The sequence below is a fragment of the Achromobacter sp. 1011811831 genome (assembly GCF_059760905.1).
On sequence record NZ_JCBANG010000008.1, the window covers coordinates 1 to 57,671 of the forward strand.

35 protein-coding genes and 1 pseudogene are annotated in these 57,671 nt (G+C 70.2%); 18 read left to right on the forward strand and 18 right to left on the reverse strand.

Annotated features, from left to right (window positions below; genetic code table 11):
- The 3 genes from AC6LJ9_RS05045 to AC6LJ9_RS05055 form a co-directional block, all read left to right on the forward strand.
- Positions 1–654 (forward strand): FecR family protein (locus AC6LJ9_RS05045; protein ID WP_498146673.1); only part of this gene is annotated, 654 nt, incomplete at its 5' end.
- Between the two features lie 126 nt (positions 655–780).
- Positions 781–13,506: a filamentous hemagglutinin family protein gene (locus tag AC6LJ9_RS05050; protein WP_498146674.1), complete on the forward strand. Its 12,726-nt coding sequence runs from the start codon at positions 781–783 to the stop codon at positions 13,504–13,506.
- A gap of 2 nt (positions 13,507–13,508) precedes the next feature.
- The gene (locus tag AC6LJ9_RS05055) at positions 13,509–14,096 is read left to right on the forward strand and encodes an RNA polymerase sigma factor (protein ID WP_498146675.1); all 588 of its coding nucleotides are present in this window, start codon (positions 13,509–13,511) and stop codon (positions 14,094–14,096) included.
- Positions 14,097–14,108: 12 nt separating this feature from the next.
- Here the strand turns inward: AC6LJ9_RS05055 and AC6LJ9_RS05060 are convergent, their stop codons facing one another.
- Both AC6LJ9_RS05060 and AC6LJ9_RS05065 read right to left on the reverse strand, forming a co-directional pair.
- Positions 14,109–15,059, reverse strand: a complete 951-nt coding sequence (locus AC6LJ9_RS05060) for a VOC family protein (protein WP_498146676.1) — start codon at positions 15,057–15,059, stop codon at positions 14,109–14,111.
- A gap of 90 nt (positions 15,060–15,149) precedes the next feature.
- A complete protein-coding gene (locus tag AC6LJ9_RS05065) occupies positions 15,150–16,004 on the reverse strand; it encodes a fumarylacetoacetate hydrolase family protein (RefSeq protein ID WP_498146677.1) in 855 nt (284 codons plus the stop codon).
- Between the two features lie 114 nt (positions 16,005–16,118).
- On the opposite strand from AC6LJ9_RS05065, the gene AC6LJ9_RS05070 reads away from it, so the two are divergent.
- On the forward strand, positions 16,119–16,820 hold the full coding sequence (locus AC6LJ9_RS05070) for a GntR family transcriptional regulator (RefSeq protein WP_498146678.1): 702 nt from the start codon (positions 16,119–16,121) through the stop codon (positions 16,818–16,820).
- A 27-nt stretch (positions 16,821–16,847) separates the two neighbouring features.
- Here the strand turns inward: AC6LJ9_RS05070 and AC6LJ9_RS05075 are convergent, their stop codons facing one another.
- Entirely contained in the window at positions 16,848–17,549 is a 702-nt protein-coding gene (locus AC6LJ9_RS05075; protein WP_498146679.1) for a hypothetical protein, read from the reverse strand.
- A gap of 475 nt (positions 17,550–18,024) precedes the next feature.
- On the opposite strand from AC6LJ9_RS05075, the gene AC6LJ9_RS05080 reads away from it, so the two are divergent.
- From AC6LJ9_RS05080 to AC6LJ9_RS05095, 4 genes and pseudogenes are all read left to right on the forward strand, one after another.
- Entirely contained in the window at positions 18,025–18,915 is an 891-nt protein-coding gene (locus AC6LJ9_RS05080) for an RNA ligase family protein (protein WP_498146680.1), read from the forward strand.
- A 41-nt stretch (positions 18,916–18,956) separates the two neighbouring features.
- Positions 18,957–20,108: an AAA family ATPase gene (locus tag AC6LJ9_RS05085; protein WP_498146681.1), complete on the forward strand. Its 1,152-nt coding sequence runs from the start codon at positions 18,957–18,959 to the stop codon at positions 20,106–20,108.
- A gap of 196 nt (positions 20,109–20,304) precedes the next feature.
- Positions 20,305–20,433 (forward strand): annotated as a pseudogene (locus AC6LJ9_RS05090) (ESPR-type extended signal peptide-containing protein); the annotation flags it as partial.
- 45 nt (positions 20,434–20,478) lie between these two features.
- On the forward strand, positions 20,479–26,364 hold the full coding sequence (locus tag AC6LJ9_RS05095; RefSeq protein WP_498146752.1) for an autotransporter domain-containing protein: 5,886 nt from the start codon (positions 20,479–20,481) through the stop codon (positions 26,362–26,364).
- Positions 26,365–26,460: 96 nt separating this feature from the next.
- Here the strand turns inward: AC6LJ9_RS05095 and AC6LJ9_RS05100 are convergent, their stop codons facing one another.
- From AC6LJ9_RS05100 to AC6LJ9_RS05110, 3 genes are read right to left on the reverse strand one after another with little or no spacing between them, the layout of a single operon-like run.
- On the reverse strand, positions 26,461–27,237 hold the full coding sequence (locus AC6LJ9_RS05100) for an SDR family oxidoreductase (protein WP_212317243.1): 777 nt from the start codon (positions 27,235–27,237) through the stop codon (positions 26,461–26,463).
- Between the two features lie 33 nt (positions 27,238–27,270).
- The gene (locus AC6LJ9_RS05105) at positions 27,271–28,185 is read right to left on the reverse strand and encodes a beta-keto acid cleavage family enzyme (RefSeq protein WP_212317241.1); all 915 of its coding nucleotides are present in this window, start codon (positions 28,183–28,185) and stop codon (positions 27,271–27,273) included.
- A 28-nt stretch (positions 28,186–28,213) separates the two neighbouring features.
- On the reverse strand, positions 28,214–29,419 hold the full coding sequence (locus AC6LJ9_RS05110) for an ABC transporter substrate-binding protein (protein WP_249205132.1): 1,206 nt from the start codon (positions 29,417–29,419) through the stop codon (positions 28,214–28,216).
- Positions 29,420–29,566: 147 nt separating this feature from the next.
- On the opposite strand from AC6LJ9_RS05110, the gene AC6LJ9_RS05115 reads away from it, so the two are divergent.
- Positions 29,567–30,340, forward strand: a complete 774-nt coding sequence (locus tag AC6LJ9_RS05115; protein ID WP_498146682.1) for a Crp/Fnr family transcriptional regulator — start codon at positions 29,567–29,569, stop codon at positions 30,338–30,340.
- A gap of 28 nt (positions 30,341–30,368) precedes the next feature.
- Here the strand turns inward: AC6LJ9_RS05115 and AC6LJ9_RS05120 are convergent, their stop codons facing one another.
- Positions 30,369–31,472 (reverse strand): hypothetical protein, encoded by a 1,104-nt coding sequence (locus tag AC6LJ9_RS05120; protein WP_498146683.1) that lies wholly within the window; start codon positions 31,470–31,472, stop codon positions 30,369–30,371.
- 4 nt (positions 31,473–31,476) lie between these two features.
- The gene (locus tag AC6LJ9_RS05125; RefSeq protein WP_498146684.1) at positions 31,477–32,691 is read right to left on the reverse strand and encodes an MFS transporter; all 1,215 of its coding nucleotides are present in this window, start codon (positions 32,689–32,691) and stop codon (positions 31,477–31,479) included.
- A 392-nt stretch (positions 32,692–33,083) separates the two neighbouring features.
- On the opposite strand from AC6LJ9_RS05125, the gene AC6LJ9_RS05130 reads away from it, so the two are divergent.
- A complete protein-coding gene (locus AC6LJ9_RS05130; RefSeq protein ID WP_498146685.1) occupies positions 33,084–34,913 on the forward strand; it encodes an ATP-binding response regulator in 1,830 nt (609 codons plus the stop codon).
- Entirely contained in the window at positions 34,910–35,563 is a 654-nt protein-coding gene (locus AC6LJ9_RS05135) for a response regulator transcription factor (protein WP_212317231.1), read from the forward strand. Before AC6LJ9_RS05130 ends, AC6LJ9_RS05135 begins: the two co-directional genes overlap by 4 nt.
- A gap of 31 nt (positions 35,564–35,594) precedes the next feature.
- On the opposite strand, the gene AC6LJ9_RS05140 is transcribed toward AC6LJ9_RS05135, so the two are convergent.
- The 4 genes from AC6LJ9_RS05140 to AC6LJ9_RS05155 all read right to left on the reverse strand — a co-directional run bounded on the left by AC6LJ9_RS05140 (position 35,595) and on the right by AC6LJ9_RS05155 (position 38,494).
- Positions 35,595–36,218 (reverse strand): FMN-dependent NADH-azoreductase, encoded by a 624-nt coding sequence (locus AC6LJ9_RS05140; protein WP_498146686.1) that lies wholly within the window; start codon positions 36,216–36,218, stop codon positions 35,595–35,597.
- A gap of 144 nt (positions 36,219–36,362) precedes the next feature.
- On the reverse strand, positions 36,363–37,037 hold the full coding sequence (locus AC6LJ9_RS05145) for an NUDIX hydrolase (protein ID WP_498146687.1): 675 nt from the start codon (positions 37,035–37,037) through the stop codon (positions 36,363–36,365).
- A gap of 213 nt (positions 37,038–37,250) precedes the next feature.
- Positions 37,251–37,667, reverse strand: coding sequence for a tautomerase family protein (locus AC6LJ9_RS05150; RefSeq protein ID WP_498146688.1), 417 nt, complete (start codon positions 37,665–37,667; stop codon positions 37,251–37,253).
- 32 nt (positions 37,668–37,699) lie between these two features.
- Positions 37,700–38,494: an SDR family NAD(P)-dependent oxidoreductase gene (locus tag AC6LJ9_RS05155; protein WP_498146689.1), complete on the reverse strand. Its 795-nt coding sequence runs from the start codon at positions 38,492–38,494 to the stop codon at positions 37,700–37,702.
- A gap of 155 nt (positions 38,495–38,649) precedes the next feature.
- Between AC6LJ9_RS05155 and AC6LJ9_RS05160 the strand changes: the two genes are divergently transcribed.
- Positions 38,650–39,141: a winged helix-turn-helix transcriptional regulator gene (locus tag AC6LJ9_RS05160; RefSeq protein ID WP_498146690.1), complete on the forward strand. Its 492-nt coding sequence runs from the start codon at positions 38,650–38,652 to the stop codon at positions 39,139–39,141.
- Between the two features lie 15 nt (positions 39,142–39,156).
- Here the strand turns inward: AC6LJ9_RS05160 and AC6LJ9_RS05165 are convergent, their stop codons facing one another.
- From AC6LJ9_RS05165 to AC6LJ9_RS05190, 6 genes are all read right to left on the reverse strand, one after another.
- Entirely contained in the window at positions 39,157–40,362 is a 1,206-nt protein-coding gene (locus AC6LJ9_RS05165; RefSeq protein ID WP_498146691.1) for an MFS transporter, read from the reverse strand.
- 148 nt (positions 40,363–40,510) lie between these two features.
- Positions 40,511–41,398: a LysR family transcriptional regulator gene (locus AC6LJ9_RS05170; RefSeq protein ID WP_498146692.1), complete on the reverse strand. Its 888-nt coding sequence runs from the start codon at positions 41,396–41,398 to the stop codon at positions 40,511–40,513.
- 30 nt (positions 41,399–41,428) lie between these two features.
- Complete coding sequence (locus AC6LJ9_RS05175; protein ID WP_498146693.1) at positions 41,429–41,935, reverse strand: hypothetical protein; 507 nt, start codon at positions 41,933–41,935, stop codon at positions 41,429–41,431.
- 80 nt (positions 41,936–42,015) lie between these two features.
- Complete coding sequence (locus AC6LJ9_RS05180) at positions 42,016–42,927, reverse strand: DUF4261 domain-containing protein (protein WP_498146694.1); 912 nt, start codon at positions 42,925–42,927, stop codon at positions 42,016–42,018.
- Positions 42,928–43,086: 159 nt separating this feature from the next.
- Positions 43,087–48,441, reverse strand: coding sequence for an autotransporter domain-containing protein (locus tag AC6LJ9_RS05185; protein WP_498146695.1), 5,355 nt, complete (start codon positions 48,439–48,441; stop codon positions 43,087–43,089).
- Between the two features lie 331 nt (positions 48,442–48,772).
- Entirely contained in the window at positions 48,773–49,702 is a 930-nt protein-coding gene (locus AC6LJ9_RS05190; RefSeq protein WP_498146696.1) for a LysR family transcriptional regulator, read from the reverse strand.
- Between the two features lie 207 nt (positions 49,703–49,909).
- On the opposite strand from AC6LJ9_RS05190, the gene AC6LJ9_RS05195 reads away from it, so the two are divergent.
- From AC6LJ9_RS05195 to AC6LJ9_RS05220, 6 genes are read left to right on the forward strand one after another with little or no spacing between them, the layout of a single operon-like run.
- A complete protein-coding gene (locus tag AC6LJ9_RS05195; RefSeq protein WP_498146697.1) occupies positions 49,910–51,115 on the forward strand; it encodes an aminotransferase class V-fold PLP-dependent enzyme in 1,206 nt (401 codons plus the stop codon).
- A 46-nt stretch (positions 51,116–51,161) separates the two neighbouring features.
- The gene (locus AC6LJ9_RS05200; RefSeq protein WP_498146698.1) at positions 51,162–52,715 is read left to right on the forward strand and encodes an ABC transporter substrate-binding protein; all 1,554 of its coding nucleotides are present in this window, start codon (positions 51,162–51,164) and stop codon (positions 52,713–52,715) included.
- A 10-nt stretch (positions 52,716–52,725) separates the two neighbouring features.
- Positions 52,726–53,682, forward strand: coding sequence for an ABC transporter permease (locus AC6LJ9_RS05205; RefSeq protein WP_498141122.1), 957 nt, complete (start codon positions 52,726–52,728; stop codon positions 53,680–53,682).
- Positions 53,679–54,542: an ABC transporter permease gene (locus tag AC6LJ9_RS05210; RefSeq protein ID WP_498146699.1), complete on the forward strand. Its 864-nt coding sequence runs from the start codon at positions 53,679–53,681 to the stop codon at positions 54,540–54,542. The genes AC6LJ9_RS05205 and AC6LJ9_RS05210 overlap by 4 nt, the downstream gene beginning before the upstream one ends.
- Positions 54,539–55,396, forward strand: coding sequence for an ABC transporter ATP-binding protein (locus tag AC6LJ9_RS05215; RefSeq protein WP_498146700.1), 858 nt, complete (start codon positions 54,539–54,541; stop codon positions 55,394–55,396). The genes AC6LJ9_RS05210 and AC6LJ9_RS05215 overlap by 4 nt, the downstream gene beginning before the upstream one ends.
- Positions 55,393–56,211, forward strand: coding sequence for an ABC transporter ATP-binding protein (locus tag AC6LJ9_RS05220; RefSeq protein WP_498146701.1), 819 nt, complete (start codon positions 55,393–55,395; stop codon positions 56,209–56,211). The genes AC6LJ9_RS05215 and AC6LJ9_RS05220 overlap by 4 nt, the downstream gene beginning before the upstream one ends.
- Positions 56,212–57,671 lie beyond the last annotated feature (1,460 nt).

Below are 57,671 nucleotides of genomic sequence, written 5' to 3' on the forward strand. Positions count from 1 at the left end.
CTGCCGCCGCTGGGCTGGTGGGCCAGCCTGGAAGGACTGGGCGCGGACTACAGCACGGCGGTGGGCGAGCAGCGCACCGTCGACTGGGACGGCGGGCAGGCCGTGGTCGAACTGGACGCCCGCACCCGCATGAACGTGGCCGACGGCCCGCGCCGCCTTGAGTTGCTGGAAGGGCAGGCCGCGATCACCTGCGCCGAGCAGGGCCAGGGCCTGACCGTCGCGGCCGGCGCCGGCGAGATCCTGCTGGGCGCCGCCAGCGTGGGGCTGCGCCGCAGCGGCGACGAGGTCACGGTCACCTGCCTGCGGGGGCGCGTGGATATCCGCCATCCTTCGCGCGAACTGGCGCTGGAAGCCGGCCAGCAGGCGCGCTACGGCGCCGTCGCGGTGACGGCGCCGGCGCGCGCCGACATGGAGCAGGCCATGGGCTGGCGCGAGGGCGTGCTGGTGTTCCGAGACATGCCGCTGTCCGAGGCGGTGGCCGAGATCAACCGCTACCGGCCCGGCCGCATCATGGTGCTGGACGACGCGCTGGCGGCGCGGCGGGTCAGCGGGCGTTTCCAGATCGCCCGGCTGGACCTGGCGATCGACCGGATCCGCGAGGCATTCGGCGCGCATGTGCGCCAGCTGCCCAAGGGCATCGTGTTATTGAGCTGACACAAAAGATTCACGAAAAAACCAGTTCGGGTTCCGGGCGGGCAAACACGACAGGAGATATCGCAGGCGAGCGGCCCGAGTCATACCGGGCGCGCGCCATCCGGTCCCCAACCTGAGTCCGTTTCCATGCCCGGCCACACCCGCACTCCCTCCCGCATCCGCAACTGCCCCGCCGCCAGCCTCAAGGGCCGGCTGGCGCCGCGCCGTACGCCGCTGGCGACCGCGCTGGCCTCGCTCGCGCTCGTCGGCGCGGGCGCCGCCCATGCCCAGCCCGCCGCGTTCAGCAGCGGCTGGTTCGCGGCCAAGGGCGCGGCGCAGGCCAACACGGCGGTCACGGGCCGCCTGCCCAACGGGCAACCGGCGCTGGGGCTGCCGGACGGCGCGCGCCAGTCGCAGGCCGCGCGCGAGCAGCTGCAGCGCTCGGTGGGCAACCTGGGGCGCACCGCCGCGTCGATCGCCGCGCAGCAGGCGGCGCAGCGCGCGGCCCGCGATGCCGCGCTGGCCACGGGCGGCGCGGCGCCGGACGGCCTGGCGGAGGGCGGTCTCAAGGTGGACGCCAATCCCCTGACCGCCGGCTGGCGCAACGCCAGGGCGCCGGTGCAGACCGCCGCCAACGGCCGCGTCAACGTCGCCATCGAGCAGACCGGCGAGAAGGCCATCCTGAACTGGGAGACCTTCAACGTCGGCCGCAATACCACGGTGCAATTCCGCCAGGATCCGAATTGGGCGGTGCTGAACCGCGTCAACGATCCGAAGGCGCGTCCGTCGCAGATCCAAGGCCAGATCAAGGCCGACGGCACGGTGATGATCGTCAACCGCAACGGCGTGGTGTTCGACGGCGGCGCGCAGGTGAACGTGCGCAACCTGGTGGCCGCGGCCACGCGCCTCAGCGACGAGCAGTTCCAGAACAACGGCCTGTACAGCGCGGACGGCAAGACGCCCAATTTCACTGATGCGCTGGGCAAGATCGAGCTGCGCCCGGGCGCGGTCATCGAGACCAGCCGTCCTTCGACCGTGACCCAGTCCGGCGGCTACGTCCTGCTGCTGGGCCGCGAGGTCGACAATGCCGGCACCATCACCACGCCCAAGGGCCAGGCGGCGCTGGCGGCCGGCGACAATTTCGTGATCAAGCGCGGCCAGGGCACCGAGGGCAACGTCGCCTCGACCACACGCGGCAATGACGTGACGGCCTCGGGCGAAGGCGCGGTGCGCAATCGCGGCCTGATCCTGTCGCCGCTGGGCGACATCACGCTGGCCGCGCGCCAGGTCGAGCAGGCCGGCGTGCTGGCCTCGACCACCTCGGTGGACGCGCGCGGCACTATCCACCTGAACGGCGTCGGCGCCGATGGCGCGGTGACGCTGCGTTCCGGCTCGACCTCCGCCATCCTGGTGGACCTGGACGGCGCCACCGCCCTGGACGGCCAGCGCGACGCCCTGATGCCCGCCAGCCAGGCCACGGGCCAGACGCTGGGGCAGACCGACCCGTATCGCCGCGACCTGTCGCTGGTGCAGGTGGAGAGCGGCGGCACGGTCGACTTCCAGGGCGATTCGCTGACGCTGGCGACCGGCGGGCAGGTCGGGGTCAAGGCCGGCAAGCGCACGCTGGTGCGCGACGGCGCGCAGATCGACGTGAGCGGCGCCATCGGCGTAGCCGTGTCGATGGAATCGAACAATCTCAAGATCAACGTCCAGGGCAACGAGCAGCGCGACGCGCCGATGAACCGCGACAGCGGCAAGCTCAACAACGGCGATATCTGGCTGGATCGGCGCGAGCTGATCCGCGTCGCCAGCGGCAGCGGCGGTTATGACGGCGACCGCTGGTACAGCGGCGGCGGCCTGCTGGAAGTCGGCGGCTACCTGGGCACCATGGGCGTGCCGGTCAGCCACTGGCTGGCGCAGGGCGGCCAAGTGCGCTTCGAGGGCGCCGAGGTGGTGACGCAGAAGGGCTCCAGCATCAACCTGTCGGGCGGCACGCTGGACGTGCGCGCCGGCACCTTGCAGCAGACCTGGCTGCGCGGCGCGGATGGCCGCCTGTACGTGGCCGACAAGGCCCCGGGCGACGTGCTCTACACCGGCGTCTACCAAGGCTACGAGCAGCGTTCCGCGCGCTGGGGCGAGAAGGCCACGCGCCGCTTCTACAACCCGCTGCTGGCGCCGCGCACCCGCTACGAGGACGGCTACACGGTCGGCCGCGACGCCGGCACGCTGCTCATCTCGACCCGCAGCGCCGTGCTGGAAGGCGATCTGGTCGGCGACACCTACCAGGGCACGCGCCAGGACCGCGCGCCGCAGTCCGGGCTGGACGGCTACAGCCAGTCGCAGCGCGCCGCCGCGCGCCGCGCCGGCCTGGTGGTCGGCAACGATGTGCGCTATTACGACACCGCCTCGCGCCAGATCTATTCCCAGCTGGGCGCCACCGGCGACACGGTGGCCGAAGTGGTGCTGGGCGCGGGACGCGAGCGGGTGGCCGACGGCCTGGACCTGGGCGCCGCCTTGCCGCAGGAAAACAAGGGCAAGCTGTTCCTGGACGCGAACCAGCTCAACGGCTTCTCGCTGGGCCGGCTGCGCGTCGCGGCCGGACGTTCCATCACCGTCGATGCGGCCTTGCGCGGCGCCGATGGCGGCGAAATCACGCTGTATGCGCCGGACGTGGACGTCAAGGCCAATCTGACCAGCCGCGGCGGCCTGATCCAGGCCGGCAACGTGCTGTACCAACCGTCGTTCCTGGCCGTGCGGCTCGAGGACTCGGCGCTGGCCCCGGCCGCCAACCAGCAGGCGCGGCTGCACGTCGCGGGCGGCGTGATGCTGGACGCGCGCGGCGTCTGGGCCAATCTGCTGCGGGACGCCGACGGCCTGGCCGGCCTGCCGGTGCGCGACGGCGGCCGCATCGCGCTGCGCGGCACCGGTGACGTGGCCGTGGACGCGGGCAGCGTGCTGGACGTGACCGCTGGCGCCTCGCTGGTGTCCGATGGCAAGCTGCAAGGCGGCAAGGGCGGCAATGTGACGCTGGCCTCGCATGTGCTGGGCCAGATTCCTTCCAACGGCGGCCTGCTGTCCTTCGCGGGCGAGGTGCGCGGCTACGGCGTCACGGGCGGCGGCACGCTGTCCGTGGCCAGCGGCGGCAAGATCGTGCTGGGCGGCCCCGTGGATGCGCAGGACGCCACTACGCTGCGGCTGGACCCGTCGTTGTTCAGCACCGGCTTCGGCAAGTACGAGATCAACGGCTACAAGGGCCTGACCGTCGCGGACGGCGCGCAGATCGACGTGCTCATGCCGGTGCTGCGGCTGGAGGGCGGCGCCGCGCAGGCGCCCGGTTCGGGCGCCCCGCCCGCCGACGTCCTGACGCGCTGGACGCCGGCGCTGTATACCGAGGACGCGCTGCGCGGCACGCTGACGCAGCGCGCCGGCGCCGACCTGGCGCTGTACTCGGACCGGGCCGCGCAAGGCGGCCCCATCGTGGTGGGCGAGGGCGCGCGCGTCAGCGTCGATCCCGGCCGCTCGATCCAGATCCGGGGCGCCGACCAGATCACCGTGCTGGGCCGGCTCGATGCCTGGGGCGGCCGCATTTCCATCCAGGAGCCGCGCCAGGGCGAGCAGCCCTATGTGCCGAAGGCCAATCCCCGTTCGGTCTGGATCGGCGAGCAGGCGGTGCTGGACACCGCCGGCCGCAGCCATGTGGCGACCGACGCCAGGGGCCGGCGCTATGGCACGGTGCAGGCCGGCGGCGCCATCGAGATCGGCGGCACGCTGAACTGGGAGGCCGATGTCGATACGCGCACCCGTCCCATCGACCGCCACGTCATCCTGCGTCCCGGCTCGCTGCTGGACGCGTCCGGCACGCAGGCCGTGCTGGACCTGCCGGGACGCGGCGCGACGCTGGTCGGCTCGGACGGCGGCAGCATCGTGCTGGCCTCGGCCAACAGCCTGCACCTGGACGGCGCGCTGCGCGCGGCGGCCGGTTCGGCGCAGGCGGCCGGCGGCACGCTGGGCATTGCGTTCGGCGGTGCCTTCTACCAGCGCAACCTGTCGCCGGAACAGGCGGTGCTGCAGGAGCGCCGGTTGGTGCTGACGCAGCGCCAGGGCGAGAGCCGGCTGGCCGCCGGCCTGCGGCCGGGCCAGGCCAGCGCCGAGCTGGTCTACGGCACGGGCCGCCTGGGCGTGGACCGCGTCGAGGCGGGCGGCTTCGACAACTTGGCGCTCGATGCCAGCGTATTCGCCGACGGCAACGTGACGCTGGCCATGCGCCAGAGCCTGCGCCTGTCGGGGGTGCTGACGCTGCGCGCGGACGCGCCGGCGGCCAGCGTGGTGGACCTGCGCGCGCCCTACGTGCTGTTCAATCAGTCGCGCTATGTGGGGCTGCAGGGTGCCGATTTCTTCGTGCAACTCGGACCCGAGCCGCTGAAGTACTTCCACAACGGCAACCGGCTGAACGTGTCGGCGAATCTGGTGGATGTGCGCGGCCTGCGCGACCTGATCGGCTTTGACGACGTGCGCTTCGACGTCCAGGGCGACCTGCGCATGGGTAGCCCGGGCTTTGTCGACCGCAGCATCCGCACCAAGCTGGCGGCGCCCGACCGCATGACGCTGAGCGCCGCGCAGATCTACACGACCACCCGGGGCGGCGGCATCATCGCCGCGGGCGAGTACATGGCAAAGGGGCCGCAGGGAGACATCTACAGCTACAACCCCAAGGCGGTCCTGACGATCCGGCGCGCCTCCGGCGATCTGCCCGCGGTGCCGTATGCCGCGTTCGGCGGGCTGACGCTCATGGCGCCGCTGATCGAACAGGGCGGCGTGCTGCGCGCGCCGCTGGGCAGCATCGTCTTCGAAAGCAACCCGCAGGCGCCGAGCACGGTACGGTTCCTGCCGGGCAGCCTGACCTCCGTCAGCGGCGCGGGGCTGCTCATGCCCTATGGCGGCACGGTGGATGGGGTGAAGTACCTCTACGCCGGCAATGAGGTGAAGCCGGACGCCACCGGCTCCGCCGGCTACGATGGTCGCAAGATCGAGATCCAGGGCAAGGCGGTCGAGGTGGCCGAGGGCGCCGTGCTGGATTTGTCCGGCGGCGGTGAACTGAGCGGCGGCGCCTTCGTGCGCGGACGCGGCGGCTCGGTGGACGTGCTGCGCTACGCCATGGCCGACGCCAATCCGGGATTCGGCTTCAGCCGTTCGGGCAACGCCGTCTATGCCATCGTGCCGGGCTTTGCCGGCAACCAGGCGCCGATCGCGGCCGACGCGGGCGCGGGCAGTCCGGCGGTGGGCCGGCAGGTGACCATCGGCGCCGGCGTGCCGGGCCTGCCGGCCGGCACCTATACGCTGTTGCCCTCGACCTATGCGCTGTTGCCGGGCGCGTTCCGCGTCGAGCTGGGCGCGCAGGGCGCCTATGACGCGTCCGCCGTGGCGCGCACGCGCGGCGGCTCCTGGGTCGGCAGCGGCTGGCTGGGCACGGCCGGCACCGCGCAGCGGGCGGCGCTGCCGACCAGCCTGTTGTTCACGCCGGGCGACGTGCTGCGGCGCCATGCGCAATACAACGAGACCTCCTACAACGCCTTCCTCCTGGCGGACGCGGCGCGCAAGGGCACCCAGCGCGGCCTGATGACCGTCGACGCCCGCGCGCTGCAGCTGACCCTGGACGAGGGCGCGGGCATGGGCCGGCAGCCGGCGCTGTCGTTCAAGGGCCTGGCGCGCTTCGGCGTGCCGAAGGACAGCGGCGGATACGCGGGCAACCTGGTCGTCAACGGGCCGGCCCAGGGGCTTGAGATCCTGGCGGCGGGACAGACGCCCATCCTCGGGCCCAAGGCCGCGGCGATCCAGGCCTCTGATCTGAACGCGCTGTCCGCCGGCGCGATGTTCCTGGGCGGCACGCCGGGCCGGGGCGTGTACGACTCGGGCCAGATGGACGTGTACGCCAAGAACACGCAACTGCTGGTGCGCAGCGGCGCCGTGCTGTCGGCGCCCGAGATCTTCCTGTACGCGGCCTCCGGCGGGCGCGGCATCATGGTCGAGCAGGGCGCGACGCTGTCCACGCTCGGGCGCGGCGCGGCGGCGCTGGACGCGCGCACGGGCACGTACTACGCGCTGACCTCGGGCGCCTTGCTGGCCGTATCGAACGGGCTGGTGAACCTGATGGCGCCCAAGGGCGGCGCCGGCACCGCCATCGACGTCGGCGGCTGCGTCGCGGCCTGCGGCGGCGCGTCCCTGCTGCTGTCCGAAGGGTCCATCGGCGCGGCCACCAGCGGCGGCTTCACCTGGCGCGACACGGTGCAGTACGGCACGCGCAACCTGGCGCTGAGCGTATCGGCCGTCAACCTGGGCAGCGCCCAGGCCTTGCAGCAGGCCGGCGCGGCGGGCCACCTGCCGCCGGGCCTGGAGATGAACCAGGACGTGCTGGCCACGCTGCTGCGCGGCAATACGGCGCTGGGCGCGCCGGCGCTCGAGAGCCTGATCCTGAACGCGAACGAGTCAATCAACGTGTACGGCGCGGTGGCGCTGGACGCGCGCGGCGCGGGCGGCCGCTCGCTGCAGCGGCTGGTGCTGGGCGCGCCGGCCATCTACGGCTACGGCGCGGCGGGCGACACGGCCACCATCGCCGCCGGCGAGTTCATCTGGGCGGGCGCGATCGCCGCGGACCGCAACGGCATCAATGTCGGCGCCACCAAGCCGCAGGCGCCCGGCGGCGCCATGCTGGACCAGCTCGGGCACGGCAAGCTGAACGTCGTGGCCGACACGATCCGGCTGGAGTCCTCGCCGTATCAGCTGCCGAACGATCTGGTGACGGCCGAACGCCTGCTGCTGGGCTTTTCCTCCGTGACCCTGGACGCCGCCAAGATGATCGCGGGTCGGGCCCGGGGCGGGCTGTCGGTCTATCACGAACAGGACGGCTACAACGCGCAGGACGGCTGGCGCTATCGCGGCGGCGACCTGCTGATCCGCACGCCGCTCCTGACCGGCGAGGCCGGTTCGGTGATGACGGTCAAGGCAGGCGGCGCGCTGTCCGTCGCCGGCACCGGCGCGGCCGCGGCCGCGCGCGACGCGCTGGGCGCCACCATCAACCTGGCCGGCCGCAGCGTGTCGCTGGACACGACGGTGGCGCTGCCTTCGGGCAAGCTGTCGATCAAGGCCGACGACAACATCGCGCTGGGCGCGGGTTCGCGCATCGACCTGGCCGGCCGCGAGGTGCGCCTGTTCGACCAGCTGCGCTACAGCTGGGGCGGCGACCTGGAGCTGCAGAGCATGGCTGGCGATATCACGCAGGCCAAGGGCGCGCTCATCGACGTGTCGGCGCGCAACAACCGCGCCGGCCGCGTGCAGGCCATCGCGCTGGGCAACTCGGCGGGTCGCATCGACCTGGGTGGCACCTTGCGCGCCACGGCCTCCGGCCGCTACGACGCGGGCGGCACGCTGGTGCCGTACGAAGGCGGCGAAGCCGTGCTGCGCGCGCAGGCGCTGGCCGACTTTGGCGAGCTGAACGCCCGCCTGACCGAAGGCGGATTCTTTGGCGCGCGCCGCTTCCAGATCAAGCGCGGCGACCTGACGGTCGGCGACGAGCTGCGGGCCCGCAACGTCGAACTGGTGGTCGACGGCGGCAGCCTCACCGTCAACGGCCGCATCGATGCCAGCGGTCCGCAGGTCGGCAGCATTCGCCTGGCGGCCATGGGCGACCTGGTCATCAACGGCGTGCTCGACGCGCATTCGACCACGCTGCGCGTGGACAGCTACGGCAAGATCATCGACAGCGCCAACCGCGCCATCGTCGACCTGACCTCGCGCACCGGCACGCTGTCGCTGGGCGCCGGCGCCCAGGTGGACCTGCGCGCCGGCGTCGGCGCGCAGAACAACGACGGCGTGGCTCGCGGCACGCTGGACCTGAACGCGCGTCGCCTGGGCGGCGGCGCCGAGCGCGGCGCGATCGCCGGCTCCGGCAACGGCGCCAACGACGTGGCCGTGTCGGTCGCGGGCACTCCGCTGATCCAGGGCGCCAAGACGGTGGCGGTCAACGCCTTCCGCCGCTACGACGACGCGCCGCTGGCCGCCGCGCCGGACGTCACCGGCAAGCGCCCGCAGGAAATCACGCAAGGCTATCTGGACGGCATCGACGGCCAGAACCAGACCTACATGAACGCCGCGTTGGCCAACCCGGCGGTGGCCGCGCGCCTGGCCGGCCTGGGCGCGTACAAGCTGCGTCCGGGCGTGGAAGTCGTCAGCGCCACGCCGGACGGCGACCTGACCGTGTCCGGCGACATCGACCTGTCCAACTACCGTTACGGGCCGGGCGCCGACCGCCTCACGCCCGCGCGGCGCGGCTATGGCGAACCCGGCGTGCTGGTGCTGCGCGCCGGCGGCAACCTGAACATCTACGGCAGCATCAACGACGGCTTCGGGCCGCCGCCGGATTCGCCGGATGACGCCGGCTGGCAGCTGGTCCAGGGCCGTCTCGGCTCGCAGGGCATCACGGCTTTCGGCGGCGACCTGGTGGTGCCGATCGGCGGCGTCAAGCTGGAGGCCGGCACGATGTTCCCCACCGGCAGCAAGCTGAACTACGACCTGCCGGTCGCGCCCGTCACGCTGCCCGCCGGCACCGTGCTGCCCGTGGCGATGACGCTGGACGCGGCCCTGTCGCTGCCGGCCGGGCTGGTGCTGACCGGCGACGTCACGGCCGCCGACGGCCGCGTGCTGCGCGCCGGCACCGTGCTGGCCGGCGAGCTCAAGCTCGCGCCGGGCGCGCAACTGGGCGCCGGTTTCGTCCTGCGCGGCGAGGCCGCCGTGCGCGCCTTCACCTGGCCCAAGGGCGTGCCGCTGCCGGCCGACTTGAAGGCCAGCGCGCAGATCACGCTGGCGCAGGGCTCGCTGATCCCGTCGCAGACCAAGCTGGTGCTGCTGGGCGGCAAGCCGGTGGACCTGCGACCCAAGGGGCCGGACGGCAAGCAGGGCCGCAACTGGGCGCTGGCGCCCATGCTGGGCGCGGGCGCCAGCGCCTGGACGCTGACCGCGGTGGCTGGCGCCGACCTGGGCTCGGCCGACGTGCGCACGCGCAACGTCCTGAGCAAGGGCGATCTGGTGATGTCCGACACGCACTACGGCCTGGCGGGCCGGGGAACCGAGACCTCCAAGACCGTCTTTGTCGGCGTGATGGTGCTGACGCCGCTGGGGGCCGAGGAACTGATCGGAGATCCCTCGCTGGCCGGCAAGCCGATCAAGCCGATCGCCGACGAATGGCAGATGGACTGGGAAACGCTGTGTTCCTGGGGCGCCTATTGCGAACCGGAACCGCGCAGGGTGACGGCCGCCGGATCGCAGCAATGGGCGGGCAACGCCAGCTGGGTCGGCAAGACGGTGCAGGAAATGGCCGCCGCGCTCAACAAGACCGAGGACGCCATCTGCGCCAATGCCGCCCACTGCGAGGGTGGCGGCACCTCGGAAACCATCGTCACCCGCACCTACAAGTACGTCTTCGGCTCGCCCTTGTTCAGCGTGCTGCGCACTGGCGCCGGCGACCTGTCGCTGCTGGCCGGGCGCGACGTGGGCATGGCCTCGCTGTACGGCGTGTACACCGCCGGCACGCCCACCTCGCTGGGCGCGGCCGACGCGCGCTTCAACCTGGCGCGCGGCTATGACGGCAAGACCGGCGTGCTGGGCCTGATGCAGCTGGACGGCAAGTACGACGCCGCCATGGCGTCTTACCGGGCCTGGTATCCCGACCACGGCGGCAACCTGCTGGTCGATGCCGCGCGCGACGTATACGGCGATGCCATGGGAGCCGCGGCCAACAGCGGCGTCGAGGTCGACTGGACCAGCAGCCTGGCGCGCTATTCCAGCACGATGACCGGCGCCTGGCTGTGGCGCCAGGGCAGCATCGGCACGCCGGGCGTGGCCGATATCGCGCCCAGCTGGTGGATCAATTTCGGCGCCTACACGGTCGATTCCCCCTACGGCGCCGGCTACAAGGAACCGAGGGTGGTGGGCTTCACCGGCTTCGGCACGCTGGGCGGCGGCAACGTCAGCATCGCCGCCGGCCGCGACGCGGGCGTGCGCGACGCGCGCGGCGACGCGGCGCTCTATGTCAACGGCATGGCGGCGCGCTCGCAAGGGCTGACCGCGGTGGTCGCCAGCACTGGTCGCCTGCTGGATGGCAACCTGGTGCTGACCGGCGGCGGCGATCTGGACCTGCGCATCGGCGGCAGCCTGAATCCCACGCTGAGCGCCACCCAGCTGCAGGCGATCGGGCCGTCGCACACGGGCGGCTCCGACAACCTGGACCTGAACGGCGTGCTCGGCAACCTGCGTGGCCGGATCAGCCTGTCGGCCGGGCAGATGGGCGGCATGGACCTGCGCTACGGCGACGGCTCGGGATTGCGCGCTCCGGATCCCTATGCCGTGGCCGGGGGCCGGGTCATGGGCGGGCCGCGCCTGGTGCTGGGCGACGCCGTGGCCTGGATCGACACGCGCGCCGACCTGGTGCTGGGCGGCGTCAGCGACCCTGGCCGCGTCACGCAGGTCAATTCCAGTCCCTACCAGATGATCGGCGCGGCGGATCCGGTCGTTGGCGGCGGCAACGGCTGGTTCACGCTGTGGACGCCGTCCACCGCGATCAATCTGTTCTCGGCCGGCGGCAACCTCACCCCGATGACCGTCAGCAACAGCCGGTTCCTGGGAGAAGAACTGTCTTCCGATGTCACGCGGGTGTCGGCGGACGGCCGCCGCTATTTCGTGTATCCGTCCATCGTGCGCGCCGTGGCGGCCGACGGCAACATCGTGCTGGCCGACAATGCCGCGGGCTACGACAACCCGGTGCTGCTGCTGGCGCCGTCCGCGGGCGGCCAGCTCGAGATGCTGGCGGGCCGCTCCATCCTGGCCAATGGCGCCCATGCCGTGTCGATGTCGGCGGCCGATGCGCCGCTGCCCACGCCCTGGCGTCCGGCCTTCAGCGCCTTCGATGTCTCGAACGGCAATCCCATCCTGACCAATACCAGCAAGGATGGCGTGCAGCCTGGGTCGCTGGGGTACAACAAGCCGCTGTTCGTCTTCGGGCCGGCCTCGCCCACGAACCGCGCGCTGCACGCGGGCGATGACACCGTCGCCAGGTTCTACGCGGTCACGGGTGACATCCTCGGCCTGAAGAGCGGCGCGGTGGTCGACATGCGCGGGACCAGCCGCAGCACGGACACCTGGTACGAGGCCGCCGTGCCGGTATCGGTGCGGGCGGGCCGCGACATCATGCGCCTGGATGTCACCGCGCTGCACAACAATGCGCGCGATCTGTCGCTGATCGAGGCCGGCCGCGACATTATCTACGCCAATGCGCAGGTGGCGGGCCCCGGCACGCTGCTGATGCAGGCGGCGCGCCAGGTGCGCCAGGACGACGCGGCCAGCGTGCGCAGCCTGGGCGCCATCGTGCGCGGCGACAACCGGCTCGGCGCGGACATTGCCGTGCTGGCCGGCGTGGGCGCGGCGGGGCCGGACTACGCGGGCCTGCTGGCGCGCTATCTGGATCCGACCCGCGCGCTGGCCGCCGGCGAAACGCTGGGCGCCAATCCGGATCGCGTGGTGCGGTCCTACGGCGGCGAAATGAAGCTGGCGGACTGGCTGCGCCTGCACTTCGGCTATCAGGGCGACGAGCAGGGCGCGCAGGGCGAGCTGGCGCGGCAGCAGGCGAAGGTGGACGCCCAGGCGGCCGCCGACACCTCGCGCAAGCGCCGTGATCTGTCGCAGGACTATCGCCAGGAAAGCGAGCTGCACCTGGTGAACTGGCTGCGCAAGCAGCACGGCTACGAGGGCGGCCAGGACGGCGCGGCCGCGGCCTTCGCGGCGCTGGCGCCGGCGGAGCGCGGCATCTACGCGCGCCAGCTGTTCTTCGCCGAGCTGAAGGAAGGCGGCCGCGAGTACAACGAGGAAGGCGGCCCGCGCTTCGGCAGCTACCTGCGCGGACGCCGCGCCATCGCGGCGCTGTTCCCCGAGAGCGATGCCGCCGGCGGTCCGATCCGCTACGAGGGCAGCTTCACGATGTACGGCGGCGCGGGACTGCGCAGCAGTTTCGGCGGCAACATCCAGCTGATGACGCCGGGCGGCCAGCAGGTGCTGGGCGTGGAAGGCGTGGCCCCGCCGGCCAGCGCCGGCGTGGTGACGCAGGGCCAGGGCAACATCCAGCTCTATTCGCAGGGCAGCGTGCTGCTGGGCCAGAGCCGCATCATGACCACGTTTGGCGGCCACATCCAGGCCTGGTCGGCGAACGGCGACATCAACGCCGGGCGCGGCGCCAAGACCACGGTGCTGTACACGCCGCCGCGCCGTGTCTACGACGCCTTCGGCAACGTGACGCTGTCGCCCACCGTGCCGTCCACCGGCGCCGGCATCGGCACGCTGGCGCCGATTCCCGAGGTGCCGGCGGGCGACGTGGACCTGATCGCGCCGCTGGGCACCATCGACGCCGGCGAGGCCGGCATCCGGGTGTCGGGCAACGTCAACATCGCGGCGCTGCATGTGGTGAACGCGGCCAACATCCAGGTGCAGGGCGAGAGCAAGGGCATCCCGGTGACGGCCTCGGTCAACACCGGCGCCCTGTCCAGCGCCAGCGCGGCGGCCTCCACAGCCACGGCGGCGGCGCAGGACGTGATGCAGCGCGACCGCGCCGCCTCGCGCCAGAATCTGCCGTCGATCATCTCGGTGCAGATCCTGGGCTATGGCGACGAGCAGCTTCCGGCCGGCCGCGCGCCGGCCAGCCCCAGCGTCGACGCCGGCAAGCAGGCGCCGATCTATCGGGCCGACAGCGTGTTCCAGATGGTCGGCGACGGCCAGCTGACACCGGTGCAGCAGGCCGCGCTGACGCCGGCCGAGCGGCGCAACTGGCAGCCTTGACCATGGCCGCCATCACCGAGGCCCGCCCGGTGGAAATCCGGGCGGGCGCCGCCGGCGCGGGCGAGCCGACGGCGCTGCAGCATTTCATCGCCAGCCACTACGACGACCTGCGTTGCCGGCTGGTGGCCTACCTGGGCAGCGAGGATCTGGCCGGCGACAGCCTGCACGATGTCTGGCTGCGCCTGGCCACCAGCCAGGCGGCCGAGGTGCGCAATCCCGGCGCCTACGTATTCCGCATGGCCTGCAACCTGGCCGTGGACGGCCTGCGCCAGGGCTGGCGCGAAGTCGGCCAGGACGGCGATGACGCCGGCCTGCTGGCCGATGACGCGCCGGGTCCGGCGGAGGTGGCCGAGGCGCGCTCGGAGCTGCTGTCCTGCATGCGGGCGCTGCAGGCGCTGCCCAGCCGCCGCCAGGCCATCCTGCTGGCCCGCAGCGTGGAAGACCTGTCGCCGCGCGAAGTGGCGCTGCGCTACGGCATCACCGTGGACAGCGTCATGGGCGAGGTGCGGCGCGCGCGCCAGACGCTGGGGGCGCCGCAGGCGCTGAGGGCGGGAGCGGGTTCCCGCCAGCGCCGCTGCCTGTCGGCCTAGAACGCCCGCCGCTCAGCCGTCCTGTTCGTGGTTCGTGATGAAGTCAGCGGGCAGGGCAGGCCCCCAGACGTACAGCGCGTCCTCGGGCGGATGGTCGGCCGCGGGCCATCGCGCGCCGGGCGCGATGAAATCGATGTCGTAGGAATACTCGGCGTAGCTGCCCCAGGGGTCGCGCACATAGCGGAAGTAGTTGGAGCCCAGCACATGGCGGCCGACGCCCCAGCCCTCGCCATGGCCCGCCGCGCCCATCTGTTCCATGCCCAGGCCCACGTCGTCCAGCGAGGCCACGCACCAGCTGGTGTGGTGCAGGCCCAGTCCGCCGGACTTCGCCAGCGCGATCAGGTGATGGTCGCTGCCATGCGGGCTGTGCAGAAAGGCGATCACGTCGCCGGACGTGTCCGACACGCGCAGGCCGAGCACGTCCACATAGAAGCGCGTGGCCCGCGTCACGTCGGCGCTGAACAGCAGGATGTGCGACAGGTACAGCGGCCGCACGCGCGGCGCGCGGCTGCGGGCGGGGGCGCGGCCGGCATTGGCGCAGGGCTGCGGCGGCGTCTGCGGCGCCGGCGCGCAGGGCGAGGACTTGGGCGCGGCGCGCAGCTGTAGCGGCAGGCCGTCGGGACCGGCGATCCAGATGCCGCCCTCGTCCGCGCCGGCGGGCGCGGCGATGCGCGCGATGCCCAGCTGTTCCAGGCGTTCGGCGAAGCGCGGCGCGTCCCCGGCGTGGATGCCCAGGCTGATCCACGACAGCCGCTTGCGTCCCGCCGCCTGCCGGATGCGGCCCCAGCGCTGCGGATGGCCGAAGGCGTACAGCGCCAGGCCGCCGTCCTCGTCGCGCACGTCCAGGCCGAAGCTCACATAGAAATGCCGCGCGGCTTCCAGGTCGGGGACGCTGAACACGAACTCGTCCACCGAATGCACGGCAAGCAGCGGTGTGGTCAGGATAGACGCGCCAGAATTCATGCTGTCTCCATTGCGGGCCGGCGCCAGACAAGCGCCGGCATCGCTATTCTGCGCCCTGGCCGGCAACCGGCCCGGCGCTTGCTGGATCGCTCAGCCGGCCTTCGGCTGGTCCAGGATGTGATTGCGCAGCAGGCCGATGCGCTCGATCTCGACCTCGACCGTGTCGCCGGCCTTCATGTAGAGCTTGGGCGTGCGGCCGAAGCCCACGCCGGCCGGCGTGCCGGAGAAGATGATGTCGCCGGCCTGCAGCGTGATGGCCTGGCTGACGGTGGAGATCACCGTGGCCACGTCGAACAGCATGTCCGTGGTGCTGGCCGACTGCACGGTGGCGCCGTTCAGCCGGGTCTCCAGGCGCAGCCCGCGCCCGCCCGGCGGCAGCTCGTCGGCCGTGACCACGTAGGGGCCCCAGGTGCCGGTGCCGTCGAAGTTCTTGCCGACCGTCCATTGCGGCGACTTGAACTGGTACTCGCGCACCGAGATCTCGTTGCCGGCGGCGTAGCCGAACACATGTTCCAGCGCGCGGTCCTTGGGAATGTCGCGTCCGCCCTTGCCCAGCACCACCACCATCTCGCCCTCGAAGTCCAGCGAGTCGCTGACGGCGGGGCGGTGGACGATGGCGTTGTGGGCGCCCAGGCTGGTCGCCACGCGCAGGAACAGCGTCGGGTAGTCGGGCTGTTCGTAAGGGCTTTCCTTGGTGTGGTCGGCGTAGTTCAGGCCCACGCACAGGATCTTGGGCGGCTCGATCGACGGCGACAGGAATACGGCCTGGTTCGGATCGACGTGGACCGTGGCGCCGGCGGCCAGGCGCTGGAAGTCGGCCAGTCCGAGCCCCTGGCGCAGCAGCGCGCCCAGGTCGGTCCCGGGGGCGGCCAGCAGGGCCAGGCGGTCTTGTTGCAGGGCGGCGGCGCAGGGCGCGCCATCGATTTGGACGGTAGCCAGTTTCACGGGATCTCCAGGGTCTGCGTGGCAGCCAAAATAATATGTATTTGTTAAAAATATATATATTCTGGTTTTCCCTGCACAGATTGAATTTCATAGCTGGCACGGCTATCGTCACGCATGCTTTCCGCCCCGCCTTCCTTCCGCACCGCCGCGTCCGCGCTGGCGAACGACATCCGCGCCGACATCATCTCGGGGCATCTGCCGCCGGGCGGGCGGCTGCGCATCAAGGAACTGTGCGAGCGCTACGACAGCGGGGCGATCCCCCTGCGCGAAGCCCTGTCGCGGCTGGCCACCAGCGGTTTCGTCGTGGCCGAGGACCAGCGCGGCTTTCGCGTGGCCGACGTATCGGCGGCCGAGCTCACCGACATCACCGACACGCGCATCCATGTGGAGTGCGAGGCGCTGCGCCGCGCCATCGCGCAGGGCGGGCTGGACTGGGAAGAGCGCCTGGCCGGCGCGCACTACCGGCTGGGCCGGGTGGCGATGCGGCTGCCGGACGGCGCGGGCCTGAATCCGGATTGGGAACAGGCGCATGCGGCCTTCCATTCCGCGCTGATCAGCGGCAGCGGCTCGAATTCACTGATCGCCATCGCCGAGCTGCTGCGCGACCAGACGGCGCGCTACCGGCATCTGTCGGTGGCGGGCGCGTCCGGGGCCGCGCCGGAGCCCGAACGCGACGTGGCGCGGGAACACCGCGAGCTGCTGGACGCCACGCTGGCGCGCGACGCGGCCCGCGCCTCGGACCTGCTGGCCGGGCATCTGCGCCGCACCACCGAGCTGGTGCTGGCGCATGCGTCGCAGCAATGGGGCGCGCGCTAGGGTTTCAAGCGCGCCGTCGCCTGCCGCTCAGCGGTTGATGATCATCGTGTAGACCGGCGCTTCCCGCGAGCGGTCGACGAAGATGTACGCCGTGCCGTCCGAGCAGAAGTTCGCCACTTCCGCGCTGCCGCCGTCTTCCAGCTGCACCCAGTTGTCGATCTGCAGCAGCAGCCTTCCGGCGGGCACGCCCTGCGCGCCGTTGGCGGTCCAGTACGGCACGCCGCCGAACTTCGTGCGCCATTCCGAGGCCCAGTCATGCGGGTGCGCGATCTCCTCCGGCAGGCCGTCGTGCAAGCCGTAGTCGTAGAACGCGGACTCCAGCTCGGCGGGCGCGCCATCGTCCGCGATGCGCCAGTCGGCCGCGACGAGTTCCGGCAGGATCTCGGGCGCGCCGTCCTCGGCATGCGCGGGCGGCGCGGTCGGACCGTCTCCCAGTTCCGCGCGCGGCACGGTGAAGACCGCGTTGGCGCCGCCATCCTCTTCCCAGAAGCTGCAGATGCTGTCCCACTCGCACTTGAACGCGTACAGCACTTCGTCGGCGCGCAAGGGCAGCGCGGGCGAGGCCTCGTCCGCCGCCGGCCCGGGCGCCTGCAGCAGATGGCTCATGGGCCGGCCGCATTCCGCGCACACCGGCCAGCGCGCGACGGGCAGGCCCCAGGGCAGGCCGCCCAGCTTGTGCGCGAGACCTTGCGCGGCAACGGCGCGATACCGGGGGTAGTGACTGAGCATGGGGACTCCTGGGAAAACAACGCGAAGGAAAGGGCGCGCGGCGCGAGCGGGCCGCCGGCCGGCCATCATTATTCCAGACGCGCCATGACGCGCATGCGTTGGCAATGCGCGACGTTTCGTGCCCGACGTGTTGCCCGCGTTCATGAGCGCGCGCTAGAATTCGCGCTCTCTCCATCAAGCGTGTTTTCCCTGGAGCCACACGTGTCCCGCACTTTCGTCATCCGCTAATCGCCGACGACTGCCGCAAGCAGCTCGATCCGGCGCGGTCTGCGCCTGCATGGGCTGCGGCACTGCCTGCGTTCCCCCAGCCTGCCATGAGGCCGCGCGCGGAACCCGACACCCGCCTCCTTTTCCTCGCGACTCTGTTTCCTGCTGCTTTCAGGCGGGACAGCGACCTGACACGCGCCCGCATCGTTCGTCGGCCCATTCCTGGTCCCAGGCCCTTGCGCGCCAATAACGCGGCGGGCGACGAATCATGCATCACGACGATATCCATTCCATCCTGAAGTACCCGCGCACGCCGCATCTCGAAGGCTCGCGGCTGCAGCCCGGCGACAGCGCCGCCGACCAGGCGCCGCTGGCCTCGCTGGCTGGCCGCCATGTCGTCATCGAGGAAAAGCTCGACGGCGCCAATACCGGCCTGTCGTTCAGCGGCGCCGCCGACCTGCTGTTGCAGTCTCGCGGCCACTACCTGACGGGCGGCGGCCGCGAACGGCAGTTCAACCTGTTCAAACAATGGGCCGCCGCGCACGAGGCGCGGCTGCTGCACGCGCTCGAAGACCGCTATGTCATGTATGGCGAGTGGACGTACAGCAAGCATTCGGTGTTCTACGACTGCCTGCCGCACCATTTCCATGAGTTCGACGTCTATGACCGGCGCGAGGGCGTGTTCCTGTCGACGCCGCGCCGCCACGCGCTGCTGGGCGGTTCGCCCGTGCTGTCGGTGCCGGTGCTGTACGCCGGTCCGATGCCGGCGCGGCCCGCGCAGCTGCGCGCCTTGCTGCGCTGGTCGCTGGGCAAGAGCGCGGGCTGGAAGGACAGCCTTCGGCAAGCCGTGGCGCGCGAGGGGCTGGACTGGGACCTGTGCTGGCGCCAGACCGACGGCGCGGACCTGTCGGAGGGTCTGTACCTCAAGATCGAGGACGATCGCCAGGTGCTGGCCCGCTACAAGTTCGTGCGCCGCGACTTCGTGCAGACCATCCTGGACAGCGGCTCGCATCATGCGAGTCGTCCCATCGTGCCGAACGGGCTGGCGCCGGGCGTGGACATCTACGCCGAGCGTCCTTGCGTGACCTGGGAATCGCTGGGACTGCGCACGACGCTCGGGCTGGACGCGCTGGACGCCATCGCCAGACCGCGCAAGTGAGCGCGGCGGGCGGGCAAAATAAACGAATCGGGAGAACCGACATGAATTGGAATCAAATGCAGGCGCTCGTGCCTGCCCCCGGCCAGGCGCCGGATCACGCGCGCTGCCTGGAAGCCTTCCCCGTGCTGGAACTGGCCAAGGCCACGCCGCAGGAGCCGCGCTATCACGGCGAGGGCGATGTGTGGACGCATACCTGCATGGTGATGGATGCCTTGCTGCAATCGGCCGACTATCTGGCGGCGACGCCGGACGAGCGCGGCGTGCTGTTCTTCGCCGCGCTGCTGCACGACGTGGCCAAGCATCGCACCACGGTGGTGGATCCGGTGACGGGCCGCATCGGCCAGCCGGGCCATTCGCGCAAGGGCGCGGTCGACGCGCGCATCCTGCTGTGGGAGGCCGGCGCGCCCTTCGTCTTGCGCGAGGCCGTGTGCCGGCTGATCGCGGTGCACCAGGTGCCGTTCTACTGCCTGGAGGACGCGCGCCGTCCGGTGTCGCCGGCCTGGACGGTGCACGAGCTGTCGTGGCAGCTGGACATCCGCCTGCTGGCGGCGCTGGCCGAGGCCGACATGCGCGGCCGCATCTGCGCCGACCAGGCGCGCGTGCTGGACAGCATCGAGCTGTTCCGCGAGCTGGCGCGGGAAGAGGGCTGCTACGGCGCGCCCAAGGCCTTCGCCGACGCGCATACGCGGCTGAGCTATTTCCGTGGCGCCGACGTGCATCCGGACTATCCGCTGTTCCAGACGCCAGGCTCGAAGGTGACGCTGATGTGCGGCCTGCCGGCATCGGGCAAGGACTCCTGGGTGCGCGAGCAGCGCCAGGGCCTGCCCGTGGTGTCCTATGACGACGCGCGCGAGGCGCTGGGCCTGAAGCACGGCGAGAACGACGGCAAGGCGGCGCATCACGCGACGGACATGGCGAAGGCGCTGCTGCGCGAGGCCCGGCCCTTCGTGTGGAACGCCACGCACCTGAGCCGGCAGATGCGCTCCAAGGCGCTGGACCTGTGCTACGCCTACGGCGCCGAGGTCCAGATCGTGTACCTGGAACAGCCGCGCGACGAGCTGCTGCGGCGCAATGGCAAGCGCGACACCACGCTGAGCAACAAGGCGCTGCTGGGCATGCTGCACCGCTGGGAACTGCCGGTTCCCAGCGAGGCGCATGAGGTCCGTTACGAGGTCGAAGGCGCGGCCGCGTAGCGTCTCGCGGGCCGCCGGCCTGGCCGCGCGGCCCTACGACTAAAGTCCGATGCGCCCGTTCGGGCGCATCGCTAAGCTCTGGAAAAAATCCCTTCTAGTGTCCGCCGCGCAACCCGGCTCGCGGCCCGCCACGTCTCGCCTTCCGGCCACTGGCGTGCGTCATCGCGTTGTGGGCACGCTTCCAGGAAGCCCAGACATGAACCGCATCTACAAGCTCGTCCGCCACCGTGTCTCGGGGGCGTGGATCGTCGTATCCGAAATCGCGCGCGGGCGTGGTCCGGGGGGCGGCGTCCGGCGCGCTCGTGCGGGCGCTGTTCGGCGAGGCGCGCTGTCGGGTCAAGGCTGTTTGCGGCCGGCGGCGCTAGTTGCGTTGCTGGCCGTTTCCGCGTTGTTGAACGTGAGCCGGGCCCAGGCGCCGTCGATCGAGTCGGGAGGGGGTATCGGCCAGGTCAACGTGCCGGCATTCCAGGATGTGGCGACCTGGGACTATGGATCCGCGGCGTTGGAGGTGGGCCGCGTCGCGGGGGACTCCGGCTCGCTGGACATCAAGAACGGCGCGCTGGTCAAGAGCAATGGCGGGCGGCTTGGAACGGTGGAGGACTCCTCGGGCAGGGTGGACCTCGACAAGGCGGAGTGGCGCGCGGGCAATGGTCCCCTGGTGGTGGGAGAGGCCTGGAGTGGCATGGTGGTACTCCTCAACGGCTCCAAACTGACGAGCGGAGCCGCCTACCTGGGGCGTCAGGCGAAGGCATCGGGCACGGTGGTGGTGGGCCAGGCGTCGGAGTGGAACGTGGGCGCCGGGCGGATCCTGCTGGGCGAATATGGCAGCGCCTATCTGTTGATGGACAGCAAGGGCAAGGTGGCGGCGGGTTCGATCCGTCTGGCCGACCAGCTGCTCGCGCCACCATTGCCCAACGAGACCAACCCTTCCGCGGGACTGATGGCGTCGGGCGGGAGCATCGTCGAGACGGGGCAGATCGAGGCCGGCGATGGCGCGCGCGCATCGGCCACCTTCAATGATGCGATCCTGCGCTTGACGGGCGATCAGTCGAACCTGTTCATGGGGTTCAAGCAAGGATCGGTTTCGATCGATACCGGCGGCTTGACCATCGACACGCAAACGCATGATGTCGGCCTTGCCATCGGCTTGCAGGGAGGAGGCGGACTGACCAAGGCCGGTTCGGGCAAGCTGACGCTCGGCGGCGTGAACAGCTATGCCGGCAGCACCGATGTATTGGAGGGCACGCTGGCCATCGGGTCAGGTGTCACGCTGGCGGGCGGCGAGGGCAATCTGGCGCGGGACGCGGGCACGCAGGCATCGGTAACCGTCACCGGGGCGGACGCGAAGTGGGACACGGGCGCCAAACCCATCAACGTGGGCCTTGCCGGCAAGGGCGAGTTGACGATCACGCAGGGCGGCAGCGTCAAGAGCGTGGGCGGCAACATCGGGGTGAAAGGGAGCATGCCCAGCACGGCGACCGTGGCGGACCAGAGGTCCGAATGGGATCTGGACGGCGGCATGCTGTTGGTAGGCCAAAACGGGGCGGGGATCTTGACCATCAAGGCGGGGGGCAAGGTACGCAGCACTGGCGCGGTGATCGGCCATGACCCGTCCTCGTCCGGCACGGTGACGGTGCAGGACGCGGCGTGGGATATGGGGAGCGGTACGTTGATCGTGGGCAGATCTGGCGCTGGCGCGCTCAACATCGAGCAGGGCGGCGTCGTGACCAGCAGCATGGCCATGCTCGGCGCCGTAGCCGGTTCGTCGGGCTCGGTGACCGTGGCGGGAGGCAACGCCAGATGGAGCCTGGGCAGCGGCAGCCTGATGGTGGGCTACGGAGGGCCAGGCACGCTGATCATCAAAGATGGCGGCAAGGTGATGAGCAATCTGGGGACAATCGGTGGCGGCGCGACCGGCGCAACAGGTTTGGTAACGGTCAGCGGAAAAGACGCCGAATGGGATGCGGGATCGGCCTCGGTAGTCGTGGGCTTCGAGGGCAGCGGGACGCTGAAAGTCCTGAATGGCGGCAAGGTGAAGAGCACGGGCGGGACGATCGGGCCAGCCTCGTCGGGCGCATCCGGTGAGGTGACGATCAGCGGGCAGGATGCCGCATGGAATGCGGGAACGGGGCAGCTGACCTTGGGCATGGGTGGCTCCGGCGCTTCGCTGAGCATCGATGACGGCGGGCGGCTGACCAGCAACGGCGGCCTCATCGGCAAAGGGAACCACCCGGCGGGAAGCGCCACGGTCGTCATGCGTGGCCGCCTGACTGTCTGGGACGCGCAGGCCGGCGGCAATCGCCTTGATGTGGGCCCGTTCCAGGGCGGTGAGCTGCGTGTCGAGCAAGGCGCGCGGCTGCTGACCAATGAGGCGAATGTCGGGTTCGGCGTCAGCATGTCGGGCGAGTTCGGCCGCGTGAGCCTGAGCGGGGCGGATTCGGAGTGGGACGCGGGCGCGAACGCGATCGTGTTGGGCATCGCTGGCGGCAACGGCGAACTGGCAGTCATGAGCCAGAGCCGGGTCAAGGCTGGCGCGATCATGGTCGGCGGTAATCCCGCCTATCCAGGATCGGTTGGCGTGGGTGTGTTGCGCATCGGCGCCGGCGCCGTGATCGAGACGGGACAGGTCGCCAAGCTTGCCACGGGCGCCGGCTCCGTCATCGTCGATGGCGGCCTGCTGCGCCTGACCGGCGACCAACCCAACCTGTTCGCCGGTCTCAAGGCCGGCGACATCCAGCTGGAGGCGAACGGCCTGACCATCGACATCAACCGGCCTTATAGCGCCACCGCCGTTGCCGGCCTGTCGGGTTCGGGTGGTCTTACCAAGACCGGCATGGGCACGCTGATACTGGACGCGCCAAGCAGCTATCAAGGACCGACCATCGTCGAAGAAGGCGTGCTGCGGGCGGGCGCCAACGGCAGTTTCGTCGCCAACGGCAGCTATCTCATCAATAATGCCGGCGCGCTGGACCTGAACGGCAAGGCGCTGACGATGGGCCAGTTCGGCGGGAGCACGGGCCTCGTCTCGCTGACCGGCGCCTCGCTCACCGTCGATCAGGCGGCGAACACGACGTTCAACGGCTTGATTGTCGGCTCGGGCGGCCTGATCAAGCGCGGCGCAGGGACGCTGACGCTGACGGGTACGACCTCCTATTTCGGCGACACCGAGGTGTACGGCGGCAGCCTGCGCTTTGGCAAGGGCGGCAATAGCGGCTCCGCCTGGCTGCCGGGCAGCGCCACGGTCCACGCGGGCGAACTGGCGGTGGATGACGGCACGCGGCTCAGGATCGACGGGCGCCTGACGCTGGCCGACGGCGCCAGGCTCTCGCTCGCGGCCCACGCGCAGGATCCGGCCTTGCGGGCCGGCGAGCTGAAGATCGGCAACAACGTCGCGCTCAACCTCTCCGGCATCGCCAGCCTGGATGGCTCGCCTCGGACGCTGATCGCCTCGGGCGACCGGATCGACGGCGACTTCGGCGCCATTTCGGTGGGCGGCGTCGCCGGTCCCGCGGACTATCTGACCGTCAACACCAGAAAATCACCGGACGGCAAGGCGTACCGGGTCGCCTACGACCTGAGCTGGACGGCGGCCAGTAACCTGGCGCATGGCAGCTTCACCGTGGACGGCCTGTTCACCGTCGGCGTCGGGCTGACCGACCAGAGCGTCACGGCGGGCAGCGCCTGGAACGGCAAGACGCTGACCAAGGCGGGCGCCGGCACGCTGGTGCTGACCGGCGACAACCGCTACACCGGCGGCACCCGCAACACGGCCGGCGTCTTGCAGATCGGCGACGGCGGCCTGACTGGCTCGATCCTGGGCGACGTGGTCAACGACGGCACGCTGGTCCTGAACCGCGCCGGCGCGCTTACGCTCGCGGGCAATATCTCCGGCGCCGGCGGCTTGCGGCAGATCAGCGCGGGCACCGTGACGCTGGCGGGCGACAACAGCTATGGCGGCGGCACCGAGCTGCGCGCCGGCGCCTTGCAGGTGTCGCGCGATGCAAATCTGGGCGCGGCATCAGGCGCATTGCTCTTCAATGGCGGCTCGCTGGCGACGACGGCGGACTTCGCCACCAGCCGGTCGGCGACGCTGTCGCAGACCGCCGGAATCGACGTCGCGGCCGGCACGACGCTGGCGATGAGCGGCCGGCTGTCCGGTCCGGGCAGCCTGCTCAAGACCGGCGCCGGCACGTTGCGGCTGGCCGGCGCGGGCAACGCCTATGGCGGCACCCTGGTGCGCGCCGGCACGCTGATCGGCGATGCCGCTTCGATCTCGGGCGGCATCGGCAATGGGGGTACGGTGGTGTTCGAACAGGCCGCCGATGCGCGCTATGGCGGCGACATCGGCGCGCTGGACGGCGCGCGCGGCCTGATGGTCAAGCGCGGCGCGGGCACGCTCACGCTGGGCGGCATGTCCGCGCTGGACTGGTCCGTCGAGGCCGGCGGCCTGGTCATGTCGGCCGAGCGGATGGCGGGCAACGCGGCCATCGCCAGCGGCGCCTCGCTGACCCTGGACCAGGCCGGCGACGCCGCCAACGCCAGCCGCTATTCGGGCGCGGGCGCGCTGATCAAGACCGGCGGCGGCACGCTCACGCTGAATGCCGACAGCAGCGCCTACACGGGCAGCACCGTCATCAGCGGCGGCGGGCTGCGGCTGGCCGACGGCGCGAAGCTGGGCGGCAGCCTGCGCGCGCAGGCCGGCACGACCCTGAGCGGCGCCGGCCAGCTGGGCTCGGCCAGCATCGACGCCGGCGCCACGCACGCGCCCGGCAATCCGATCGGCGCGCAGGCGATCGCGGGCGACTACGTGAATCGCGGCACCTTGCTGGTCACCGCCACGCCGGCGGCGCAGAGCCGCCTGGACGTGGCGGGCCGGGTCGATATCGGCGGCGCGACGCTGGACCTGCGCCTGTCGCCCGACGACGCGGCGGCCTGGCAGCCGCAGGCGGGGCCCTATGTGCTGATCTCCAAGCAGGGCGCCGGCGCGGTCGAGGGCAGTTTCGCCAGCGTGCGCAATCCGCTGCTGTTCCTGGATGCCAGCGTCAACAGCGCGGGCGGCGACGGCAACGACGTCACGCTCAACCTGGCGCGCAACAGCAAGCAAGCCGGCAGTCCCGCCAGCACCGGCAATCAGGCGGCCGTGGCGGCGAGCATCGACGCCTTGCCGCAAACCCACGAGGTCTGGCGCGCGTTCATGCTGAGCACCGACGCCGACGGCGCCCGCCAGGCGCTGACCCAGCTGTCCGGCGATATGCATGCCGGCGTGACCTCGGCGCTGGCCGCGCCCAGCCTGGCGCCGGCGTCGCGGAACGGGCTGGCCGCGCTGCGCGGCAATCTGTCCGCGCCGCTGGCCGCGGGCGCGCCCACGGCGGCGGCGGGCCTGAGCGATGCGCCGGCCTCCTCGGCGGCGCTGCCGCGCGCCGCGACTTCGCCCATGTGGGCGCAGCTGAGCGGCGACTGGCGGCGGCTGGCCAGCGACGGCAACGCGCCCAGGTTGAGTCAGAGCAGCACCAGCCTGACGATCGGCGGCGACGCCGCCGTGGGCGGCGGCTGGCGCCTGGGCGGCGCGTTCGGCTACACCGATGCGCGCCTGAGCGCGCAGGACCGCGCCGCCAGCGCCAAGATCGGCAGCTACACGGCCACGCTTTACGGCGGCAAGGGCTACGCGCTGGGCGCGGGCACGCTGAATGTCACGTTCGGCGGCGCCTACAGCTGGCACGACATCGATTCGCGCCGGCAAGTGCGCTACGGCAGCCTGGACCAGAAGCTGACCGCCGGCTATCACGCCAGCACCACGCAGCTCTTCGCCGAGACCGGCTATGCGATGAAGCTGGGCGATGCGGTGGTGGTCGAGCCTTTCGCGGGCCTGGCCTGGAGCGATCTGCGCGTGCGCGGCTTCAATGAATCGGGGGGCTCGGCGGCGCTGTCGGGCCAGGCGCAGAAGCAGCGCCTGACCACCAGCCTGGCAGGCGTGCGCGGCCAGTGGCAGCCCGATGGCACGGCCATCGCGTTGCGTGGCATGCTGGGCTGGCGTCACGCTTATGGCGGCCTGAAGCACTCGGCCACGCTGGCCTTCGACCAGGGGCCGGCATTCAGCGTGGCGGGCACGCCGATCGCGCGCGACGCGGCGCGGGTGGAGCTGGGGGCGGACCTGGTGGTGGTCCGTAATCTGACGGCGGGCTTGAGCTACGCCGGCGAGTTCGGCGGCGGCAGCCGCCAGCACACGGGCTCGCTGGACCTGCGCTGGCGGTTCTGACGCACCGGGGCGCGTTGCCGGCGCCGGGCAGGGCTTCGATGCGTCGTCCCGGGCGGCCAGGGGGGATTTCTTGCGGGCGTATCTGCGGGACCGCCGCTAGCCCAGGTGCTCCACGTTGCCGCAGACCGAGATGCTCTGGCCGCTGATCATCGCGCCTTCGTCCGAGCACAGGAAGGCGACCTGGTTGGCCACGTCCTCCGGCTGCGTCATGCGGCGCAGCGACACGCTGGAGACCAGCTGCGCCCGCATCGCGTCGTTGCTGACGCCGCCGGCGGCGGCGCGCGCGGCGATGACGCGCTCGACCCGTTCGCCGGCCACCACGCCCGGCAGCACGGAATTGACGCGGATATTGGACGGGCCCAGCTCCATGGCCCAGGTCTGCGTCAGGCCGGCCAGCCCGAACTTGCTGGCGCTGTACGGCGTGCGCAGCGAGAAGCCGAGCCGGCCCGCCACCGACGAGATGTTGATGATGGCGCCGCCGCCGGCCGCGCGCAGCAGCGGCACCGCGCCGCGCGCGCACAGGAAGGTGCCGGTCAGGTTGACTTCCAGCGTCTGGCGCCAGGCGTCCAGCGTGGTGTCCTCCAGCCGGCTGGTGGGGCCGGCCACGCCGGCGTTGTTGACCAGCGCGTCGAGCCGGCCCCATCTTTCGGCCAGGTCGCGGTACAGGTCCAGCACCTGCGCTTCGGACGACACGTCCGCCACGCTCACGCTCAGGTTCGGATGGCTGCCGGCCAGGGCGCGGCAGGCGTCGGCGTCCACGTCGCAGGCATGCACGCGGGCGCCGGACGCCAGGAACTTGCGCACGATCGCCAGGCCGATGCCGTTGGCGCCGGCGGTGACGAGGATGTGCTTGTCTTGCAGGGATAGGCTCATGGGAATCTCAGGTTGCGTGTGGCGGGGGCGCGCTCAAACGGCGAACTCGGGCCTGGGGCCGTCCGTGCGCGGCAGGCCCATGATCTGGCGCGCTTCCGCCGGCGTGGCCGGCTCCATGTCCAGTTCGCGGATGATGCGCACGATGCGCTCGGTCAGCTGCACATTGGTGGCCAGTTCGCCGTGGCGGTAGTACAGGTTGTCTTCCAGGCCGACGCGGGCGTGGCCGCCCAGCAGCAGCGCGCTGATGTTGGCCTCCAGCTGCGACGGGCCGATGCCGCTGACGCAGAACACGCTGTTCTTGGGCAGCAGGTCCACCATCATCTGCAGGTGGCGCGGCGAGAAGGGCATGGCGTTCTGGAAGTTGCGGTGCACGTTCATGACCAGGTTGATGAAGGGCGGGCCATCGTCCAGCCCTTCGTCGATCAGCGTGGTGGCGTCCTGGATGATGTGGGTGGGGCTGAACACCTCCCACTCGGGCTTGATGCCGCGCGCCTTCATGCCGACGGCCAGCTCGCGCGCCTTGCTCAACGGCGTGTTCATCAGGTATTCGCGGTCGCCGAAGGCCAGGTTCAGCGTGGTGGCGTCCAGCGTGCACATCTCGGCGCCGGCGTCCATGCCCTTGAGCCGTTCCTCCCAGGCGATTTCCCAGTTGCCGGGCGAGGTCTCGCGGATCATGTCGCCGTGCACGCCGCCGCCGGTGGAGTTGTTCAGCACGATGTCGCAGCGCTCGCGGATGCGCTGGTTCATGTCGCGGTAGATGGCCGCGTCGCAGGTGGCCTGGTCGTCGGGCCGGCGCGCGTGCAGCGCGACCACGCTGGCGCCGGCGTTGTAGCAGCGGTAGACGTCCTCGGCGATTTCGGCCGGCTGGGTGGGCAGGTGGGGGTTCTGGCTCTTGAAGGCCATGCCCCCGGTGGGGGCGATGGTCACGATCACTTTGCGTTTTGCCATGGCTGGTCTCTTGAGTGTCGGGCGCGGCTTATTTCCACAGCGCGCAGCGGCTTTCCGATTGCTTGGTGAAGGCCTCGTTGCCGTCGATGGTCTGCACCACGTTGAAGTAGTCCCAGGGTTCCTTGGACTGTTCCGGCGTCTTGACCTGCAGCAGGTACATGTCGTGGACCACGCGGCCGTCCGGGCGCACCACGCCGTCCTTCAGGTACAGGTCGTTGAGCTTGTTGGCGCGCAGATAGGCCAGCACCTTGTCGGCGTCGTCGGTGCCGGTGGCCTTGACGGCGCGCAGGTATTGCAGCGCGGCGGAATAGTCGGCGGCCTGCAGCGACGAGGGCATGCTCTTGTGGCGCTTGAAGAATTCGCGGCTCCAGGCGCGGGCGGCGTCCGAGCTGTTCCAGTACCAGCTGTCGGTCAGGTACATGCCCTGCGTGGCCGGCAGGCCCATGGCGTGGATGTCGTTGATGAACATGATCAGGCCGGCCAGCTTCATGGTCTTGGTCAGGCCGAATTCATTGGCCGCCTTGATCGCGTTGGTGGCGTCGGCGCCGGCGTTGGCCAGGGCCAGGATCTCGGCCTTGCTGCTTTGCGCCTGCAGCAGGAACGACGAGAAGTCGCTGGACGACAGCGGATGCTTGACCGAGCCCAGCACCTTGCCGCCGCCGGCCTGCACCACGCTGGTGGTGTCGGCCTGCAGCGCCGCGCCGAAGGCGTAGTCGGCCGTCAGGAAGTACCAGGTCTTGCCGCCGGCCTTGACCACCGCGTCGCCGGTGCCGCGCGCCAGCGCCACGGTGTCGTAGGCGTAGTTCAGCGTGTAGGGCGTGCACTGCTCGTTGGTCAGCGCCGGCGCGCCGGCGCCGACCACGATGATGGGCTTTTTCTTGTCGGCGGCCACGCGCGACATGGCCAGCGCGGCGCTGGAATTGGTGCCGCCGATCAGCATGTCCAGGCCCTTCTGGTCGAACCACTCGCGCGCCTTGGCCGAGGCGATGTCGGCCTTGTTCTGGTGGTCGGCGGTGATCAGCTCGATCTTCCTGCCGTCGATCGCGCCGCCCATTTCCTCGATGGCCATGCGGATGGCCTCGACGCCGCCGGGGCCGTCGGGGCCCGAGTACACGCCGGACAGGTCGGTGATGAAGCCGATCCGGATGACGTCGTCCGAGAACTGCGCCTGGGCGGCGCCGGGGCCGACGGACAAGGCGGCGCCGCACAGGGCGGCGGACAGGGCGCGCGACATTGACAACATTCCAGTCTCCTCTTATGTTTTTTGACCCGATGGGCTCTCTTATTCTGTGGCCGGGCCTGTCGCGCGGACAGTCACCATGGTGACAAAGAATCCTAGGGTTTACCTGGACGCGGCCACGCAGTCGGCAATGAGGAAACCATGCGCACAGCGCCTGCGGGTATTGGGGAAGAATCGTCGAGCGCGCGCCGGCGGCAGTCGCAGGGCGCGGTGGACCGGATGCTGGACGTGGTGCCCTGGTACAACGGCCTGCCGGCGCCGGAGCGCGCCGAGATCCGCGCCGGCCTGCGGCTGGTGTCGCTGCGCAAGGGCGAGTACCTGTTCCGCATGGGCGCGCGTTCGCCCGGCTGGTACGGCGTGGTCGACGGGCTGGTGAAATGGTCCTCGCCGGGCATCGACGGCAAGACCCTGTCGCTGGCGGGCTTCAGCACCGGCAGCTGGTTCGGCGAGGCCACCATGCTGCGCGCCGCGCCTTTCGACTACGAAGTGATCGCCTTGCGGCCGAGCCGCGTGGTGATCCTGCCGCGCGATATCTGCGAACGGCTGTGGAACCACAACATTGCCTTCACCCAGGCGCTCATGATGCACCTGGCGCAGCGGGTGGATTGGCTGATGGCCAGCTACAGCGGCAATGTGCTGTTGGACGTGGACACCATGGTGGCGCGCGCGGTGGCCGCGCAGCTGGCGGCGGAATCGCATTCGGGCACCAACGGACGCCTGAAGATATCGCAGGAGGAAATCGCCAGCCTGTGCGGCGTCTCGCGTCAGCGCTGCAACGCCGCGCTGACGCGGCTGGCGCGCGAGGGCGTGTTGCAGACGCGCTATGGCGGGCTGACCATCCTGGACAGCGAGGCCCTGCATGAGCACGCCAAGCTCAAGAGCGACGCCGCGCCCGAGCGCGAGGCCGACGCCTGAGCGGTCGCTTCCAGCCTTCGCGGCGGGCCTATCGGTCTGTCGCCGGTTGCGCGTCGCGCCCCTGGCCGTCCGGCGCGGCGGCGTTCCAGGCGGGCGGCGCGGGCAGCAGTGGCGGCTGGTCATCGCGCCAGATGTGCCAGGCCGACGTCATCGTCATGCCGCCCACGCTGATCGTCATGCTTTCCAGGGCCTCGACGGTCGCGCCATCGCGGGTCGAGATCACGAAGCGCATGGCGCGCTGCTTTTCCGCGTCGCGGATGCGGGCCCATTGCGCGTCCGTCAGCGATTTCGCCCGTTCGCCCAGGGTCGCGACCATGGCGTCGATCGTGGCGCGCTGCGATTGGCGGAAGGCGTCCTGGTCATAGGCCAGGCGCGCGCTGAAGGTGGCGCGCCGGCTGGCCGGATCGTAGGCGTCCAGCCGCCATGTCGTGGCGGTGGCGATGCGAAAGCCGCGGATGTCCTCGCTGCCCGGCACGGTCCATTCCTCGCCGACGGCGAAGGCCGAGGCCTGCGAGGACTGCGCCAGCGCGAGCGTCGCGCTTTCGGGTACCAGCACGCCGACGATGGCCAGCGGGTTGGCCTTGATCGTTGCCAGGGCGCGCCGGGCGGCGCTGTCCGGCGGCGCGACGGCTCCGCCCGGTCCGGTCGCGGCCAGGGCCCGTTCCAGCGTGGCGATGATCGCGTCCGCGCCGGGCACGGCCGTGGGCGTGCCGGTCGGATCGGTGTCGATCTCCAGCTGGCGCAGGCCATAGGCGGCCAGCGTGTCGCCGTACAGGGCATTGAGCGGATAGGCGCCGGCGCCGCCCGAGGCCGCGGCGGGCAGGTCGGCGGACAGGTCCCAGCGCATCCGCAGCCCGGCCTCATCGCGCGTCAGCACGGCCGCCGACAGCAGGAAGTCCCCGCGCATGAGCACCGGCGCGGTGGCCGGCGCGCCCGGCCAGGACGACATGTCCGTCTCGGTTGTCTTCTGGACGCGGTAGCGGTATTGCGCGCCGGCCTGGACGTCGTAGCCGGGTATGGCGACGCGCTCGGACGCCACGACCGGGACGGTCCACGGCGCCGCCGCCATCAGGCACAGCAGCCGCGCGCCCAGGCCGGACGGCAAGCCACGGGGCAGGAGGAAGCGCGCCATGGCGTCAGGCCGCGCGCCGCGCGTTCGCGGCGCTCCTGCCCAGCGCGACGATCGCCAGCGCCAGCGGAATGAACGAGACCCACAGCACGGTGGTCCAGTCGTAGGCGGCCAGCAGGCCGCCCGACGCGAACGAGCCGACCGCCATGATGCCGAAGATGATGAAGTCGTTCAGAGACTGCACCTTGGTCCTTTCCTCGGGACGGTGGCATTCCAGCACCAGGGCCGAGGCGCCCACGAAGCCGAAGTTCCAGCCCACGCCCAGCAGCACCAGGGTGATCCAGAAATGCGCCACGTCCAGGCCCATCAGGCCGATCGCCGCCGAGATCCCGGTCAGCGCCAGGCCGACGCTGACCATGCGGCCGGCGCCGAAGCGCATGATCAGCCGGCCCGTGAAGAAGCTCGGGGCGTACATGGCGATCACGTGCCATTGCAGGCCCAGGTTCGCGTCTTCCTGGGAGTGGCCGCAAAGATGCATCGCCAGCGGGGCGGCCGTCATCAGGAAGTTCATCAGCAGGTAGGAGACGGCGCCGCAGACCACCGCGGTGACGAAGCGTGGCTGGCGCGCGATGACCGCCAGCGGCCGGCCGCCGGCCGCCTCGGCCGGGCCGGGCATGGGCAGGCGCACGCCCAGCAGCACCAGCGCCGACGCCGCCGCGACTGCCGCCTGCACGATGAAGGTGGCGGCGAACATGTGGGCGGGCCACAGGTACATGGTGTGCGTGACCAGCTGCGGCCCGACCACGCCGGCCAGCACGCCGCCGCCCATGACGAAGGACAGGGCGCGGGCGCGCCGCGCGGGCGACACGCCGTCGGCGGCGGCGAAGCGGAACGACAGCACCACGGCCGCGTAGGCGCCGCCGAAGAAGGTTCCCAGGCAGAACAGCCAGAACGATCCCAGGACCACGGCGAGGGCGGCCAGCAGGCCGACCAGCACGCCGCAGCCGGTGCCGGCCAGGAAGGCGGCGCGGCGGCCGTGGCGCCGGGCGATGGCGCCCGCCGGCAGGATGCAGGCGGCCATGCCGACCACGAAGATGGACAGGGGCAGGGTGGCCAGTGCCTTGTCCGGCGCCAGCATGTTGCCCACGATGGAGCCGGTGGCGTAGACCACGACGGCATTGGCGCCGGCCAGCGCCTGGGCGATGGTCAGGCGGGCGATATTGCCGCGCTGCTCGCGCGGGGAAAGCTCGGCGGCGGGCGCCGTGGTTGCACTGATAGACAAGATGCCCCTCGTTGAGTCGGTCCGGCGCGCCGGGCGGCGCGTCGGAGGATCGCGGGCTGCCCTCGGGCGCCGCGCTTGTCCTGGGAATGTAGCCTGTTTGCGCCCGGCCGCCCGCGGCGGCCTAAGACCAAAGTCCGATGCGCGGCCCGCCGCCGCCTGTTACCTGTATGGCATGCGGATTTGCCCTCCCGTCGCGGGCGCGGAGGGGTTGCACGCGTGTACGACGGGAGGCTGGCGCCGTGTCCGGATTATTGACCCGCTGGTTGGCAATTGCTAAATTTTTCCGCGCATCCCCAGCCCGGCAGCCGCCGTGGCCATCGCCGTTGCCTTTCCCTTATTTTCCCGAACGGGGTCGCGTCCGGGATCCTCACAGGCTCGCGCCGCCCTCGTTCATGGATCCAACTTCCGAAACCCTGGCAGCAGCGTTCCCCGACGGCTCGCGCGTCCGGGCGGTGCAGGTAGCCGTGCTGCGCCGCAGCTTCCCCTTCGCCCTGTCGGGCTCGGTCATCGCCGCCTGTTTCAGCGCCTATGCCCTGTACGGCGTCGTGCCCGACCGCGAGCTGGCGCCGTGGATCGGGGCCATGCTGCTGGTCGCCGCCCTGCGCTGGGCGGCCATGCTGGCCTACGACCGCAGTCAGGCGCGGCCGGACGCGGCCGAACGCTGGCTGCGCCGGATGTTCCTGGGCAATCTCGCCTCGGGCATGCTGTGGGGGCTGCCGGTCGCCTACTGGAGCTTCTTCCTGCCGGTCGAGTACCAGCTGTTCAGCATCGTGATCCTGATCGGGCTGGGCACGGGGGCGATCTATTCGAACTACATCGTCCTGCCGGTCGTCTACGCCTTCGAGATCCCGGCGCTCGCGCCGCCCTTCATCGCGCTGGCGGCGCAGCCTTCGCCGCTGCACATCGCGATGGTGGCGAGCGGAGTCGCCTATGTGGCCTCCACGCTGGCGTTCACGCACCGCATGCACCGCACCCACCTGGACGCGCTGCGGCTGGGCTACGAGAACCTGGCGCTGCTGGAGCAGGTGCGGCGCGAGAAGGAGGCGGCCGAGCGCAGCAACCTGGAAAAATCGCGCTTCCTGGCCGCCGCCAGCCATGACCTGCGCCAGCCCGTGCACGCGGTCAGCCTGTTCCTGGGCCTGCTGACCAACGAGAAACTCACCGCGCACGGCCGCTACCTGGTGGACAACATCGCCAGCGCGACGGCGGCGATGGGGCATCTGTTCGATGCCTTGCTCAATATCTCCAGGCTGGACGCCGGCGTGATCGAGCCCCGGCGCAAGTGGTTCCCGCTCAATCCGCTGCTGGAGCAGTTGCGGGCCGAGTATGCGCCGCAGGCGGTGCAGAAAGGGCTGTCGCTGCGGGTCAGGCCCAGCCAGGCGGTGGTGAATTCGGATCCGGTGCTGCTGGAGCGCATCCTGCGCAATCTCATCAGCAATGCCATCGCGCATACCCGGCGCGGCGGCGTGCTGGTCGGTTGCAGGCGCTGCCGGGGCGGCGTGCGCATCAATGTCTGTGACACAGGGCCCGGGATACCGCCGTCCGAACAGGAACGCGTATTCTGGGAGTTCCATCAGCTGAACAACCCGGAGCGCGATCGCAGCAAGGGACTGGGACTGGGACTGGCCATCGTGCGGCGCACCGCCGCGCTGCTGGACCATCCGCTGGTCCTGGTATCGCAGGAAGGGCGCGGCACCCTGTTCTCGCTGGGCCTGGAGACGCGCTCCGCCGAGGAGGCGCTGGCCGCGACGCCGCCGACGCCCGAGCCCGCGCCGCCGGCGCCCGCCGCCGGCGACGCGATCCCGGACCACGGGCGCGGACGGATGGTGCTGGTGGTCGACGACGATGCGCAGAACCTGGCCGGCCTGACCTTGCTGCTGGAAAGCTGGGGCTACCGCGTCGTCGGCGCCGCCAGCGGCGACGCCCTGTTTTCCAAGGTGGTGCACGAGCCCGAGCGGCCTGCCCTGATCATCAGCGATTACCGCCTGCGCGAGCACGAGACCGGCATACACGTGATCGAGCGGCTGCGCGAGGAATACAGCGATCCTCCGATTCCCGCGCTGCTGGTCAGCGGCGACACCGATCCGGGCCGCCTGATCGAGGCGGCCGACAGAAACATCCCCCTGCTGCACAAGCCGGTGGAGGTCGAGGCCTTGCGCGCGCATGTGACCGCGCTGCTGCATCGGCCGAGCTTGACAGATTCCGAGGATTCCTCTCCATGACCGCAGTACTCCTGATCGACGACCACGCCATGTTCCGCGAAGCCCTGCTGCTGAGCCTCACGCAGGCGCTGCCCGGCATCACGGTCCATCCGGCTTCCAACGGCGCGGAGGCGCTCGCGGTCTTGCGGGCGCAGCCGCAGATCGGCAGCGTGATCATGGACTACTACCTGCCCGACCTGGGCGGCAGCGCGCTGCTCAAGCGCCTGAAGCAGTTGCGTCCGGGCATCCGTGTCCTGGTGCTGAGCGCGTCCGAGGATCCCGACGACCGCGAGAGGGTCATGGCGGCGGGGGCGCAGGGCTTCCTGCACAAGTCGGCCGACTGCCGCGCGCTGCTGGATGCGCTGGAGCAGATCGGCCAGCCGCCACGCGCCGACCTGGCCCCGGCGGCGCCGCCGCGCAAGCCGCCCGCGCCGATGCCGGCGCCGGTGGACGACATGGCCTTGCTCAGCGCCTTGACGCCGCGCCAGGGCGAGGTGCTGCGGCTGATGTGCGATGGCCTGCGCAATCGCGAGATCTCCGAACGCCTCAGCATGACCGAGAAGACCGTGAAGACCCACGTCACCGCCATCCTGGCGACGCTGGGCGTGGTCAACCGAACCCAGGCTACGCTGGTCGCGCGGCGTGGCGGATTGTTGGGCAAGCCCAGGTGAGCCCCGGGGCCGGGCGGATGCGTCGGCGAAACTAGAAATCCCGGGCCATTTCGACCGCCTGCGCCTTGGCCCGCTCGATGGCTTGCGGCGCGCCGGCGTCCCAGGTGTGTTCGGCCATGACGCGCCGGACCTCGCCCACGCCGATGAACTTCAGCCAGAACTCCAGATAGGCGGCCTGGTGCTCGAAGCCGGGGCTGCCGGCGCCCGCGCCGGGATCATGGCTTTGGCCGCGCGCGCAGATGAGCAAGGCCCGCGGAATGCTCAGCAGGGGTCCATAGGACTGGCCGTCGAACGTGAACAGCATGTTGCGCTGGCTCGCCAGGTCGATCAGCTGCTTGAGCTTGTACGGAAAGCCGAAGTTCCACATCGGCACGCCCAGCACGATCCGGTCAGCCTGCTGGAAACGCCGCGCCAGCGACTCGATCCGCGTCCAGGCCGACGCCTCGACCGCATCCAGCGGCGTTCCGGACACGCGCTTGTACTTCGCGCCGATGGTACGGCTGTCGAATTCGGGCAGGTCCTCTTCCCAGACGTTGAGCGTATCGATATCGAGCGTAGCGTGCGTCTGGGCGCAGGCTTCCAGGAATGCATGGGCGATCGCGATGGAGGCGGACTGCGGGCCGCGGGGGGAAGAGACGATATGCAATAGACGCATGGCGTTGGGTCTGGATCGGACGGTGTGCCGTTGGAACGCTGGACGTGCGCTTCGACGGGATGTTTATCGATTGCAATTGCAATCATTTGGCGCAGTGTATCCCGCTGCCACGTTGCATGGCAACAGATCGGATCGGCGTGGTGGTCAGCCGCCGCGCTCTGCGGCCAGCGCAAGGGCCGCCAGCGATTTCAGCATGACGGCGGTGACGCCCCAGATGTCCTGCTGCTGCCCGGCCCAGTACCAGGCGCCCGAGCGCTCGCCGTCGGCATACTGCCGGGGCAGCGCCGGATCCAGCAGCGCGCTGAACGGGAATTCGAAGATCTCCGCCACCTCGGCGGGCGCCGCTTCCCAGGCGGCCGTGTCGGGCACGATGCCGATCACCGGGAAGATGGCGTGATTGCGCTTGCGGGTCCGGTGCAAGGGCAGGCAGCCCAGCAGCCGGACCGCATCGGGGGCCAGGCGGATTTCCTCGAAGGCTTCGCGCAGCGCGGTCTCGCCCACGCTGCCGTCGGATGCCATCGGGCGTCCGCCGGGGAAGCTGACATGGGATGAATATTCGCTCAGGTCCGACGAACGCTTGGTGAGCAGGATGGTCGGTTCGCGCCGCGCCACGATCGCCACCAGCACGGCGGAGAGTTTCCACTGCCCGTCCAGGTCCGTCAGGTGCAGTTGGGCGGCGGGCCAGTCCGTCGAGGCCGGGATGCGCAGGTCCGCCACGCCGCGCGCGATGGCTTGCAGGACGGGCAGGGATCGGTCGCCGCCGGGCGGCATTGCCGTGATCGCATGGCTGGCATTCCAGGCTTTGTCGTCGCGTTCCACGCTGTCCTCCCGTGTTGAGGCCGGGCCCGCGGATCCGCCCCGGCGCCGGCTTGGGCCGGGAGCGCCGAGGACCGCGCAGGGCTGCGCTTGAGTATAGGTCCGCGCGCGGGTTCGCCGTGGCTCGAATACAGGCGGGGAAAGCGGGGCGTCGGCGTCGCGGCGCTGCTGCGCCGCGTGTTTCCCGACCTGCGCCCGGGGCCGTGAACGCGCCGCTTATGCCGGGGTCGGCCGGTTCTGCTCGCGCCACCGCTCGCTCTCGGGCGTGCCGGGCACGGGCGGGCGCTGGTCCTGGATGGTCCACAGGCTGAACGGCGTCTCGTCGATGTGGATTTCCCAGCGCAGTCCGCGCTCGGCGATATAGGGCGCCAGCAGCCTGCCCACGGCGCCCAGGAAGCGCCGTTTTATCTCGTCCTCGTGTATCTGCCGGGCGATATGGTCGACCGCGATGCGCACGAAATCGTCGGCGCGTTGTCCGCCGATGAAGAAGGACGCCTTGGGCACGGGCTGGAACACCAGGCCGACATAGAACTTCGGCAGGTCGGTGTAGAGGGCGGTGACGCGCTCGGCGATGGCCTGCTTGTCGTCGTCGGAGAAGGCGTTTTCGGGGTGGTAGATCTTCCAGAGCGGCATGGGGATGCTCCTGTGGGTGGGGGATGGGGGCGTCAGGCCGAGGCCACGCCGTAGCGCGCGGCGGGCTCGCCGCTATGTGTCAGCGCCTTGACCAGCGCGCCGCGCGCCGCTTCCAGGCTGCTCCAGCCGGCCGGATCGGACAGGGTGGGAAAGCAGACCCGCTCGCCCTGGTCGAGCGCGCGCAGCGCCGTGGCGACCAGCGTGTCTGCCTCCATGAACAGGTGTTCGGGAAAGGGCGCGGGCTTGCCGCCGAAGAACTCGGAGCGGACCATGCCGGGCATCACCGCCTGTACGGTGACGCCGGCCGGTTCCAGCTCGGCCTGCAGCGCGCGACTGAAATTCAGCACATAGGCCTTGGAGGCGCTGTAGCCGGACGCGCCGGGCACCGGCATCAGGGCCAGGATCGAACCGATATTGACGATGACGCCGCGCTGGCGGCGAGCGAAGGCGCGGGCGGCGGCCAGGGACAGCCGGGTCAGCGCCAGCACGTTCACCTTGACCATCCGGTCGACCGCATCCGCGTCGGCCGTCGCGCCCGGCCCCAGCGCGCCCAGGCCGGCGCAGTTCACCAGCATGGCGATGTCTTCCCAGGTCGACAGCGCCTCTTCCAGCCGCAGCAGGTCGTGCGGGTTGGCGAGATCGGCGGGCCAGACCTCGACCTTGCATCCATGGGCCGCGCGCAGCTGCTGCGCCAGCGCGTCGAGGCGGTCCTGGCGGCGAGCGCTCAGGATCAGGTCGTGGCCGCGCGCCGCCAGTTGGCGGGCGTAGGCGGCGCCGATGCCGGACGAGGCGCCGGTCACCAGCGCGGTGCCTGCTTCGATGTTCATGGGGATCTCCTTTGAATCGTGGTGGCGGGATGTCCGTATAATTATTGACTTCAATCATTGAAGTTGTAAAGCGGCAGCCTGCCGCCAGGCACTTGAGCGATTCCAGCGCGATTGCGATACTGGCGGCGATTGCCATACGACATGAAGGGAAAACGATGCGCGCCAAGAGTTTTGAAGGCATGGCCTGCTCCATCGCCACGGTGCTGGACGCCGTGGGCGACCGCTGGGCCATGCTGGTCCTGCGGGATCTGGTATTGGGCCTGCGGCGCTACGACGATCTGCGCCGGTCCACCGGCATCACCAACGCGACGCTGGCCGACCGTTTGAAGCAGCTGGAGCAGAATGGCCTGATCGAGCGCTCGCTGTACCAGAGCGCGCCGGAGCGCTACGAATACCTGCCCACGGCCAAGGGCCTGGACGTGGCGCTGGTGCTGCAGGCGCTGGCCCAGGTCGGCGACAAATGGCGGGCGCAGGAGTCCGACGAGCCGCCGCTGTGCTTCGTCAGCGCGCAGACCGGCGGGCGCGTGCGGCTGGGATTGCTGGACGAGGGCAGCGGCGCGCCGGTGCGGCACCAGGATCTGAGGGTGGAGGCCGGCCCCGGCGCGGATGACCTGATGCGCTGGCGCCTGGCCAGGCGGATGGAATAGACCGCGCCGGCCTGATCAGTCCGCGCCGGCCGGGACGCGGCCGCGCATGGCGGGCGCGGCCATGGCGCGCCAGGCGAATGCCAGCGAGGCCAGGAACAGCAGCGCGCCGACGCCCATGTCCGTGGCCGCGCCATAGCGGTTGACCAGCTGGCCGCCCAGGGCGGAGCCGATCGCGATCGAACCCTGCACGCAGGTCACGAACAGGGCCGCGCCGCCTTCCAGCTCGTCGCCCGCCAGCCGCATGATCCACAGTTGCAGGCATAGCGGCAGGGCGCCGAACGCCGCGCCCCAGACCAGCAGGCAGAACAGCGCCACGGCGGAGGACGAGCCTGCCGCGCAGAGCAGCGCCAGCGCCGAGGCGGCGGCCGCCAGCACCACGGCCAGCGTGCCGCGCAGCGAACGGTCGGCGCCCATGCCGCCCAGCAGGCTGCCGATGACGCCGGCGCCGCCATACACCAGCAGGGCCAGGGTAATGAAATAGCCGCTCGCCGCCGTCACGTCGGACAGATAGGGTTCGACATAGGTGTAGGTCGCGAACTGCGTGCCCTTGGCCAGCACGGTGATGAGCAGCGCCTGCATGATCGCCGGCCGCGCCGCCAGGCGGAGCAGCTGGCGTGCGCTGATGCGCGTCGCCTGCGTCACGGTGGGCAGGCTGACATACTGGACCGCATAGGCCAGCGCAGAGACGACGCTGGCGGCCGCGAACGCATTGCGCCAGCCCAGTTCCTGGCCGATCAGCGTGCCCAGCGGCACGCCGAGCACGATGCCGACTGAGATGCCGGCGTAGACCACCGACGTGGCGCGGGCTTCCGATCCGGCCGGCGCGAGCCGGTTGGCCGTGCTGGCGCCCAGGCTCCAGAAGCCGCCCACCGCGATGCCAAGCAGCACGCGCGCGGCCAGCATGGCCGGCAGGCCCGTGGCCGTCATGGACAGCAGGTTCGACAGGGTCAGCAGCAGGCTGAGCGCCAGCAGCACCTGCCGGCGGTCGCGTTGCCCCGCCAGGATGGTCAGGGCTGGCGCCGATATCGCCGCCAGCAGGCCGGACGCCGCCACCAGCAGGCCCGCCGTGCCGACGGAGATGTCCAGGTCGGCGGCCATCGCGTTGAGCAGGCCCACGGGCAGGAACTCCGCGCTGACCAGGCTGAAGCTGCTGACGGCGATGGAAAACACCGCCGGCCAGGGTTTCCTGGCGCGGACGGCGGGCTGGGCGTTGTCGTTCATGGAGATTCCGTATCGGGTGGGCGGCGCACAGGCACCGTTCGCCCACTCTATCGGCCACGCCCATGCGGAAAAAGCGCCGCCCGTGGAAGGATCATCCACGTCCATGGATAGTGCGCGCGGGAGGCGGAGCGCGCAGCGAGCGCGCTTCTCAGCCGAACCGGCTGGCGAGCCAGTCGAGGAAGACGCGCAGCCGCGCGCTGGGATGCCGGTTGGGCGGATAGACCGCATGGAACGCGGCGGCGGGACGCGTCCAGTCGGGCAGGATCTCCACCAGTTCGCCCGCGTCCAGGCTGCGCTGCACGAAGGGGCGCAGGTGCTGCCCGATGCCCAGGCCGGCCAGCAGCAAGCGCGTCAGCCCATCGCCGTTGTTGACCGAGAACGCGCAGTCGCCGGCTTCATGGCGTTCGCCGTCGCGTTCGAACAGCAGCGGCTGCAGCTTGCCGGTGGCCGCCGAGAAATGGCCGATCAGCGCATGTCCCCGCGCCAGATCGGCGGGCGATCCGGGGATGCCCTTGCGGTTCAGGTAGGCGGGCGACGCGCAGGTCACATAGCCGAACTCGGCGATGCGCCGCGCCACCAGGCCCAGGTCGCGCAGCTCGCCCGCGCGGATGGCGCAGTCCACGCCTTCGCCCACGATGTTGACGGGCCGGTCGTCGATGCCGATGGCCAGCGTCACGTCGGGGTACTGCTGATGGAAGTCAGGCAGCGCCGGTATCAGCAGGCAATTGGCGAAGGAGGTCGGCGCGTCGATGCGCACATGGCCGCGCGGCTTGAGCTTGCGGCCTCGCACCGCGCCGTCGGCCGCGTCCAGCTCGGCCACCAGGCGCGTGGCGGACTGGTAATACTCCTGGCCTTCCGCCGTGACGGAAAGCCGTCGCGTGGTCCGGTGCATCAGCTGCACGCCCAGATGCGCTTCCAGGTCGGCGATCAGCTTGCTGACCGTCGAGCGCGGCACGCCAAGCTGGTCCGCGGCATGGCCGAAGGTGCCGGTTTCCACCACGCGCAGGAAGGCGCGCATTGCGAGGAGCTGGTTCATCGCGATCGCCGCGCCGCTTGCCGTCGGCGCCTATTGCGCCGACCAGGACCCGGGCTGGTCCACCGGGCGGGGCAGGTAGCCTTCCAGCGTGTCGGTGATCCAGCCGGGATCGATGTAGTTCCAGCTGGATTCGATCACCCAGGCCAGGCATTCCTCGGGGCCGCCGTTGAGATACGGCGGCGGCGAGACCGGTTTGAACACCGTGGGCAGCTTTTCCTCTAGCGACAGGTCATTGAGCACGAAGCCCAGTTCCTGCACCACGCGCCATGCCAGCGGATGGGCGATGTCGATGGTGAGCTTGACCCACCAGTAGGCGTCGGGGGTGACTTCGGAGGACAGCACGCGCACGCCGGGCACGCGGTCCAGATACGCCGTCAGGCGCGGCAGGTTGGCATGCAGGGGGCGAGGATCGATCGTGTCGATCGGCGGCGTGACGTTCTCGAGCTTGCGGACCAGGTGCGCGTGGAGCGTGCGCTTGGCGTCCTGGGCCTCGCGTTCCAGCGCCTTGTGCAGCTTGCCGGGCAGGGTCAGTTCCATCGGTGTCCATCCTGAAGTCATCCGGCGGTGATAGTACACGGGCTCGCCCGGCCGGCGCGGCAGGCCGGGCGAGGTCGCGTTCAGGCGTCCGGCCGGTTGATCTGGTCCTCGGCGATGATCTCCGCGACCAGCGTGCGGCCCGGCCCTTGCAGGAAGTACTCGGGTTCGCCGGGCTCGCGCAGTTTCAGGTAGGCGTTCTCGCCGATCTGCATGGTGTGGCCGGCGTCCATCTCGGCGCCGCTCTGGAGCAGATAGGCCATGATGTTGTTGAAGATGTTCGAGTAGAACTCGCCCTGGTGATGGCCCTCGGCCAGCGCGGCGAAGTCGGGCAGGCCGAAACGGTCGGCGCCGTAGGTCCGCATCCACACGCCTGCGGTGCCTTCCACGTCGTATTTCACGAAGCCGCAATACAGCATGGTCAGCGGCAGCGAGCGCAGCAGCTCCAGGCTCTCGTCGCCGAGCGAGGCGCGCGTGAACACGCCGGCCGGCAGTGAAGTGTGGGCATGCTCGTTCATGACGGCGACGCCGCCGGTCTCGGCCAGCGCGCCCGCCACCGCGGCCACGGCCACGTATTGCTCCAGCGGATCCTCGTCGTGGCCGGTGTAGTACAGCAGCACGTGGCTGGCGTGCGCGCGCACCTCGGCCTTGACCTCGGCGGGGTAGTGCGCCGGCGCCACGCAGACCTCGACCGTGGCCTCGGGCAGCGGCGCGTTGAAGCCGACCATGCGGACCACGTGCTCGCCCCAGCCCGCCAGGCCCAGCCAATGGTCGCCGCCTGTATCGAGTTCGGCGCGCGCGTCGGCCATGGACGGGTGATAGGCCTGCAGGGCGCGCGTGAGCGCCTCGGCCTGGTTCGGTAGCGGGCCGGCGAAGGCGACCTGCAGGCTCATGCCGTCTTTCTGGTCGGGGTTGGACACCAGTGCGGGCGGATTGCCAGCGGAGGGAGAGTCGCTGTCGTCTTTGCGGCCGAAGAATCGCGAAAGGATGCTCATGGTCTCGTGCGTGAGTGTAAGGAAAGCGCCCGGCGCGTACGTCCGGGCGCATGGGCACGCGCAAGCATACGGGAATCACGCGCATCCCGCGTTACCGATTGCACAGGCGAAGACCGCGACATGCAAGGGGGGCGCGCGCCCGCGCGCCCCTTGCCCTCATCAGTAGCGGTACCGCACGTCCAGCGTGCCGGTGTGCTGGCGATTGCCGCTGCCGAACTGGCCGCCGTAGCTCACACCCACGGTGGTGCGCTTGCTCACGTCCATGTTCACGCCCAGCTCGACCAGGGCCGCGTCGCGGGCCACCGGCACGCCATTGGCCGTGAACGAGCCGCCGCCCTGCACGAAGGACAGCGTGCTGGCCGGGTTGACGTCGCCGTAGGCATGGCGCCAGCCCAGCGTGCCATGCACCTGACCGCGCGCGCCCGCGCTTTCGAAGGCGCCGCGCGCGTGCAGGCCCAGCGTGGTGGTGGCGACGTTGTTGCGGTTGCTGTCGCCACGCAAGGCGGCGTCGCCGCCGGACTCGGTGAAGGCGCGGGTGCGCAGGCTGCTGTAGCCGGCGCCGACGAAGGGCTCCAGCGTGACGCGCTCGGTGACCGGGATGGCGTAGCCCAGCTCGGTGAAGACCTGGGCGGTGTTGCCACGGTAGCTGGCTTCCAGCGTCTGCGGCAGGCCGGCGGCGTCGGTGTTGCGACGGGTCGACATGTCGTGCCAGGTATAGGCCGTGCCCAGGCTGAAGTTGAGCTTGGCCGAGCCGACGTCGAAGGCCTTGCCGCCGTAGATCGTCAGGCTGTAGCTGTCGGCCTTGGCGCTGGCGCCGCGGTCGCCGGTGCTGCTGCGGCTGTTGGTGTAGCCCAGCGCGCCGCCCAGGCGCCAGCCGCCGCCGATGGCATGGTCGCCGCCGATGGTGATGCCGCTGTCGGTTTGCGTGGTCTTGGCGGCGTTGCCGTCGCCGCGCACGGTGCCCCAGTTGCCGAAGACCTGCGCCCACAGAGGCTGCGCGGCGGCCTGCGGCAGCGCGGCGGCGTCGCCCAGGCCGAGCTGGGCGGTGGGCACGCCGGGCAGCATGCCTGCGTTCAGGTTGGCGCGCAGGCGCGTCATGGGCACCTGCACGAAGGTGTTGGCGGCGCCCTGCAGCATGGTGGCGGAGGTCGAGTGGGTCTCGCCGCTCAGGCCGTCGAAGGCGCCGGCCGGCGCGCCGTTGGGCAGGTTCATGACGCGGCGGTACAGCGGGCTGTCCTTGGGCAGGCTTTGCAGCGCGCGGGCGACGGCGCGCTGGTTGCTGGTGTTGCCGGCGTCGGCGAACTCGATCGGGCGGGTGCCGCCGTCGTCGGTGGGCACTTCCTTGGTCTTGATGACCAGGTCCACGCGGTGGTCGTCATAGGCCAGCGTGGGGTTGAGGAAGGCCAGGTTGCTGGAGACCTTGCCGAAGCGGCCCTGCACGCCGCCGTCGGCGGTCAGGATGGTGTAGGTGGTGGCCGGGGCGTAGCTGCCGTTGGCGCCCACGTGCACCACGGCGCCGGCCAGCGTGGCCTTGCCGCCCACCTGGACACTGCTGTGCTGGCCGTCGGGCGAGGCGGCGACGCGGTAGGACGCATACTGCCCGAAGCTCAGGTCGCCCCGCAGCTTCATCGTGCCCATGGGCCTGGCGGCATTGCCCGGTGCGAGCATCCCGCTGGTCAGCACCACGTTGTTGAGGGTGCCGGTGCCGGACAGGACGGTTCGGACGCTGGTCTCCACCGTGCCGCCGAGCTTGCCTTCCACCTGCAGGGCGCTATCGGGATAGACGGTGAGGGTGCCGGTATAGGCGCTGCTGTTGCCGAGCAAGGTCAGAGTGCTGTCGCCGAGAACCTTGGTGGCGCCCGAGCCGGACAGCGAGCCGGCGTAGGTCCAGTTGTCCGACCGCCTGAAGAGCAGCTCGCCATTGTTGACGATGTCGCCGGTCAGCGAGCCGGTGTTGCCGCGGTTGCCGATCTGCAGCGTGCCGCGGTCGATGCGGGTGACGCCGGTCAGGGTGTTGTTGCCGGTCAGGATCAGGGTGCCCAGGCCCTGTTTGCGCAGTTCGCCGGCGCCGGACAGCGTGCCGCCGTAGGTCAGCGAGCCGGTGCGGTTGAAGGCCAGCGTGGCGCCGGCCTGGACGATGGCGTCGCCGGCGATGCTGCCGTACGAGCCGCCGTTGCCGAGTTGCAGCGTGCCGCTGGCGACCCGGGTGACGCCGGTGTAGTCATTGTCTAACACAAGCGCCAGCGTGCCGGCGCCCAGCTTGGTCAGGCCGCCGCTGCCGGACAGCGTTTGCGACACGGAGAAGGTGTTGCCCGCGTCGGCGATGTCGAAACCGCCGCCAGCCGCGCCCCAGGTGATCATGCGGGGCGCGCTTTGCATGGCGGTGCCGGTGACGCGCAGCGTGCCGCCCTGGAAGTCCAGGCCGCTGGAGGCGGCGCCCAGGTTCGCGTTGGACGAGACCGACAGCGTGCCGGCGCTCAGGCGCGTGTCCTGGGTGTAGGTGTTGGCGCCGTTGAGCACCAGGGTGCCAGCGCCGGTCTTGTTCAGGCCGTTGCCGGTGAGCACGTTGTCGATGGTCGTGGTCCAGCCGGCGGAGCTGGCGCCGCCGTCGCCCACGCGCACCTCGCTCAGCTGGCCGGCGGCGGGCGCGACCAGGGTCAGCGGGTCGCCGTTCAGGCGGTAGCCGTCGCTGGCGAACTGCATGCCCTTGGCCTGCACCGCGCCGGCGGTGTTGTCGATCGTGACGGTGCCGGCGGCGCCGCCGAAGATGGAGAAGGTGTCTGCGGGATAGCGCGTGCCGGTCGTGCTGCCGGTGGCGTCGGTCCAATTCGCGTTGGTGACCGACCAGGCGCCGGAGCCGCCGCCCATCTGGGTCGGGCTGGCCAGTCCGTCGGCGTTCCAGAACGCCAGAGGCATGCCCGCTTTGTTGACCAGGTTGATCTGCTTGGCCCCGGACAGCATCTGGATGGTCTGGCCGGTCACGCCGGTGGTGATTCCGCCATTGGCTGTCGTCAGCGTGCCGGTGTAGTCGAACAGCCGGTACAGGCCGGGGCCGTAGCCGCCGCCGTCCAGGATATCCAGGCGCGCGCCGTTCAGGGTCAGGTCGCCCAGGACCGATACGCTGTGGCCGGCGCCGGGCGTGTTGACGTCGGCGCCCGGCGTGCCGAGGCTGAACTGCGCGGTGCTGCCCTTTTCCAGCGTGAGGGCGCCGACGGTGAATACGCCTCCGGGCGCGCCCGGCGTCAGATACCCATCGGCGGCCACGGTCACATTGCCATCGACCCGGCCGAAGCCGCCGAGCTTGCCGCCGCTGTCCACGTAGACGTCGCCGCTGATGCGCGCCGTGGAATAGGCCGACGCTCCGCCGACCATCAGCGTGCCGTCGTTGACTACCGTCTGGTTGTCGTAGGTGGCGGCGCCGTTCAGTTCAAGCAGGCCGGCGCCGGTCTTCATCAGCCCGGCGGAGCTGCCCGAGATCGTGCCGCCAAAGGAGCCGCTTTCGAGCGTCAGGATCCCGCCCAGCTTGACCTCGCCGCCGGTGCCGTTCAGGGCGGCCAGGGTCTGGTATTGGGCGCCGGAGACATCGAAGACGCCGCCCGTATTGACCGTGACCCAGGCCTTGGGGGCCAGGCTGCCGTTCGTGCCCAGCTTGAGCGTGCCGCCGTTGATGGTGACTCCGCCGGCGATGAGGTTGGCGCCGTCGAGCGTCTGTGTGCCGGTGCCCGTCTTGGTCAGCGTGCCTGTGCCGGAGATGACGCCGCCGTAGGTGCGCGAGGCGCTGCCGGCCAGGGTCAGCGCGCTGGCGCCCAGCGTGACGTTGCCCGTGCCGCTCAGCCCGCCGATGGTCTGGGCGCCGGCGGCGCTCAGGTCGAAGGCGGTGTTGGCCCCCAGCCATACCGTGGCGCTGCTGGACAGGCTGCCGCCGGCGCCGATGGCCAGCGTGCCGCCGTTGACGGCGAAGGTGCCGGTTGAGGTGTTCGCGCCGGTCAGCGTCAGCGTGCCCGCGTTGTTCTTGTTGACGGTGCCTGTACCGGACAGGACGCCGCCATAGGTGCCGGCGCCGGACTGAATGAAGAATAGCTGGCCGTTGTTGTGAATGTTGCCTCGCAGGCTGCCGTTGTTGCCCAGCAAGGTGGCGTCGGTCTGGACGGTGGTGCCGCCGCTGTAGTCGTTGGCGCCTTCCAGCGTGACCTGGCCGGTGCCCGCGACGGTCAGGCCGCCCGTGCCGGACAGCTTGCCGGACAGGACGAGCTGGTTGGCGTCGCTCGTCGTCAGGCCGCCCGTGCCCAGCACGATGTCGTTGGCCAGTGTCGCGCGGAAAACGGACGAGGCGATGCTGCCGCCCTGCGCGTCGATGACACCGGTGCCGAGTACGCCGTTGTTGTCGACGGTGGCGACGCCGCCCTTGAGCGTGACGGCGCCGCCCGGTATGACCAGCGGGCCGTCCGTCAGGCGCCAGTTGCCGCTGTTGACAGTCAGGTTGCCGAAGTTGGTGTAGGTCGAATTCGAGACGTTGTTGGCCAGGCTGTTGCCCGCCGGATCTTCCAGCACCAGCGTGCTGTTGGGGCCGCCGCCGTCGACCTTGCCTGGTTTGGCGAACGTCAGGCCGGGTATGCTCAGGACGGTCAGGTTGGCTTCCGCGCTGCTGCCCGTGACGGACGAGCCGGACTGCATCGTGAAGACGTTGCTGGCGCCCGCGCCCATGCTGACGCTGCCGACGATGGTGCCGGCATTGACGAAGGTATTGCCCGGGCTGCCTGGGGCGGTCGGCGCCTGCATCGCGATCCGGCCCACGATCGAGCCATTGTTGATGATCTGGGCCTGGCCGCCGCCGTACGTTGCGATGACGGGCGCGTTCTGGGCAGTCCGGAGAATGTTGTCTATGACTTCGGCCTGTATGGAGCCGCCCGCCTCGTTCGTGATCTTGGTGACGCCGGACGCGTTGTTGCGTGCCGCCAGCGCCAGGCCCGTCAGGTCGGTAAGCAGCGGGGAGTAGTCGCCGCTGACGCCGCTGATGATGCCGCCAGCTCTGTTGGTGATGGTGTGCGTGCTGATGGCATTGGACGTGATGGCGACGCCGCTGGACGCGATCGATAGGTTCGGGCTGAGCGTGCGGGGGCTGATCTTGCCGCTATTGTCCAGCGTCGCATTGCTGCCCTGCAGGGTCAGCGCGGTTCCGCCCATGCTCTGGATGACGCCCAGGCTGCCGGTGGCCAGCACGGTGATAGTGACGTTATTGACGCTGATGCTGTAGTGCGGCTGCAGCGGGAAGGCTGGGGTGTCGCAGACCAAGTTGGTGGAGACGCCGACAACATGGCAGTTGACGGCCGCTGCCATCCCGCTCCAGCCGGACAGGCCCAGCGCCAGCGCCACGGCCAGCGCATGGCGCGGCCAGCGCATCGGGGCGCACAGCCCGGCGGATGCGCGGCCGCCGCGCGCCTGCGCGGCGAATTCGGAAACGGGCTGCCAGGCACGCACAGCGTTGTTCCATACCAGCCGGTATATGTGATTCAAGGCCCGCTCCTGATTTTTTAATAATGTCCGGCCGCGCCTCCGGAATGGGACGCCGGCCATTCGCCTGCTCGGTTGACGGCAGGTTGAAAGAATTATTAAAAAATTGTAATTAGCGGATTAAGGATGATTCTGACGAATTCTTTCGTCGAATCTTCAAGCCCGGGCGGGCGTGAGCGGATTGCCGTGCGATAGACGGATATAACAAGAAAATGCCAGGGAAATCGCCGGCAAAGGCCGCGAACGGCGGCGCCGCCAGATCCATCCCGCGCGAGCAGCGTGTTGTTGGCGGGAGACAGGCGATCGTCGACAGGTCCGCGCTTCGGCGCTCGCTTCAGGGCAATAGCGCGTCGCCATCCAGGCTGCATTCGCCCAGTTCCACCCGCTGCGGCGCGGTCTCCTTCACCAGCCGCACGAAGATCCGAGCGAACTCGCGCGCCTGTTCCGATGGCGCATAGGCGTTGGGCAGCAGGAAACCGTAGGGCAGGGTCAGCTTGGGCTCGAAGTCGCGCAGCACGATGCCGGGCACGTTGGCGGCCAGCACGGGGTCGGCCAGCGCCACGCCCACGCCCAGCGCGGCCAGCTGGCAGGCCGACTGGCCGGACGAGGTCTCCATCACCATGTGCAGCGGCAGGCGGCGCTGCTCCATCAGGTCGTCGATGTGCTTGCGCAGCAGCGTGTAAGGGCGCAGCGCGATGAAGGGCTCGTCCTTGATGTCGTCCACCGTGACCACGGACTTGGCCGCCAGCCGGTGGTGTTCGGGCATGGCGATGACCAGCCGCACGTCGGCGAAGCTGCGCGAGCGGATGCCGGGAAAATCGATGGGCAGCGCCGCCAGTCCCAGGTCGAACTGCTGGCCGGACATCCACAGGCCGACCTCCACGCGCGAACGAACTTCCAGCGATACCTTCACGCGCGGATGCAGGCGCGAGAACTCGGCGATGGCGGCGGGCGTGACGCTGTACGCCAGATAGGGCTGCGTCAGGATGCGCAGCCAGGCATCCTGCTGGTTGCGGATGCTGCTGGCGATGCGCGACACCTCTTCGAAGCCCGCCAGGATATGGCGCGTGCCTTCATAGAAGCGCAGGCATTCGTGGGTGGGAACCAGGCCGCGGCCCTGGCGCAGGAACAGCGTGAAGCCGACTTCCGCTTCCAGCGCCGAGATCAGCCGGCTGATCTGGGGCTGGGTGCGGTGGATGCGCCGTGAGGCTTCGGTCACGCTGCCGGTCTCCATCACGGCGCGCAGGGCTTGCAGGCGGTTCATTCGCATAGGGGTTAACCCGAAATATGGTGTGAGTCAGGCGCGAACGCAAAAAAGCGCAAAGCCTTGCCCGCATTGGGCCAGGCGCCAGCGCGAGGATCATCCATTACAAAAGCGCATGAATCAATACTCCGAACGCAATTGACGCATGAATTCACGCAATCTTAGGATCGCCTCAACTTTCGATGATTTCGATGAAAGAGGCGCGGCGTGAATATCCTAGAGAAAGAGGTATCCGTGGGCAGCCCCGCGGCGTTGTTTCCCGATGAACGCAACGGCATCGAACTGCTGGACTGGAGCAATATCGGCCTGGCGTTCCCCATCAAGCACAAGCGCGCGTACCTGAACAACGCGTCCATCGGCGCCCTGAGCCTGCCGGTGGTGGCCGCGGTGAACCGGTACATGGAAGACGTGCGCGACCATGGACGCAATTCCTATCCCGAGTGGTGCCGCTACGCCGACGAGACGATCAAGGCCCGCATCGGCCGTCTGATCGGCGCGCACCGCGACGAGATCGCCTTCGTCAAGAACACCACCGAGGGCCTGATCAACGTCGCCAACGGCTTTCCCTGGCGCGACGGCGACAACCTGATCCTGCCCGACATCGAGTACCCGTCCAATGTGTACTGCTGGATGAAGCTGGCGGCGCGCGGCGTCACCATCCGCTGGGTCAAGAACCGCAACGGCCGCATCCTGGTGGACGACATCCGCAAGCTCATGGACGACCGCACGCGGCTGGTGTCGCTGAGCGCCGTGCAGTTCTCCAACGGTTTCCGCCACGACCTGGAGGCCACCTCCAACCTGTGCAACGAGCGCGGCGTGTACCTGAACCTGGACGCGATCCAGTGGGCCGGCGCCTTGCAGCTGAACGTGGAAAAGCTGGGCATCCACTTCCTGTCGGTCGGCGGCCACAAATGGATGCTGGCGCCGGTGGGCACCGGTTTCTTCTATTGCCGCAAGAGCGTGCTGGGCCTGCTGGACCCGCCCAACGTGGGCTATCACAGCGTCGACAGCACCGAAGACCACATGCACTACCTGCTCGAATATCGCCAGAACGCGGGCCGTTTCGAGGAGGCGCTGGCGAATTTCACCGGCATCTGGGGCCTGGACGCCGCCGTCCGCATCCAGCTGGCGCTGACGCCCAAGAGCATCGAATCGCACATTCTGGAGCTGACAGGCTATGCTGGCGCCGCGCTGCAACGCAAGGGCTGGCAAATCGTCAGCTCGCGGGCGCAGGGCGAGGCCTCGGGGAACCTGTCGTTCAAGCATGCCGGCTATGACGCGCAGGAAGTCGCCGTCCGCCTGCGCAACGCCGGGGTGGACCTGGCGGTGCGCGGCGGCAATCTGCGCATCTCGCCCACGTACTACAACGACACCAGTGAAATCGACCGCCTGGTCGAAGCCTTGCCGTCCTGACGGCCGGGCCGCGTGCCGGCGGACCTATCAGAGCGAGAGGAATGTGATGACGATGTTGCATACGATGCGCCGCCTGGCGCTGGGCCTGGGCGTGAGCGCGTTGGTGGCGGTTTCCAGCGGCGTCCACGCCGCCGGCGCGCCGAAGAAGGGAGGCACGCTGCGCTACGGCACCGTGTCCGAGATCGTGTCGCTGGATCCGCACGTCTACGGCGGCAATGCCTGGAAGGTGCTGATCGAGGCGCTGTACAGCCCGCTGGTCGGCTACGACAAGACCGGCGCCGTGGTGCCGCGCCTGGCGCAAAGCTGGGAGCAGCCCGACGCCCGCAGCATCGTCTTCCATCTGCGCGCCGGCGCGAAGTTCCATGACGGCACGCCGGTCACGGCCGACGACGTGAAGTTCTCGCTTGACCGCATCCTGGATCCCGCCGCCGGCGCCACGCTGCGCTCGAACCTGCAGGGCGCCACGGTCACGGTGGTCGACGCGACCACCGTCAAGGTCGAGAAGCCCTCGCCGGACGCGACCCTGCTGGCCGTGCTGGCCATGCCCGAGGCGGCCATCGTGTCGCGCAAGTGGGTGGAAAGCGGCGCCAACCTGAAGCTCAGCGCCAACGGCACCGGCCCCTTCGTGCTCAAGAGCTACGAGCCCGCCGTGCGCGCCAGCCTGGTGCGCAATCCCGCCTATTTCGTCGAGGCCCAGCCCTATCTGGACGGCGTGGACTTCCGCATGATCAAGAGCGACGACGCGCGCGTGAACGCGCTGCGCAGCCAGTCGCTGGACATGATCGACTTCGTGCCCTGGAAAGACATCGACGCGCTGCGCCGCAACGCCGGCATGAAGGTGGACATGGCCGGCGGCGCCTTCATGAGCGTCTGGTTCAACACCGCCAAGAAGCCGTTTGACGATGCGCGCGTGCGCCGCGCCGTGTCCTACGCGATCGACCGCGAGGCCGTGTCCAAGGCGGCTTTCTTCGGCCACGGCCAGCCCATCTATGGCGCGCCGACGACGGCCGATTCGCCGTACTACAACAAGGACCTGGACGGCACCTACAAGCGCGACCTGGCGCGCGCCCGCGCGCTGCTGGCCGAGGCCGGCCACCCCAACGGCGTGGACGCCAGCATGGTGGTGTTCCAGGGCCTGGGCATCTACACCACGATGGCGCAGGTGATCCAGGCCAACCTCAAGGAAGCCGGCATCAACCTGAAGCTGGAGCCGGTGGAATGGGCCACGCTAGTCGAGCGCAAGAACCGCGGCGACTATGAATCGATGATCTACGGCGTGTCGGTCAAGCTGCCGGATCCGGATGCCTACGCCTATTACCTGGGCGGTGATTCCAGCTACTGGGCCAAGCCCGTTGGCTACCGCGACGCCGAGCTGGAAAAGCTGCTGGCCGCCGGCCGCGCCCAGACCGACGTCAAGGCGCGCCAGCCGATTTACCACGAGGCTGAAAAACGCATCCTGGAAACCAGCCCCTGGCTGTTCGTGAACTGGCGCGAGCAGGCGCAGGCCTATCTGCGCAAGGTACACGGCTACACGCAGCTGGGCGGCGCGCTGAGCGAAAGCAGCCCGGGCATTTCCCTGCCCACCATGTGGCTGGATTGAGCGGCCACGGATGCTGCCTTTCCTGGCCCGGCGGCTGACCTCGGCCTTCATCACCCTGGCCCTGGCGACCGGGGTGGTGTTCATCGCCATCCATCTGCTGCCGGGCGATCCCGTCGCCATCATGCTGGGCGAGCAGGCCGGCAGCGACCCGCTGGCGGTCTCGAAAGTGCGCGCGCAGCTGGGGCTGGACCAGCCGCTGGGCGCGCAGTTCGCGCGCTGGATCGGCGCGCTGGCGCACGGCGATCTGGGCGTCTCGCTGCGCACCGGCGAACCGGTGGCCGACGAGCTGGCCCGGCGCATTCCGCGCAGCCTGGAACTGATCGGCGCCGGCCTGCTGGCCGCCGTGGCGCTGGGCGTGCCGCTGGGCGTGATCGCCGCGCGGGCGCGCGGCCGGCTGGCCGGCATGGCGGCCGGCATGCTGGCGGTGGCGGGATTCTCGGCGCCGGTGTTCGTGCTGGGCATCCTGCTGGTGCTGGTGTTCAGCCTGGGGCTGGGCTGGCTGCCGTCCTCGGGCTTTGTCGCGTTCGCCGACGATCCGCTGCAGCATTGCCTGTCGCTGATCCTGCCGGCCATGACCATCGGCCTGAACTTCATGGGTGTGGTCGCGCGCATGACGCGCGCCAGCCTGACCGACGTGATGGGCAAGGACTACGTGAAGCTGGCGCGCGCCAAGGGCCTGACGCGCGGCCGCGCCATCCTGCGGCATGCGCTGCCCAACGCGCTGGTGCCGGTGATCGCCATCGTCGGCATCCGCGCCGGCAACCTGCTGGGCGGCACCGTCATCATCGAGGCGCTGTTCGACTGGCCCGGCCTGAGCTCGCTGCTGGTCAGCGCGGCCTTCGCGCGCGACTACCCTGTCATCCAGGGCAGCCTGCTGGCCATCTTCGCCATCTTCATCCTGATCAGCCTGGCCATCGACCTGGCCCAGGGGCTGGTCGATCCCCGCATCCGCAGGCCGCCGGCATGAGCGCCCGTCCCGTTTCCGCCGACACCGCTGTGCGCCGCCCGCCGCGTTTTTTGTCCGCCGCGCTGCCGGCCTGGCTGGCGGCCGCCTTCCTGCTGCTGGTGGCGCTGGCCGCCGCCTTCGGTCCCATGCTGGGCCTGCAGGATCCGTACCAGATCGATGCGGCCAATCTGCTGTCCTCGCCCACCTGGAAGCATTGGCTGGGCACCGACGAGCTGGGCCGCGACCTGCTGTCGCGCGCCGTGCATGGCGCGCGCGTGTCGCTGACGGTGGCGGCCGCCGCCGTGGCGCTGGCCGGCGTGCTCGGCGTGGCCATCGGCGTGGGCGTGGCCTTCCTGGGCCGCCGCGCCGAGGCCGCCGCCATCCGCGTGGTGGACGTGTTCGTGTCGCTGCCCGAGATCTTCGTCGCGCTGGTGGTGCTGGCCTTCATCGGCGGCAACCTGCCGACCCTGGTCGCCACCATCGGCATCCTGTACGCGCCGCAGTTCGCGCGCGTGGCCTGGGGAGTGGCGCGCGGCATCCGCGAGCGCGAGCATGTGCAGGCGGCGCGCTCGCTGGGGGCGGGGCCGGGCTGGATCATCTGGCACGAGGTGCTGCCCAACATGCGCTCCATCATCGCGGTGCAGGCCTCGTTCACGTTTTCCTTCGCCATGCTGCTGGAGGCCGGGCTGAGCTTCCTGGGCCTGGGCGTGCGTCCGCCGGTGCCATCCTGGGGCCAGATGGTGGGCTCGTTGAAGGACTATCTCTACACCAATCCCTGGCCCGTGCTGGTGCCGGCGCTGGCGCTGTTCTTCACGGTGCTGGCCGTCAACGTGCTGGGTGACTGGCTGCAGGACGCGCTCAATCCGGAGCTGCGGCGATGAGCCACGACGCCGACAAGCTGCTGACGGTGCGCAACCTGGCCGTCAGTTTCGATGGCCGCGACGGTCCCGTGCACGCGGTGCGGGGCGTGGACCTGAGCGTGCGGCGCGGCGAGGTCGTGTGCCTGGTCGGCGAGTCTGGCTCGGGAAAATCGGTCACCGGCTTTTCGCTGATGGGACTGATCGATCCCCCCGGCCGCGTCAGCGCCGATGAGCTGCGCTTCGATGGCCGCGACCTGCTGCGCGCCACGGAGAGCGAGCGTGACGCGTTGCGGGGCAGGGACATCGCCATGGTGTTCCAGGAGCCGATGACGGCGCTCAACCCCGGGCGCACGGTGGGCGCGCAGATCGCCGAGGTCTTCCTGATCCACGAGCGCATCGGCCGCCGCCAGGCCTGGGACCGCGCGGTGGAACTGATGGAGCGCGTCGGCATCCGCGAGCCGGCGCAGCGCGCCCGAGCCTATCCGCATGAGTTGTCCGGCGGCATGCGCCAGCGGGTGATGATCGCCATCGCCTGCGCGCTGACGCCCAGGCTCATCATCGCCGATGAACCCACCACCGCGCTGGACGTGACCGTGCAGGCGCAGGTGCTGGAGCTGTTGTTCACCCTGCAGGCGCAGAGCGGCGCGGCGGTGCTGTTCATCACGCACGACCTGGGCGTGGTGGCCGAGATCGCCGACCGCGTGGTGGTGATGCAGGCGGGCCGGATCGTGGAGGAGGGCGCGGTCGGGCAAATCTTCGCGCAGCCGCGCGACCCCTATACGCAGGCCCTGCTCGCGGCCGTGCCCGATGTGGACGCGCCGCGCGATCCGGCGCGGCGGCTGGGACGCAGGACAGGCGCGGAGGCTGCCCGATGAGCGACGCCATCCTGCGCGCGGACGCGATATCCAAGGAATTCGTGCTGGCCCGCAACCTGCTGGGCCGGCCGACGCGCGTGCTGCAGGCCGTGCGCGGCGTCAGCCTGTCGATCGAACGCGGCTCCACCTTGGCGCTGGTCGGCGAATCGGGCTCGGGCAAGAGCACGCTGGGCCGCTGCATCGCCGGCCTGCTGCGACCCACGTCCGGCAGCGTCGAGCTGGCCGGCCATGACGTGCAGCGCCTGTCCGGCGCCGCGCTGCTGGCGTTCCGCCGCCAGGTGCAGACCATCTTCCAGGATCCCTATTCCAGCCTGAACCCGCGCCGCACGGTGGGCGACGCCATCATGGACGGCATGGTCATCCACAAGCTCTGCGGCGCCGAGGAACGCCAGGCGCGCATGCTGGCGCTGCTATCGCGGGTCGGCCTGCGGCCGGACCACGCGCGGCGCTATCCGCATCAGTTTTCCGGCGGTCAGCGCCAGCGCATCGCCATCGCGCGCGCGCTGGCGCTGGAGCCGCGCTTCATCGTGGCCGACGAGGCCGTGTCGGCGCTGGACGTGTCGGTCAAGGCCCAGGTGCTGGACTTGCTGGCCGACCTGCAGGCCGAGCATGGCCTGACCTATCTGTTCATTTCGCATGACCTGGGCGTGGTGCGGCATTTCGCCGACCGGGTGGCCGTCATGGCCGCCGGCGAAATCGTCGAGGAAGGCGACTGCGACCAGATCTTCGAGAGCCCCGCGCAGGCCTATACGCGGCAGCTGATCGCCGCCGTGCCCCGGCCGGACCCGGCGCGCAGGCGCCTGCGGCGGGGCTGACGCGGCGCGCGCTGGCGCAGGGCTTAAGTTTCGGCTCCCGCCTGCCGTTAGCAGGCGAGAGGCCTCCGGAGGCGGCAGCGGGCAACCCTGGCCCCCTGGCTTGCCGGAATTGTCGACATGACTACGATTTCCTCGAGCTCCCTGCCCATGGTCATCGCGCCCCAGACGCCGTCGCCGGCGCTGTCGCGCGTGAGAATGGCCAACCAGCCGGTCGATCCGCCGCAGCCGTCCACCACGGTGACGCTGGGCGGCAAGCAGGAGCCCCTGACCTATACCCGCGACAGCATCGCGGAGATGGCTCCGTCCGGCGCCATCTGGCAGCGCGAAGCCAACGACGCGATCTCCGCGGCGATGGCGACCAATGCCCGCAATTCGGTCAGCAACCGTTTCAACGGGCTGGCCGACGCCGTGCTGAGCCGCTTCCGCACGGAAGGCGGCAGCTACTCGCAATCCTTGATCCTGCCGTCCGCCACGACCGAAGGCGTGTCGGCATCCGCCCTGAGCAGCCAGCTGCGCGGCGCGCCGGGCACCGGCGTGTCGCTGCGCATCATGACCGCCAGCGGCACGCAGGTCGACGTGAAGCTGGGCGCCAGCGCCGATGGCATCGCCGTGGACATAGGCGTCAGCGAGGGCGAGCTGTCGGAAGATGAGCGCCAGGCCATCGCCGGTCTGGCCAAGTCCTTCCAGGACGCGGTCGACGGCCTGGGCTCGGTGCCGCCGCGCCTGGCCGTCGCCGGCCTGGCCAAGTTCGACACCAAGCTGCTGGCCTCGGTGTCGCTGGAGACCGACATCGCCACCCGCGATTCGGGCATGGCCTCGATCAGCTTCCAGGCCGACGCCGCGCAGCGTTCCTTGACGATCAAGAACGCCACCGGCGTGGTTACGGTCAACGTGGACGCCAGCCAGCCCACGGTGATCGGCAGCGCGCAGCAGCGCGACGCCGCGGTCGCCAGCTATCTGCAGAAATTCGACGCCGCCCGCAGCCGCGGCGAGGGCGACCAGACCCTGATGTCCTTCTTCAAGGAAGCGTTCTCGGCCCTGCACCAGAGCTACGAGACGGCCGCGCCGTCGCCGCTGAGCCTCATCGGCAAGAGCAAGGACGCGGTGCCCCTGGCGCATCGCGGCGCGCTGTCGGGCATGGCGGACTTCTCGGCCTCGATCACGCAGGGTCCGGTGGCGAGCAATCCCTACCGGACGGGCGAGCAGGACAGTTTTTCCTTCCTGGCCACGCAGCGCACCAGCATCAGCGGTGTGCAGGGCCTGGGCGTGAATGTGTCGCAGGAAAGCGAGACCAACCTGGTCGCCAGCTTCCACAAGCCGCTGCCGGGCGTGAAGGATTTGAACCTGACGCTGGATCCCGAGACGCAGAATTACCGGTATTTCCTGATCGAGGATGTGGAGAACAGCAAGACCGACCTGGCCTATGACCGCCTGGGCAACCTGAGCCAGGCCAACCGCAC

Coding starts and splice junctions, on each gene's coding strand:
- AC6LJ9_RS05210 (WP_498146699.1), top strand. CDS start 53,679: ATGAGCGCCCGTCCCGTTTCCGCCGACACCGCTGTGCGCCGCCCGCCG.
- AC6LJ9_RS05215 (WP_498146700.1), top strand. CDS start 54,539: ATGAGCCACGACGCCGACAAGCTGCTGACGGTGCGCAACCTGGCCGTC.
- AC6LJ9_RS05150 (WP_498146688.1), bottom strand. CDS start 37,667: ATGCCGCTCTGGAAGATCTACCACCCCGAAAACGCCTTCTCCGACGAC.
- AC6LJ9_RS05140 (WP_498146686.1), bottom strand. CDS start 36,218: ATGCGTCTATTGCATATCGTCTCTTCCCCCCGCGGCCCGCAGTCCGCC.
- AC6LJ9_RS05080 (WP_498146680.1), top strand. CDS start 18,025: ATGCATCACGACGATATCCATTCCATCCTGAAGTACCCGCGCACGCCG.
- AC6LJ9_RS05110 (WP_249205132.1), bottom strand. CDS start 29,419: ATGTCGCGCGCCCTGTCCGCCGCCCTGTGCGGCGCCGCCTTGTCCGTC.
- AC6LJ9_RS05175 (WP_498146693.1), bottom strand. CDS start 41,935: ATGGAACTGACCCTGCCCGGCAAGCTGCACAAGGCGCTGGAACGCGAG.
- AC6LJ9_RS05115 (WP_498146682.1), top strand. CDS start 29,567: ATGCGCACAGCGCCTGCGGGTATTGGGGAAGAATCGTCGAGCGCGCGC.
- AC6LJ9_RS05075 (WP_498146679.1), bottom strand. CDS start 17,549: ATGCTCAGTCACTACCCCCGGTATCGCGCCGTTGCCGCGCAAGGTCTC.
- AC6LJ9_RS05205 (WP_498141122.1), top strand. CDS start 52,726: ATGCTGCCTTTCCTGGCCCGGCGGCTGACCTCGGCCTTCATCACCCTG.
- AC6LJ9_RS05135 (WP_212317231.1), top strand. CDS start 34,910: ATGACCGCAGTACTCCTGATCGACGACCACGCCATGTTCCGCGAAGCC.
- AC6LJ9_RS05200 (WP_498146698.1), top strand. CDS start 51,162: ATGACGATGTTGCATACGATGCGCCGCCTGGCGCTGGGCCTGGGCGTG.
- AC6LJ9_RS05190 (WP_498146696.1), bottom strand. CDS start 49,702: ATGAACCGCCTGCAAGCCCTGCGCGCCGTGATGGAGACCGGCAGCGTG.
- AC6LJ9_RS05120 (WP_498146683.1), bottom strand. CDS start 31,472: ATGGCGCGCTTCCTCCTGCCCCGTGGCTTGCCGTCCGGCCTGGGCGCG.
- AC6LJ9_RS05105 (WP_212317241.1), bottom strand. CDS start 28,185: ATGGCAAAACGCAAAGTGATCGTGACCATCGCCCCCACCGGGGGCATG.
- AC6LJ9_RS05100 (WP_212317243.1), bottom strand. CDS start 27,237: ATGAGCCTATCCCTGCAAGACAAGCACATCCTCGTCACCGCCGGCGCC.
- AC6LJ9_RS05130 (WP_498146685.1), top strand. CDS start 33,084: ATGGATCCAACTTCCGAAACCCTGGCAGCAGCGTTCCCCGACGGCTCG.
- AC6LJ9_RS05155 (WP_498146689.1), bottom strand. CDS start 38,494: ATGAACATCGAAGCAGGCACCGCGCTGGTGACCGGCGCCTCGTCCGGC.
- AC6LJ9_RS05070 (WP_498146678.1), top strand. CDS start 16,119: ATGCTTTCCGCCCCGCCTTCCTTCCGCACCGCCGCGTCCGCGCTGGCG.
- AC6LJ9_RS05050 (WP_498146674.1), top strand. CDS start 781: ATGCCCGGCCACACCCGCACTCCCTCCCGCATCCGCAACTGCCCCGCC.
- AC6LJ9_RS05180 (WP_498146694.1), bottom strand. CDS start 42,927: ATGAGCATCCTTTCGCGATTCTTCGGCCGCAAAGACGACAGCGACTCT.
- AC6LJ9_RS05085 (WP_498146681.1), top strand. CDS start 18,957: ATGAATTGGAATCAAATGCAGGCGCTCGTGCCTGCCCCCGGCCAGGCG.
- AC6LJ9_RS05055 (WP_498146675.1), top strand. CDS start 13,509: ATGGCCGCCATCACCGAGGCCCGCCCGGTGGAAATCCGGGCGGGCGCC.
- AC6LJ9_RS05160 (WP_498146690.1), top strand. CDS start 38,650: ATGCGCGCCAAGAGTTTTGAAGGCATGGCCTGCTCCATCGCCACGGTG.
- AC6LJ9_RS05165 (WP_498146691.1), bottom strand. CDS start 40,362: ATGAACGACAACGCCCAGCCCGCCGTCCGCGCCAGGAAACCCTGGCCG.
- AC6LJ9_RS05170 (WP_498146692.1), bottom strand. CDS start 41,398: ATGAACCAGCTCCTCGCAATGCGCGCCTTCCTGCGCGTGGTGGAAACC.
- AC6LJ9_RS05220 (WP_498146701.1), top strand. CDS start 55,393: ATGAGCGACGCCATCCTGCGCGCGGACGCGATATCCAAGGAATTCGTG.
- AC6LJ9_RS05060 (WP_498146676.1), bottom strand. CDS start 15,059: ATGAATTCTGGCGCGTCTATCCTGACCACACCGCTGCTTGCCGTGCAT.